A 57,671-nucleotide genomic window follows, 5' to 3' on the forward strand; every position below is an offset into this window, starting at 1 on the left:
AGGATGAGATGTGGGTAGAGGTGAAATTCCAATCGAACGCGGAGATAGCTGGTTCTCCCCGAAATAGCTTTAGGGCTAGCCTCAAGTAGTAAGTATAGGCGGTAGAGCACTGATCGGGCTAGGGGCCATAAAGGTTACCGAACCCTGTCAAACTCCGAATGGTTATACTGTAGAGCTTGGGAGTCAGACTACGAGTGATAAGATCCGTGGTCAAAAGGGAAACAGCCCAGACCACCAGCTAAGGTCCCCAATGTCGTACTAAGTGGAAAAGGATGTGGGGTCTCTAAAACAACCAGGATGTTGGCTTAGAAGCAGCCACCATTTAAAGAGTGCGTAATAGCTCACTGGTCGAGAGACCCTGCGCCGAAGATTACCGGGGCTAAAGTACGAAACCGAAGCTGTGGCTACGACATATGTCGTGGGGTAGGGGAGCGTTCTGTGAGGGCTGAAGTCGTTCTGTAAGGAACGGTGGACTTCACAGAAGTGAGAATGTTGGTATGAGTAGCGAAAAGAATGGTGAGAATCCATTCCACCGAAAGCATAAGGATTCCTGGGCAACGATCGTCGTCCCAGGGTAAGTCGGGACCTAATCCGAGGCATGGAGCGTAGGAGATGGACAACTGGCAGATATTCCAGTACCGGTAATGATTGTTTGAGCGATGGAGTGACACAGGAGGGCAGGCAGGCAGGAGATTGGTTGTTCCTGTACAAGCGTGTAGGATGGGACGCAGGCAAATCCGCGTCCTGTGAGTCTGAGGCGTGATGTGGAGGTTCCGGAAACGGAACTGAAGCTGCTGACCCCACACTGTCGAGAAAAGCTTCTAGTTAGAGAATTACCGCCCGTACCGTAAACCGACACAGGTATGCGGGGAGAGAATCCTAAGGTGCGCGGGAGAACCCTCGTTAAGGAACTCGGCAAAATGTACCCGTAACTTCGGGATAAGGGTAGCCGCTGTTGTGAAGTCTGAACAGACGGAGCATGAGGCGGTCGCAGAGAAGAGGCCCAAGCGACTGTTTACCACAAACACAGGTGCCTGCTAAAGAGAAATCTGACGTATAGGTGCTGACACCTGCCCAGTGCCGGAAGGTTAAGGAAGGATGTCCGGAGCAATCCAAAGCATTCGACCGAAGCCCCGGTGAACGGCGGCCGTAACTATAACGGTCCTAAGGTAGCGAAATTCCTTGTCGGGTAAGTTCCGACCCGCACGAAAGGTGTAACGATTTGGGCACTGTCTCAACGAGGGACCCGGTGAAATTGAAGTACCTGTGAAGATGCAGGTTACCCGCGACTGGACAGAAAGACCCCATGGAGCTTTACTGTAACCTGACATTGGGTTCTGATACATCACGTACAGGATAGGTGGGAGGCATGGAAGCGAGGACGCTAGTCTTCGTGGAGCCGCCGTTGGGATACCACCCTTGATGTATCGGAATTCTAACCGTAGGAGTAACGAAACTCGGGACAGTGTCAGGCGGGCAGTTTGACTGGGGCGGTCGCCTCCCAAAGAGTAACGGAGGCGCCCAAAGGTTCCCTCAGCGCGGCCGGAAATCGCGCGAAGAGTGTAAAGGCAGAAGGGAGCTTGACTGAGAGCCAAACACGGCAATCAGGTACGAAAGTAGGGCTTAGTGATCCGGTGGCATCCAAGTGGAAGGGCCATCGCTCAACGGATAAAAGCTACCCTGGGGATAACAGGCTAATCTCTCCCAAGAGTCCATATCGACGGGGAGGTTTGGCACCTCGATGTCGGCTCATCACATCCTGGGGCTGAAGTCGGTCCCAAGGGTTGGGCTGTTCGCCCATTAAAGTGGTACGTGAGCTGGGTTCAGAACGTCGTGAGACAGTTCGGTCCCTATCCATCGCGGGCGCAAGAGATTTGAAGGGGGCTGCTCCTAGTACGAGAGGACCGGAGTGGACGAACCAATGGTGTACCAATTATCTCGCCAGAGGTATAGTTGGGTAGCTACGTTCGGAAAGGATAAACGCTGAAAGCATCTAAGCGTGAAACCAGCCTTAAGATGAGATCTCTCATAGAGCAATCTAGTAAGACACCTTGGAGAAGACGAGGTTGATAGGTCGGGAGTGTAAGTACAGTAATGTATTCAGCGGACCGATACTAATATGTCGAGGGCTTGACTTGAAGCAAAGACCCGATTTGTCGCAAGCAAAGCGAAGCGAGAAATCGAAAAGGTCGTGCAAACATCGAAAACAGCGACTGAATAAGGAGCGGTTTTCGATGAAGAAGTCAGCTTAAACAAAACGTTAAAAAGAACTTAACGGTTCATTCTTCTGTTGAAGTTTTGAGGGTACAAACCTCAAAATTAAATAATCCGGTGGTGATGGCTAAGGGGATCCACCTGTTCCCATCCCGAACACAGTAGTTAAGCCCTTATACGTCGAAAGTACTTGGCTGGAAGCGGCCTGGGAGGATAGATAGCTGCCGGTTAGAAAAAAGACATGTCATGTGACATGTCTTTTTTCTTTTACCGTCAGCCATCTTATGACCAACGGCGGGGCTGGCTGCCCAACCGCCACGTCTAAAGGAGCTATGCGACGCATAGACGTGTAATCAGCTCGTCGATTGAGGATAGAATCTACGATTATGCAGTAAAGTCGGCAGCGGGAGCTTCTTAATGAAGTATTGCTGCAAGGAGTATTTTTGGAGGGATAGATAGCCATGCTTGAAGGAGCAAAGTGATGCACAAGCATGGATTAAGCTTTCTACCTTATTTTCTCTATTCGCGAGAGTATATCGTTTCAGTCAACAGCAATTTATTAACTCAAATTTCGTGTGGAATCAAGACGAAGTGTCGCAAAACTCGCGCTATGCAAAGAGATTTTACTATAGTAGATAGCTTAGCGCTCAGACAGTGCGACACTTAGCGGTTCGTGTCAAACCAATCAGCTTCGCTCTTCGAGCTTGCTTCTTGGGACACTATCGCATGGCGCGCATGAGCCAATCAGCATCGCCCTGCGGACTCGCTTCTTGGATGCGCCCGCAGATGATTCCGGACACTCATTTGCTAAAATTGCTATTCCTTGCACGATATACCCATCGCTCAATTTACTTGCCTTCTTATCAATTAGCGTTGTTCTGCAGACTCGCGTCTTGGATGCGCGAATAAAGAATATATGCGCCTGCTCTGTAAGCCTCGAAATTTGTCAACTGTGAATAGACATTAAAGCAGTATAAATCAGTGTTAAAGTGCGCTGTTTTGCACTTATTTACAAAACAATGTATAATTTTTAACAATTTGTCAGCGATTTTTAATAATATACTTGCTTTTAGTTACGTAATCATGATATAATTTTTTCGGACTTTTTAGAAAAAAATTATGGAGTGATTAATTAGATGAGAAAAATCAATTATTTGTTTTTGGCGGTAACGCTCGTTATCATGGTTGGCCTATTTTATATAAGCGGACAGCATCCTAACACTGTTGATCCTGAAACCTATAAGCCTGCCGTATATTCGACAATCGGCGCTTTGCTGCCTCCGGTTATCGCAATTGCTTTGGCCTTGATTACTAAGGAAGTATATTCTTCTTTATTCGTAGGTATTGCAATCGGTGCACTGTTATATTCCAACGGTAATCTTGAGCTTGGTTTAAATACTATGCTTTACAATGAAAACGGCGGCATGATTACCAAGCTGTCAGATAGCGGTAACGTTGGTATTATGGTATTCCTGGTTATTTTAGGTATCATGGTAGCTCTTATGAATAAGGTTGGCGGTAGTGCTGCTTTCGGTCAGTGGGCTTCTAAAAATATCAAGACCCGCGTTGGTGCGCAGCTCGCTACCATTGCACTGGGTGTACTTATTTTTGTCGATGACTATTTCAACTGTTTGACTGTTGGTTCCGTAATGCGTCCTGTTACCGACAGACATCAGGTTAGCCGCGCAAAGCTGGCATATCTTATTGACGCAACTGCTGCGCCGATTTGTATTATTGCGCCGGTTTCCAGCTGGGCTGCAGCTGTAACCTCATCAGTACCTAAAGGCTCTGATATTAACGGCTTTAACATGTTCCTGCAGACTATTCCTTATAACTTCTACGCAATTACTACCTTATCTATGATGCTTCTTTTGACCATCATGAAATTTGATTTCGGCAGCATGAAGGTTCATGAGGATAACGCAAATAAGGGTGACCTGTTTACTACTGCTGCTCGTCCGTATGGTGATGATGATGACAATACCGATAAGCCTAACGGTGCGGTTATTGACCTTGTACTGCCTGTAATTGTACTTATTATCTGCTGCATTATCGGTATGATTTATAGCGGTGGCTTCTTCACAGGCGAAAGCTTTGTTGATGCTTTTGCAGGTGCTGACGCTCCTAAAGGCCTGGTACTCGGCAGCATGGCAACCTTCTTCTTTACCTTCTGCTTCTACATGGTGCGCAACGTAATGACCTTTAAGGAATTTACGGAGTGTATTCCTGCAGGCTTCAGAGCAATGGTTGCGCCGATTATGATTTTGACCATGGCTTGGACTCTGTCCGGTATGACCGGTCTTTTGGGTGCAAAGTTCTATGTACATGATCTTGTTGCAAACTCCGCAGGTATCCTGAAAATGTTCCTGCCGACAATTATCTTTGTTGTTGCTATGTTCCTTGCGTTCTCTACCGGTACAAGCTGGGGTACCTTCTCTATTCTGATTCCTGTTGTTTGCAACGTTTTCGGTTCCGGCGATACCTATGAAATGCTGATTATCTCTATTGCTGCCTGCCTGAGCGGCGCGGTATGCGGTGACCACTGCTCGCCTATCAGCGATACAACGATTATGGCATCCGCAGGCGCGCATTCCGACCACGTTAACCACGTTTCCACACAGCTGCCCTATGCTTTGACTGCAGCTTCCGTGTCTGTTGCCGGCTATCTGATTGCCGGCGGTATTGCGTACTTTACGGAAAACTCCTTAGCGCTGATTGCTTTGCCTATTACGCTGTGCTTATTATTTGTAACATTGCTGGTTATGCGTACTTATATGCGTAAACAGGCTGCTTAAATGAAATATTTTATGAACGAAAAGCTGATACAGAAATGTATCGGCTTTTTTTATGTTAAGCATTGCTTATCATAAGCGTAATATTATGCCTTATAAATATAACCGGGCAGAGAAAATATCAATTTGCTATTGTCTGATTTTAGTATTATAATATCTATCACTAGTTAAAAGAAAGAGAAGGTATTGAAAATATGCGAACAAGCATGGACATGCTTAATGGTTCCTTATGGGATAAAATACTAAAATTTTCTATGCCGGTAGCTGCAACCGCTATCCTGGAGCAGTTTTTTACCGCTACAGACGTGGTAATTGCCGGCAACTTTGCTAACAGCGACAGAACAGCGGCAATGGCTGCCGTAGGAACAGATTTGCCGATTATCGGTATGATTATTTTTCTGTTCTTGGGCCTGGCCTTAGGCTCCAATGTTGTTATTGCGCAGTCTATCGGCAGACGTGATACGGACGGCGTAAAGAAGGCGGTGCATACTGCTGTACTGCTTTCGCTGATTATCGGTATTGCGGTAGCTGTTTTTGCACAGTTTGCTGTTGTGCCGATTTTAGGTTTGCTGGAAATTCCGGCAGAAGTTTTACCTTCAGCTGTGATGTACCTCAGAATATATTTTTTAGGTATGCCGATTATTTTGCTGTACAATTTTGAAGCGGCTATTTTCCGCAGTATCGGTGAAACGCAAAAACCGTTGATGGCGCTTATTGCAGCCAGCCTGGTTAATATTGTGCTGGATTTATTCTTTGTCTGCGTATGCAAGCTGGATGTTACTGGTGTAGCTATTGCTACAGTGTTGGCTAACGCGGTTTCTGCTTTGATTCTGCTCCGCTTATTGCTGAAAACAGATTCTATAATTAAGTTGGAATGGAATAAGCTGCACCTTGATATGCCTACGCTGAAAGAAATTGTAAGCATCGGCTTGCCTGCAGGCATCCAAGGCGCAGTTTTCAGCCTGGCTAATGTTGTTATTCAGGGTGCTATCAACAGCTTGGGCACAGAGGTCATTGCAGCCTCCAGTGCTTCGCTGATTCTGGAGATGGTAGCGTTCAGTATCTTCAGCTCCTTTACACAGGCGTGTACGACCTTTGTCGGGCAGAATTATGGCGCCAGACAGATGGCCCGGTGCCGTGTGATTTTACGCTTATGCCTGCTGGAGGATGTTATCTGTACGGGCTTTTGTATGCTTATCGTATTTCTCTTCGGTGACAGGCTTATTGCGCTCATCAACGACGACAGCGAGGTTATCAGGCTTGGTTATATCAGGGCTTCTATTGTATTCTGTGCCTACATTTTCAGCCTTTCGTATGATGTGATGTCCGGTTATCTGCGTGGCTTCGGCATATCGTTTTTACCGTCGCTGCTTACAATTTTAGGTGTCTGTGGTGTACGCTTTTTATGGGTTGCCTTTGTTTTCCCGGTGTATCATGATTTCCGTACCTTAATGTATGTTTATCCTGTAAGCATGGGTGTTACCGCTGTGCTGATTTTTGCTGCGCTGATGTGGTGCAGACCGTCTAAAAGATTTGCGTAAATAATTTTCGAAGTGTTTTTTGGAGCAAAATACTGTTGTAAGTGAATATATTACTGATATAAAAAGCAATACTGCTCATTATAATATGCCGGTACGCAAATGTGCCGGCTTTTTTGTACGCTAAAGCATAAGATATAAAGTCTTGCGGGGGGGACAAATGTGCTACAATACTAACGATGATTATTAAAAGGATGGGATTATGTGTTTAGTAGCGCTTTGAAAAAAGAAATAAGGACGATAGTTATTACTTCTGTTATTGTGTATTGTATTTTAATGTTATTTGCTTGCGGCATATCTGGTGATTATACATTAAGACACTCTAACGGGATTATTTTAAGTGCGGTTGGTATTGCCTTAGCCAGTAGAGTTTATATAGAACGTAAAGTATATTTTTGTCAAATTTCCTTACTATTTTTATTGGCAAACAGTATATTTTTAATAAAGTTGGTATTAGGTAATTTTATAGGTCTAAGCAGTGTAAAAAATTATGCAAATTTTTCAATAGCGTTGCTTAATTTAGCGTTATTGTTGCCAATGCTTTTTGAGAAACATGTAATACGCAGTGTACTTAGGTTTATCTTTTTAGCCGTTATTTTATTACCGGTATTTGTTATTTTGGGATACTATTCGGTTACCAGTACTGTATTTGCTCCGGATACTCTTTTGGCAATTGCTCAGACTAATATTCAGGAAGCTATAGAGTATGCAAAAGACAATTTTTCCTGTAAAACAATTTTCTTAATTATACTGACAAATGCTTTTGTATTTTTCGTTGCAATAAAAAATACGCAAAAAATATTGTGGAATAAGTATAATCTATTTCTAGTGTTATTCTGTATTACTGCTTGTTTAGTAGGTGTGTATAAGTATAGGGATAATATTATTACAGATATACCTAAACAGGCATCTAAGACATTAGCTCAATACAAGAATTTTTCAAAGGAAAGAACTGATCGCAAGGATAATATGTCTAAACTGCTTTTGTCACATAAACCGGAAGCGGGCGTCTACGTATTGGTTATAGGTGAATCGCAAAACAGAGCGCATATGCAAGCTTATAATTATCATCGGGCAACTACACCGTGGTTGGACAGTATGAAAAATGATAAAAACATGTTGCTGTTCACCAAGGCATATTCGTGTCATACGCATACTGTGCCTACTTTGTTATACGCATTGACTGCGAAAAATCAATACAATAATATTGCTGTAAAAAATGCGGTAAGCGTATTAGAAGTTGCGGAAGCGGCAGGCTTTGAAACTGTCTGGCTGAGTAATCAGGTTAAATATAGTGCTTGGGATACTCCAGTTACAAGCATTGCTAGTGAAGCTAATCAACAAAAATGGATAAACAGTACTCTTGGTGAAAGTACAAATACAGATTATTTTGATGGTAAGCTTATCGAAGAGCTTGAAAAAATAAAAATAACTGACAAAATGTTGATAGTTATGCATCTTATGGGCAATCATGGTTCTTATGAACAAAGATATCCGAAAGCATTTGAAAAATATGATGGAAAAAATACCATTGATAAATATGACAACAGTATTATTTATAACGATTATGTGATGAGTCAGGTTTATAAAAGAGCCAGAAAGATTCCAAATTTCAAAGGATTAGTTTATTGTTCTGACCATGCTGATGCTATAGATAAAAATTTATCGCATGATGCTGCTCAATTTGATTTTGATATGACTCACATACCTCTCTATATATACTTATCAGATTCATATATCCAAAATAATTCAGCTAAATATAAGAGTTTGGAAAAACAAAAAACAAGCTGTTTACTAATGATTTGTTATTTAATCTTATGCTGGGCGTTTTAGGCATAAATTTGAATAATATTTATGAACCTAATAATGATCCGACAGCAGACACGTTTGATAATAATAAAGAACGCTTTAAGACGTTATATGGGAAAAAGTATATTTGTGAGGAAAAATTGTGATACAAAAAACCGGTACGCAAATGTGATATGTACCCAGTTTTCTGGACACCGCTAAAAATTTGAATAATTATATTTACATCATGGATGCTTCTCTGAATTTAGAGGGAGGCATCCATTTTGTTTTAGCTTGAATTCTTTTGTTGTTATAATAATCGATGTACTCAGCTATAGCGTTTGAAAAAGATTCAAACGAAGGGTAATCTTTTTCAAATCCGTAGAACATCTCGTTTTTTAATCTGCCAAAGAAAGTTTCCATAATACAGTTGTCATAGCAGTTACCTTTCCTAGACATTGATTGAATGATTCCGTGCTTTTGCAATTCATTCCTATAAAATGCATGCTGATATTGCCATCCTTGATCTGAGTGCATAATAAGACCTTTTACAGAAGGAAAACCTTTAAATGCCTTTTTCAGCATGTCCTTTATTTGCGCCATATCTGGATGTAGAGAAAGATTGTAAGAGATTATTTCATTGCTGTTCATATCCAAAATCGGAGAAAGATAACATTTGCCCCAAGGCAGATTGAACTGCGATACATCGGTTGTCCACTTTTGCAAAGGTTTTTCGGTATTGAAATCTCGATTGATGATATTATCAGCAACTTTGCCAACATCGCCTTTATAGGAGTGGTATTTTTCCTTGGGACATTTTCCAAACAAGGTAAGCTGATTCATGATTCGTTGGACACGCTTGTGATTTACTCGAAAACCTCGATTCAGAAGCTCCTTATGTACGCGCCTTACACCATATCGCTTTTTGTTCTCGTTGAAGATAACAATAATTTCGGATGATAAGTCGGCATTTCGTTCGCTAACTTTATCTGTCTTGCTAAGCTCGTAATAGTACGTTGAACGCGACAGTCCAATCGCATCCAGCAAATAATTCAGTTTGTAACCTTCTTCACGCAGTTTTTGGACGAGCGCAGCTTTTTCGCCTTGAGTTGCGCTGCGCATCTCTCTTCTCTCAAGGCAATCTCTTTTTTTACAATAGCAATCTCCGCTCTCAAGCGCTCATTTTCTGCTCTGAGCAGAATCATTTCTTCTCGTTCTGATGGAGTAAGTTCTGCCGGCTCTATTTTTTTCTTCATTTCAGGCTCCTTGGGTGGTCGTCCTTTTCGTTGTGCGACCAATCCCTGATACCCTTTAATTTTATAGCATCTAACCCACTGATACAAGAGTCCAGCGTTAATTCCTGCAGAAATAGCTGTTTCCTTATTTGACGCACCAGCTAATACTTTGGCTACAAGTTCATATTTCTCTTCTGCTGACCAAGTTTTTCTCTGATTTTTATGTCTTAATGCTTCTGGACCACATTTATCTTCTATCCGAACCCAAACTCGGATTGTATTGTGGAAATTTTTTTCTGTTATATCTTTAGGCGTTTCAGGCCATTTACCTTGTCGATATAATTCTACACACTGTCTTTTGAACTTATAGCTGTATTTCATTAAAATACCCCCAATACTGGGTGTCCAGTATTGGGGGTACATATCAATGTGCCGGCTTTTTTGTGCGCTAATGCTAACTTTATTGTTTATCCGGTTGGAATTTCAGTATATTTTTGTTATAATGAGTAAAGAGGATTCAAAGGAGGAAGGGCCATGAAAATAGAATTTACAAAAATGCATGGTGCTGGTAATGATTATGTCTATGTAGACTGCACCAAGGAGATGCTGCCGAACCCGGGCGCTATTTCCGAATATGTAAGTCATAGACGCTTTGGTATTGGCAGTGACGGTCTTATCTGCGTTTGCAAATCTGACGTTGCTGACTTCAAAATGCGTATGTTCAACGCTGACCGCAGCGAAGGCAAGATGTGCGGTAACGGCGTACGCTGCGTAGCTAAATTTGTGCATGACAAAGGTCTGACCGATAAAACTACTATTACGCTGGAAACACTTTCCGGTGTAAAGGAAATTGAAATGGTTGTCGAAAACGGCGAGGTTGTAGGTGCAAAGGTAGATATGGGCAAACCTGTTTTCCGTGCTACCGAAATTCCGATGAACTGCGACCATTATATTTTCGTTGACCAGGCAATTGTTCTGAATGATAATCATGATGATGTAACCAAAGAAAAAGTTTTCTATAACGGTACGGCAATTTCTATGGGCAATCCGCACTTTGTTACCTTTGTGGATGATGTGGACAGCCTGAACTTGGAAGAACTGGGACCGCAATTTGAACATCATAAGCTGTTCCCGGAAGGTGTGAACACTGAGTTTGTACAGGTTCTGGACAAGAACACTGTCAAGTTCCGCGTTTGGGAGCGTGGCAGCGGCGAAACCTGGGCCTGCGGCACCGGTGCAAGCGCTGTTACTGTAGCCTGCATTATGCTGAACAAAGCAGGCAAGAAGGGCGAACCGCTCAATGTACATTGCAAGGGCGGCCTGCTAAAGGTTACGCATGAGCTGAATGACCATGTTACCCTGGAGGGCAACGCAGTCGCAGTATTTGACGGCGTAATTGATATTCCTGAGAGCATTATCAACGAGTAAACAAATTGCTTGAACTACTGGCTGCAGGTATCGCAATGCTTGCAGCTAGTAATTTTTCAGGCGTTTGCTATAAATTTAAAATGATTTTAATAATGGGGGTTTTTCAATGGCATTTGTAAACGAAAACTATTGTAACTTAAAAGAAAGCTTTCTTTTTGCTGATATCGCGCACAAGGTAAGCGCGTATGCTGAGGCACATCCAGACAAAAAGATTATCCGCCTGGGCATTGGTGACGTTACCCTGCCGCTGGCAAAATGTGTTGTTGATGCAATGGCTAAGGCTGTAGCAGAAATGGGCGTACAGTCTACATTCCGTGGCTATGGTCCTGAACAGGGCTATGATTTTCTGCATGCAGCACTGGTAAAATATTATGCTTCCTTCGGCGTTACCTTGGAAAGCGATGAAATTTTCATCAGCGACGGTGCAAAGAGCGATTGCGCTAATATCACCGATATTTTCAGCAATGCAAACACTATCCTGATTCCTGATCCGGTATACCCTGTATATCTGGATACCAACATTATGTGCGGCCGTCACATTATTTATATGGAAGGCAAGCCGGAAAATGATTTCCTGCCGATGCCGGACGAAAATGGTAAGGCTGACGTAATTTATCTGTGCTCTCCGAACAACCCGACCGGCTCTGCTTATACCAAAGAGCAGTTGGAAGAATGGGTTGCTTATGCACTGAAAAATGATGCTGTTATTCTGTACGATGCTGCTTATGAAGCATATGTAACCGATCCGGCAATTCCGCGCAGCATTTTCGTTATCGAAGATGCTAAAAAATGCGCTATTGAGCTGTGCTCTCTGTCCAAGACTGCCGGCTTTACCGGTACCCGTTGCGGTTATACCGTTGTTCCTCATGCACTGGTTCGTAAAACCGAAAGCGGCAAGGAAATGGAACTGAACAAAATGTGGCTGCGTCGCCAGACCACTAAGTTCAATGGTGTTCCTTACATTATCCAACGCGGTGCAGAGGCTGTATTCAGCGAAGAAGGCATTAAACAATGCCGCGAAAGCATTGCTTACTATCAGGAAAATGCACGTATTATCATGGAAGGCTTTGACAAGGTTGGCATTAAATATTATGGCGGCGTACATTCTCCGTACATCTGGCTGCAATGCCCGAACGGCATGAGCTCCTGGGAATTCTTTGACTTCCTGCTGGAAAAACTGCAGGTTGTAGGTACTCCTGGCGCAGGCTTCGGCAAAATGGGCGAAGGCTTCTTCCGCCTGACTGCTTTCGGCAGCCGTGAAAATACCATCGAAGCTATGGAACGTATTATTAACGGACTGAAAAAATAAGCTTAAGTATTTCAAGCCGTACTTTTTCTTGCGGGAGATAGTACGGCTTTTATGCAGTTATACTCATGTATACATTATATCTGTGCCTGAACGCTTGCTTTTTTGACAGTAATATAGTAAAGTATTACGTAACTTAGTAGATAATTTCACAATGAAAGGTGTGTTTTTGATGAACTTGAAGAAATTTTTGAAAGCTGCTCTGTGCGGCGCTATGGTTGTTGCAATGGCTGTTACTGCAGGCTGTGGCGGTGGCGATAAAAAAGCTGACAGCGGCAAAAAGGTATTGAAGGTTGGTATGGAATGCGCATACGCTCCGTACAACTGGTCCCAACCGTCTGCTGACGGCGGCGCTGTAAAAATCGCCGGCTCTAACGAATATGCTTACGGTTATGACGTTATGATTGCTAAAAAATTAGCTGATTCCATGGGCGCTGACCTGGAAATCCATAAAATCGAATGGGATGGCCTGGCTCCTGCAGTAGTAAGCGGCAAGATTGATGCTGCAATCGCCGGCATGTCCATTACCTCCAAACGTAAAGAGTCCGTTGACTTCACCAAACCTTACTACTATGCAACTGTAGTAGCACTGGTTAAAAAGGATTCTCCGCAAGCTCAGGCTAAGAGCGTTGCCGACCTCAAAGGCTCTATTGCTACCTCTCAACTGAATACCATCTGGTATGACCAGATTGACCAGGTTCCGGACGTTAAAAAGCTGCCTGCTATCGACAACGTTCCCGGCATGATTGTTGCGCTGAAATCCGGCAAATGCAACTTGATTGTAACCGATATCCCGACTGCTAAGGCTGCTGCTTTTGCTAACCCTGATCTGACTATGGTAACCTTCCCTGAAGACAAAGGCTTCAAAACTTCTAAAGAAGATGTTGAAATCGGTATTGCTATTAAAAAAGGCAACAAGGAACTGGCAGACGCTATGAACAAGGTTCTGAGCGGTATGACCGAGGCTGACTTCAATAAGATTATGGATGAAGCTATTAAGAAACAGCCTTTGGCAAAATAAGCTGTATAAGAATGGAATAGCTGCGTTGCAATAACGAGTTACGCCATTTGCAAGGGGCGGCGGTTGTCGCCCCTTTTTGTATTAAATTAAGGTGGTGTATGTAATGCCGGAAACATTTTTGGGCTGGGTAGTTTACCTGCTGCAGCAATATGGCTCTGTCCTGCTGAAGGGCGCGGTCGTTACTCTGCTGCTGGCAGTAGTAGGCACATTTATCGGCTGTATTATCGGCCTTATTGTTGGTGTTATCCAAACAATTCCTTTGGAGGATAATGACAGCAAGGTTAAGAGAACTTTGGTGCGCTGTTTGCAGCGCTTGTTAGACGCTTACGTAGAGGTGTTCCGCGGTACACCTATGATTGTACAGGCTATGGTTGTTTATTATGGTGCAATGAGCCTGTTTGATATCGATATGTCACCGCTGTTTGCCGGCTTTTTGGTTGTTTCTATCAATACCGGTGCTTACATGGCAGAAACTGTGCGTGGCGGTATTGAATCTGTTGACCCGGGACAAAAGGAAGCAGCAATTGCTATCGGTATGGACCATATCCAGACCATGCGCTGCGTTATTCTGCCGCAGGCTCTGCGCAACGTTATGCCGCAGCTGGGCAACAACCTGATTATCAATATCAAGGATACCTCTGTATTGAACGTTATCTCCGTAACAGAGCTGTACTTTGCTTCCAAATCTGCTGCAGGTGTATATTACAAATACTTTGAAATTTTCTTCATTACCTGCGTAATTTACTTTATTATGACCTTTACCGCTTCCCGCCTGCTGCGCTGGTTGGAAAGCAAGATGGATGGCCCGAAGGATTATCAGCTGGTTACCTATGACCCGATGATGGACCCCTGCGGTGATATTCCTCTGCCTACTAAGAAGCCGAAAGGACGGTACTAAGCTATGGAAAAGGAACTTTTGTTATCAGTCCATGATTTAAAGAAAAGCTTTGGCGAGCGTGAAATTTTAAAGGGCATCAGCTTTGATGTCCGTCGCGGCGATGTTGTCTGCATCATCGGTCCTTCCGGCAGCGGCAAGTCTACGCTTATCCGCTGCGTGAACTATTTGGAGCATCCGACTGCCGGCACTATTGATTACCGTGGTACGGATGTAAATGAAGCTTTCAAAAAGCTCACTATGTATCGTACTAAGGTAGGCATGGTGTTCCAATCCTTTAACCTGTTCAACAATATGACCGTTCTGGAAAACTGCATGGTCGGTCAGGTTAAGGTCCTTGGCAAAAGCAAGGAGGAAGCTCGCACAACTGCGCTGAAATATCTGAAGCATGTTGGTATGGATACTTATGTAAATGCGAAACCGCATCAGCTTAGCGGTGGTCAAAAGCAGCGTGTGGCAATCGCACGTGCGCTGGCGCTGGAGCCGGAGGTTCTTTTAATGGACGAGCCGACAAGCGCACTGGACCCGGAAATGGTTGGCGAGGTTCTGCGCGTTATCCGTGACCTGGCTAAGGAAGGCCTGACGATGGTTATCGTAACGCATGAGATGGCTTTTGCCCGTGACGTTTCTAACCGTGTTATCTTTATCGACCAGGGTGTAATTGCTGAGGAAGGCGAGCCGCAGGAGCTGTTTACGCATCCGAAGAATAAACGTACCCAGGATTTCTTAAGCAGATTTGCTAACGCTTAAGCTAATTTTATAACGTAGCTTTGCTCTCTGTTTCAAGGTATACCTTGAAGCAGGGAGCTTTTGTTTTGCGATGAGCTTTTATCATAACCGAGAGATGCAAGAAGAAATTATAAGTCAACGCAGGAATTTTATTTATTGCTGTAGAATTTCTATTAAGGCGAGGAATATCTCTGCTTAGAAAGAGTTAAAGGTAGTGATAAAAATGATGAAGGTTTTGCGAAGTGTTTTGCTTTGCGCTTTACTGTTGACTACTCATACAGCATTTGCCGCTAAGGGCACTCTGTTATATATACCCATGGACAACAGACCGGTGTGCCTTGATTACACAGTGCAGACGATGCAGGCTGCAGGCTGGGATGTGCAGCTGCCGCCGGCTGAATATATTGCCGGTGCTCAGTCAGCAGGGCAGCCGGATAAGCTTTTTAACTGGCTGGAGGCTAAGGCCGGTGAATCGGTAGCCATTGTTGCTTCTTCCGATGCTTTGCTTTATGGCGGGCTGGTAGCATCGCGCACACATGAAATTTCGCCTGAGCTTCTGCAGCAGCGTGCCGAACGCTTGGTAGAGCTGAAAAAGCAGCACGGCGGACAGAAGGTTTATGTTTTTACCACTATTATGCGTTCTCCTAAGGCCAGCAGTGCACCGACAGAGCCTGCATATTATAAGGAATGGGGCCCTAAGATTTTCCGTTTGGGAGAGCTGGAGGACAAGCTGGAGCTTAAGCAGATTAAGCGTAAAGAGGTAAAGGAGCTGGCGGAGCTGCGCAGCAGCATTCCCCGGGAAATACTTGCTGATATGTTTGTGCGCCGCAGCAACAATATCCATGCTACGGAGCTTTTGCTGCATGGTGTGGAAAGCGGCGATTTTGATTATATGCTTATCGGGCGTGACGATACCGCTGCCTATTCTCAGGCACATAGGGAAGCACGCGAGATGGATATTCTGGTGAATGAGCTGCCGAAGGAGAAAATCCGTTTCTTCGCCGGCGCAGATCAGCTTGGCCTGCTGCTTTTGAGCCGAGCTGCCAACCGTCTGCAGTATGAGCTGCCTTTGGTAAATGTAACCTATGCTGTCGGCAAGGGCGGTAAAACAGTGCCAACCTACGAGGATGATACTGTGGCCGTTAGTGCCAAGCAGCATATCTATGCGGCAGGTGCTTTCCCGGTATATTCGCGCAAAAATGCGGATTTGGTTTTGGCTGTCAACACTCCTGCCGATGGTGTGACGCATGAGGCGTCTGATGCAAGCAATAGCTATAAGGCATTGCCTGCTACCGTAAATTTCGTCAATAAGGTTGAAAGCATTCTTAAGCATAATCATCCTGTGATTGTGGCAGATATCCGCTTTGGCAACGGTGCGGACAATGCTTTGATCAAGACCTTGTTTGACAAACAGTTGGCATATCGTCTGGCATCCTACGGCGGTTGGAATACCGCGGGCAACAGCCTGGGCTTTGCCCTGGCGCAGGGCCTGCTGCATAAGCAGTTAACACCGGAAGCAAGAGAAAATCTGCTTAATGTGCGTTATCTTGATGATTGGGCTTATCAGGCGAATGTGCGCATGCAAACCTATCAGCAGCTTATCTGGCCTAACTATTGGCCCAACAGCGGACTGAATGAGGAGCAGCGTACTGCGGCTGAAGCATATATTACCCGGGAAATCAACAAGGTAAGCAAGCCGTATATGGGCAACACTGCCGAAGAATATAAATTTACGCTGCCGTGGAGCAGAATGTTTGAAGTAAAGGTGGATCGATAAAATGTCGATGAAGTATACGCTTCGCCTTGCGAAGCCTGAAGATGCCGAAAAGCTGCTGGAAATTTACGCGCCATTTGTCATCAGCAGCGACAGGACGCTCAGTGATGTATCATTTGAATACGAGGTGCCTTCAGTAGAAGAATTTACTGAGAGAATCAAAAATATTTCTGCGGACTATCCTTATATAGTTTGTGAGCACGAAGGCAGACTGCTTGGTTATGTTTATGCTCATCCTTATATTCAGCGTGCTGCCTATCAGTGGGGCGCTGAGGCAACTATTTATTTGGCGCCTGAGGGGCAGGGATGTGGCTTAGGTAAAGTTATGTATGCAGCGCTGGAAGCTTTACTGCGCCTGCAGGGGGTAGTTGTTACCTACGCCTGCATTACTGCCAGCAATGAGCACAGCGTCAAAATGCATGAGGCTTGCGGCTATAAAATTATCGGTACTTTCAATAATACAGGCTTCAAGCATGGTCATTGGCTGGATATGGTGTGGATGGAGAAGGTTATTGCCGAATATCCCAAGCAGCCTGCGCTGATCAAGAAGATAGGCGAGATGCCGCTGGAACCCGTGACAGCAGTTTTAAAAGAGGCTTCAGCAAGGCTGCAGTAATAGCTTAGCAGAAAGCAGTTTTTGTGTATCGGCGTAACAGTATTTTAAAAAGCTGTTGTAAGATTTTAGCAGAAAAAGAAAAAGCACTGTCAGCTCTATCTGATATAAGAATATCAGTGAGCAGACAGTGCTTTTGTGTTTTTAGATGTTTTTCCAGGGGATAGCCTTTCTCTCCAACCATTGCAGGAACAGGTTAAAGAGCAGGCCGAGCAACGACAATACAATAACTCCGGCCATCAGGCGGTCGGTAATCATCAAATCGCCGTAATGCAGGATGAGAGCACCGATGCCGACCTGGGCAGCAATCATTTCTGCTGCTACCAGCAGCAGCAGAGAGGTGCCGGCAGCAAGGCGCAGACCTGCGAAAATCATAGGTAAGGCGTTAGGCAGAACAACACTTTTCATCGTTTTCCACCAGCTGGCGTTAAAGCTGACGGCAACCTTGATAAGCAGTGTATCAACATTTTTGACACCGCTGTAGGTGTTCATTGCTACCGGAAAAAAAACGCCGAGAGCAATAATCGTTACCTTCGAAAGCTCGCCGATTCCCAGCCAAAGGATGAATAACGGCAGCAAAGCGATTTTAGGGATAGGATAAAGAGCGTTGACAACAGGATTGCCGATTTTATCTGCCAGTGCCGAGGTACCGGTAACAAGGCCCACTGCAAGGCCGATAAGGCTGCCGACAGCAAAACCGATTAAGATACGGTACATGCTGGCTGCCAGGCTTACGCCGATTTCGCCGTCAGCAAGCATGGTAAGCAGGGCGCTGATAATCTGGCTCGGTGCCGGCAAAAACAAAGAAGAAACCAGGCCGCAGCGGCAGATAGCCTCCCAAAAGAGCAGCAGGATGATGATGGAAGCAACGCTTACCCAATGCGGATAGGTCTTTTGCCAATGCGTCATACGATTACACACGATATATTCGTTAGCTGCGCTCGCAGAAGTTTTCTTTTCAGGCATTGTCTTCCACCTCCATTAAGGCAGCACGCGCATCCTTGCTGATATGCTCCCAAATGATACGGACAAATTCCGAAATTTCGTCTGTGTGCTCAGGCTTAGCACGCTCGGCACGCGGAAGGGCAATCTGCAGTATTTTGCTGACCTTGCCGGGGCGACGCGAAAGCAGTACAACTCTGTCAGCAAGCATTACTGCCTCCTGAATATTATGTGTAACATATAGCGTGGTCAGACGCGTCTTTTCCCACAGCGTTACCAGCTCCTCCTGCATGATGGTGCGTGTTTGCGCATCCAGGGCAGAAAACGGCTCATCCATCAGCAGCAGGTCAGGCTCGATAGCTAAAGCACGGGCAATGCCAACGCGCTGACGCATACCGCCGCTTAATTGGTGCGGGAAGGATTTTTCAAAGCCCTTTAAGCCTACAAGCTCAATGTAATGCTTAATGCGTGCCTCCTTTTCGTCTGCTTTCATGCCTGCTGTTTCCAAACCGAAGGCAATATTATCATGCACATTACGCCAGGGGAAGAGGCCTGTTTCCTGAAAGACGATGCTCATGCGAGGCTCATAGCCTGCAGCGACATCAGTAAATTTTACGTTACCGCTTGTGGGTTCCAAAAGTCCGGCGGTTATATTGAGCAAGGTTGATTTACCACAGCCTGACGGTCCTACCAATGCTACAAATTCTTCCTTAGTAATGCTGAGGTTAATATCCTGCAAAACAGGAAGAAGCTTACCGCTGGTGGTGGTGAAATTCTTGCAGATATTTGCGATTTCTAATTTCATTTTCTACCATCCTCCAAAAAGACTGGCGCTAACATATCAGTCGCAGCGTTTTGGTGCTAAAGCATCGTCAACGCATTTTGCAGCTGTTACATTTACGCCAGTCTTGCTTTAATACAAGTTTTATTTCTTCAGTGCTTCATCCAAAAAGCTGGTGTTGGCAACATCCTTCGCATCCAGTGTGCCGGAAATCATCTTGTTGTCAGTGTACCATTTAATCTGGGTCGCGATATCGCTGACGAGCAGCTTGCCGTCCTTATCAATATAGGGCAGGCCGGCTTTAATGTCTTCAGCCGGAGCCTTAACGTATTTGGCTACAATATTAACAACCTCTTCCAGCTTCTTGGCATCCTTCTTTTCTACTGCAGCTTCGTAGTAATAGTTGCAGGCTTTGTTGTAAGCACGCATGAAGCGTACTGCCGCATCCTTATTCTTCATAAAGTCAGGTGAGTAGAAGATAGCAGAGGTCTGGTAAGGAATAACGTCGCCAACCTGTACTACAAGTTTGCCGTAGCCTGCTTTTTGCACCTTGGTGATGTTAGGCTCGTTTAAGATACAGCCGTCAATCTGCTTGCTTTCCAGAGCAGCCATAACAGCACTGAGCTTGCTCAGGGGAACAATTTCCACATCATTGAGGCTCATGCCCTGGGTTTCCAGCATTCTGCCAAGCATATAATGGAAGGTAGAGCCCTTTTGCGTAATACCAATACGCTTGCCCTTCAAATCCTTCAGGCTTTTTACGCCGGCGTTATAATTGTCGGTGGTCACAAGCAGTGCAGAAGAGGAATAGCCTTTTTGTTCACGTCCTTTATCCGCAACAATACCCAGCTTTTGTCCGTTGGCTGCCATGTTATAAAGGCTGGCCGTAATGCCGGTAGCACCGACATCAACCTTAGAGGAAGCGGTGGATACGGCAATCGGATGAGCGGCATCAAACCATTGCGGTTCAATTTCTATACCTTCTTCAGCAAAGAAGCCCTTATCCATAGCGATAAATAAAGGGGCGCTGCTTGTCAGGCGCAGCATGCCAAGGCTTACCTTAGTCTTTTCTTTGGGTGTGTCTTTTTTTGAATCGTTACCGCCACAGCCTGCAGCTAATACTAATAGGCAAAGGCTGAGCAGAATAGCAACAATTTTCTTCATTAATAAATCCTTCCCTTCTCCCAAAAATTCATAAAATACCGCTTTTATTCTACACTATTTAACAATAAAAAGCAGTAATATTAATGAAAAAATCGTTTTGGAAGCTAAGAAAAAGTTTTTTTGTACGAAATGAAACAGAATTTGCTGATGCTTTAGACACCTTTATGTGAAAAATCTGTGTTAATACGGTTCTTAATAACAAAAAAATGCTATAATATAATAGTATGTTTGAAGAAAGGACGTGGAGATGTGAAGATAAAATGGTTGGTGCAAGGCCTGGCCTGCAGCAGCGTACTTTTCTGCAGCAATATGGCCGCTGCCGCTGACACGCTGTTGGCGCAGGTGCCGCTGCAGCTGACAGCAGAGCAGACTGTTACTGCCGAGCTTTGGGGTGACAGGCTGTCTAACGGCTACGCCAATGATCTGCTTGTTATGATTAAGGATAAGGACAAGAAGCTTTTGACGGCTCATGCACCTTCTATTAAGGGAGGATATAATTGCCAGCTGCAGCCTATTAAGCTGTGGGCAGGCAAAAGCGGCAGACAGCAGCTGCTGGTGAGTGCTGCTCAGGGAGATTGGCATGCGCCCAGTGAATATCGTGTGCTTTCCTTTGCCAACAAGAAAAATGTGCGTGAGGTCTTTGGTGCTGCCGAAAGCATGGGACTGGTTACGCAAGCCTATGCCAAGGACGGTAAAATGCATGTAGCTTTAATCGACGGCAATAAATCTGATTTAACGCCGGCAACAGGCAGTGAGGTTGAAGACGGCAAGCTGGAGTATGGCGGCTTGCATTCGCTGGTGGCACATGATGTAGATAATGACGGTACAGATGAATTATTGGGCTGTCAGCAGCTGGTGCAGAAAAAGCAGCCTCTGGCAGATGTGGGCGCTATCTGGAAGCAGGACAAGAAAACTAAGGAATGGAAACAGTTTTCCCTGACCATTATGACGCTTGCGCCTACGCCTAAGGATAATACCGTAAATGATGGCAAGGATTTTGCTGCCGGTACTATATTGGTGCGTAAGATGGTAGTTCCCGGCGGTGAGGCGACCTTCCCGGTTTTTGCCGGCAAGGATGTAGAGCTACAAAATAAAATGAATAAGCTGCTGCAGGATGAATGCAAAGATTATCTGGAGCATTTTTACAAGGGTGAGGCAGATATGGCTTTTAAGGTGATGCGTGCCGATGAACAGATTCTGAGCCTGCAGCTGATCAGCGGTAAAAACAGCTTTATCCATCATCAGCTGAACGTAAATCCAAAGACTGCCGAAAAAATCAGCCTGGATGAAGTGCTTAATGTCAAGGATAAGGATTTGCTGCCGCTGATTAATCTGCTGAATACCAATAAGAAGGTTGTATATAAGGACAGACTGCCGGATGAATGGTATATTGAAGGAGATAACCTGTTCTTGATGCAGCGTATTGATGGCGTGGACCAGGTATCGGGTTTTGCCATGGGCAATCTGCATAAATTTTTGCTGAAAAAAGAACTGTTGAACAGCAAAAGCTGACTGGTCAGTCAGTAAAATTTGTGAGAAGAAGATAATGTGAGAAAATACAAGAAAAAGCGGCGAAAACTGCTTAAATGACGTTTGCTTTTCTGAAAAATGTCCATTATAATAGTAGTATTCTGAAACTGGAGCAGGAATATTTTCAGGTAAAGGTGCTATCGACAATATAGCAGTATCATTTGTCATTATATATATTGAGTAGTTTCAGAGTGAAGGTGAAGGAGGTTTTTTTATGTTAAGTTTTATTCGCTCCGGCCGTGCGAGAAAAGCAATGGCTGCGGTGCTGGCGGCAACCTTTGTATTGAGCGTTGCAGGCTGCGGTCAAAAACAGCAGCAGGGCGGCAATCAGGCGACATTGGTTAAAACCATGAAGGTTATTAAGCGTGACACCCCTCTGGTATATGATTATACAGGCTTTGTACAGGCTCAGCAGGAAATGGAGCTGAAAGCTCAGGTAAGCGGTCAGATTACAGCCAAGTATTTCAAGGGCGGTGACAATGTAAGTGCAGGCCAGACCTTGTATGCTATTGACCAGCGTACTTATCAGGCTAACGTGCTTAACGCGCAGGCAGGCCTGGCTAATGCCCGTGCGGCTTTGGCTAACGCAGCTCTGAATGCAGAGCGTTACAGCACTCTGTATGCACAGAATGCAATTTCCAAGCAGGTTCTGGATAACGCTATTATGCAGCGTGACCAGGCACAGGCTTCTGTAAATGCGCAGGAAGCAATTCTGGAAAATGCGCAGATTAACATGACCGATACCAGCGTTTCCGCTCCGTTCAGCGGACGTATTGATACTACAGCACTGGAGGTTGGCAACTATGTAACCGCAGGTCAGACTACTCTGGCCAAAATCAGCAACACTGACCCCGTATTCGTACAGTTCAGCATCGCTGAGCCGGAATATCTGAAGCTTTCCGGTTCCCATGATAACAGCGGCGCTGCTTCTCTTGACAACCTGACTGTTGTTCTGAGCGATGGCAGTACCTATGATTTAAAGGGCACCGTAGCAGAGGTTAACCGCGGTATCAACGACAACACCGGTACCATGACTGTAAAGGCTTTATTCAGAAATCCTGCACATCGTCTGTTGCCAGGCATGTTTGCTCACGTACAGGCAACTGCAGGCACCAAAAAGGATGCTCTCTTGATTCCTATGCGTGCAGTTGTTGAATTGATGTATAAGAAATTTGTTTATATTGTCGGCAGCGACAACAAGGTTACCATGAAGGAAGTAACTCTTGGTCCTTCCGTCGGCCGTTTCTACATGGTTGAAGGCGGTCTGACCGGCGACGAGACAATCGTAGTTGAAGGTACCGGCAAGATCAGACAGGGTGCTCAGGTTAACCCGCAGCCGATGACTGAGGCTGATCTGGATACTACTGTTGACAACAGTGCTACCGCCGGCAAGAAGCAATAAGGAGGTTGGCTAGATGGCTCGTTTCTTTATTGATCGCCCTGTATTTGCGATAGTACTGGCGATTATTATTACCTTATTGGGCACGATTGCCGGCTTCAGCCTGCCTATCGCCCAATATCCTAACATTACCAAACCGCGTATCAGCGTAAACACCAACTATGTAGGTGCGAGTGCCGATATCGTTGAAAAGGCTGTAGCACAAACCATTGAGCAGAAGGTCAGCGGTGTAGAAAATATGCTGAACATGTCCTCCGTAAGTACCTCCAGTGGTGAGTACGAGCTCAATGTTGAGTTCAACCTGGAGAAAAACGCAGATATCGCTTCTGTAGAGGTTCAGAACCGTGTATCCCAGGCAACCAGCTCTCTGCCGAGCGAGGTTTCCGGTTATGGTGTTACTACTGCCAAAGAATCTGCCGAGACCATTATGTATTTTGGTCTTTATTCTCCTAAAAATACCTATGATGCTATGTTCTTAAGAACATATGCGGATGCGAACTTCCTGGATGCCGTAAAGCGTGTTAAGGGCGTATCTACCGTTGGCGAATATGGTCCGGAATATGCAGTCCGTATCTGGCTTAATCCTGAAAAAATGGCGCAACTGGGTGTAACTGTAACCGATGTTTCCAACGCTATCAAAACGCAAAACATTCAGGCAGCGGTTGGTTCTATCGGTAACCGTCCTACCGTTGACAAGCAGGAGCGTACCTATTCCGCAAGCGCTCAAGGTCGTCTGAATACGCCTGAGGAATTCGGTAACGTTATTATCCGTTCCAATAACGGCGATAACTTGAAGCTTAAGGATATCGCAACTATCAAAGAAGGTCCTCGTAATGACCTTATCGTCAGCAAGCTAAACGGCGGTGATTCCGTTGTATTCCCGGTATCCTTGACCTCCGATGCGAATGCTATCGAAACTGTTAAGAATATCCGCGAGGTATTAAAGGATGCTGAAAGCCGTTTCCCGGATGATATGAAGCTGATTGTTATTCAGGATAATACCCAGTTTATTACCGAATCCCTGGAGAAGGTTGCACATACCTTCGTTGAAGCCTTGATTCTGGTTATTCTGGTAGTATTCATGTTCCTGGGCAGCTGGCGTGCAACCTTGATTCCTATTCTGGCTGTACCTGTATCCTTGGTTGGTACCTTCGCTTCCTTCGTAATTTTGGGCTTTACTATCAACACTCTGACTGCTTTTGCAATGATTCTGGCTATCGGCCTTGTTGTCGATGATGCTATCGTTGTAGTAGAAGCAGTAGAGCATCATATCCAGGAAAACGGTATGTCTCCTAAGGAGGCAACCTACCGCGCTATGAACGAGGTTTCCGGTCCTGTTGTGGCTATTGCCTTCGTACTGTCTGCGGTATTTATTCCTGTAGCTTTCACCGGCGGTACTGTCGGTGAATTGTACAAGCAGTTTGCGATTACGATTTCTGTATCTATGATGCTTTCTGCTATTGTAGCTTTGTCCCTGACTCCTGCGCTTTGCTCCCTGATTCTGGTCAAGAAGGAAGAGGCGCCGAAGGGCTTTATCGGCAAGGCTGTAAAAGCATTTGACGATTGGTTTGCAAGAACGCTGGCCAAATACGTGAAAAACGTTGAAGGCTGCATCCGTAAATCTAAGCTTATCCTGACCTGCCTTGTTGTTGTGGTTATCTGCATCGGTTTCCTGGCGAAGGCAACGCCGACAGGCTTTGTGCCGAACGAGGACCAGGGCATGACTGCTGTATCCATAGCTTTGCCTGAGGGTGCTTCCAGTAACCGTACGCAGCAGATTATGGCAGGCCTTGCACAAAATATGAGAAAGCTCCCCGGCGTTAAAAACGTTATGGAGGTTAGCGGTATTGATATCCTGTCCATGGGCCAGAAGGCTAACGCTGGCCTGGCAGTAGTTACTATGGAGGACTACAGCAAGCGCAGCAACAGTGTACAGGATGTTATTCCGATGATTTTCGGCATGGGCGCACAGATTCCTGATGCAACCGTTATGGCCTTCCAGCCGCCTTCTCTGCCCGGTGCTTCAAGTACCGGTACTCTGAGCCTTTATCTCATGAACCTTGGCGGTGAGGATGTTAACACCATGGGTGAGCGTGCTAATGAATTTTTGGCTGCTTGTCGCAAGCGTCCGGAAATCGGTATGCTGTACACTACCTTGAACACCAATACTCCTATGTATCAGTTTGAGGTTGACCGTGATAAGGCACAATCCCTGAACGTTCCTGTATCTACTGTTTATTCCGCATTGCAGGCGTTCTTAGGCGGTAACGAAATCAACGATATCAATAACTTCGGCCGTACTTGGAAGGTTGTTATGCAGGCTGATGAAAAATATCGTACCGGTGTAGAGGATATGCGTTACTTCTTTGTACGCAGCAATGACGGCAAGTCTATTCCGCTGAATACACTTGTAAAGCCTACTCCTAAGAACAGCTCTGTTGTTATGACACGCTTTAACGGTGCCAGTGCGATTATGATTTCCGGTGACCCTGCCAGCGGTTATTCCTCCGGTCAGGCTATGGCTGCTATTGAAGAGGTTGCTAAGCAGGTTCTGCCTAATACCTATACCTACGAATGGACCGGTCAGAGCCTTGATGAGATTGAAGCCGGCAGCCGTTCCACTCAGATTTTCATTATCTCTCTGATTTTCGTATTCCTTTGTCTGGCAGCTCTGTATGAAAGCTGGACAATTCCTCTGGCAGTACTGCTGTCTGTACCTTCCGCAGTTTTCGGCTGCTTCCTGGTACAGTATGCACGTGGTCTGCAGAATGACGTTTATATGCAGATCGGTCTGATTACCTTGATTGGTTTGGCAGCAAAGAACGCTATTCTGATTGTCGAATATGCGAAGATGAATATGGAGCAGGGCATGGATGTTGTACATGCGGCTGTTGAGGCTGCTCATGTCCGTCTGCGTCCTATCCTGATGACCTCCTTCGCCTTCATCTTAGGCTGTCTGCCTTTGGCTATTGCTACCGGCCCGGGCGCTGGTGCGCGTGTATCCATGGGTAACGCCGTAGTTGGTGGTATGACCATCGCTACTCTCTTTGGTATCTTCCTGATTCCTGTACTCTTTGTAGTTGTTGAACGCTTCTTCAGCCACAAAAAGAAGGGGACTCCCGAAGATAATGTAACCGAGCAGCTGTAATGCTGCTAAAAAACGCCGCTCAAACGAGCGGCGTTTTTAATTTTCAATAGCTGGTTTTAGGCAGTAAAATGCATATTTTTAATTTTATACATAAATAATAGCATAGAAGTTAATGGCTATTCTGATTTGAAAAGCAAGCTCAAAAAGCCTGCTTTTTTAAGTTACATAAGTAAACCAATCCTTTTCAATAACAAAAGTGCTTTTTAAATTTTAATAACAATAACAAATTTAAAACGAATACAATCTGTAAGTAAACTAAGACCGTCCGTTTATTATGTGTGACATAAGCAACGGAATAACAGCAGAATTATTTTTATACTTAATTCAGCAAGGCAAAAAGGGGTGTTTGAAGTCAAATATCCGGAAGCATATTGCGGTAAATATTATATTTAAATTTATTTGGAAGGGGTGATTTATATGGGTTCCGTAACAACTAATCCGTGGCTGATTTCTATTATCAACATGACAATCGTTTTTGGTGTGCTCATTGCTTTAGGTGTACTCATGAGTATGATTCAGTTGGTTGACCCTACTAGAAATAAGCATTGAAGCAAATGATGCACTTTTTCCTTGTCTGATCTATTAACAAATGCACTTATTTTCCCGATATGGGCCAAGAGGAGGATTATTCTATGTTTGAGGCATTTATCGTCGCTTTGGCTTCTGTTTGGGCAGACTCAGGTTTTTCTGCTCTGACAAGTGGCAACGTAATTATGATTGGCGTTGGTCTGGTTCTGCTTTATATGGCTATAGGCAAAGGTTTCGAGCCTTTGCTGTTGTCACCAATTGCCTTTGGCTGTATCCTGGCTAACATTCCTAAAAACGGTTTCGAACAGCCGGGTGTTATGTCCGTTATTATGTATGGTATTCACCATGAAGTATTCCCGCCGTTGATTTTTCTGGGCGTTGGCGCAATGACCGACTTCGGTCCGCTGATTGCTAATCCTAAAACCTTGCTTTTAGGTGCTGCTGCTCAGATTGGCGTATTTGTATCTTTGATGGGCGCTATGGCGTTGGGATTTACTGTACAGGAAGCATCCGCTATCGGTATTATCGGCGGTGCTGACGGCCCGACAGCTATTTATCTGGCAGCTAAAATGGCTCCGCATCTTTTGGGTGCTATTGCCGTTGCAGCTTATTCCTACATGTCCCTGGTACCGCTGATTCAGCCGCCAGTAATGAAGCTGTTTACTACCGAAAGAGAACGTAAGATTGTTATGGAGCAGCTGCGTCCGGTAAGTAAATTTGAAAAGGTCGTTTTCCCGATTATGTGCACCATCGTTATTTCTCTGCTGCTGCCGCCGGTAACAGCTTTGATCGGTATGCTGATGCTTGGTAATCTGTTCAAAGAAGCAGGCTGCCTGGATCGTCTGTCCGATACTGCACAAAATGCATTGATGAACACCGTAACCATTATGCTGGCTACCGGTACCGGTCTTACCATGAGTGCTGAGGCCTTCCTGAACTATCAGACTATCCTGATTATCTGCTTAGGTCTGGTTGCTTTTGCTGCAGGCACCTGGGGCGGTGTAGTATTCGGTAAGATTATGTGCATGGTAGACGGTGGCAAGACTAACCCGTTGATTGGTTCCGCCGGTGTATCCGCAGTTCCTATGGCTGCCCGTGTATCTCAGATTGTCGGTCAAAAGGCTAACCCGGCAAACTTCCTGCTGATGCATGCTATGGGTCCTAACGTAGCAGGCGTTATCGGTACTGCAGTTGCTGCAGGTACCATGTTGGCTATGATCGGCCCTGTTGCTAAATAAACAGTTGTTGTAACATCTCTCCCCTAAAAGTGAAGCCCATCCGGTAAAACGGATGGGTTTTGCTTTTATTTAACTTTAAATAGACTTGCAGTCATCAGGCCGCGGCTGTTTGAAAGCAAAAAAATAACCAGTTCGCAGCTGGTTATTTTTTATTGCCAAAACTAAATTCGCAGTCGTTTCAGCATTCTCCCAATCTCTCTTTAGACAAATTGAAAACTGAGAGGATATTAAATTGTTGCTTTGCAGTATTTATTTTAGCAAACTGAATATGACAATCTGTTGCACAGGCAACAAAAACGATTAATGAACTTTTGAAATAGTATAGAAGGTAAAGTTAAGCAATAATGTAAATAAAGTAACTGTTTGACGGAAAACAGTGTGACCTGTGCAACAGAAGATAAAAAAATATAACTTTATACTTATTAAAGTAAGATAAGCATCTTGCTTATAGAACTTAGTTCCCCTTTAATTATCTTAGGAAGAGGTGATAAACAGTGGGTTCTGTAACAACAAATCCGTGGCTGATTGCCATTATCAATATGACCATTGTCTTTGGAGTTCTAATCGGATTAGGCATGTTGATGAGTTTAATCCAGGTAGTTGATCCTACCAAGGCTAAATAAGATTTAGCTGAAACAAGGTTTCAAAGCAGTGCTGCTGCTTTAAGCAGCTTCATAAGAAGAAATGACATTTTCTGATGTTCTGCTTGCGTTGCAAAGCAGACCACAGGTAGACTAGGGGAGACTGTGGTGATACAGTTAAAATGAAAGTGTTGTAGCATTATTGTGGAGCTTATTTGCACTTATAACATCCCAATTAAGGGAAACAAGGAGGAAAAATTCACATGTTTGAGGCATTTTTTGTTGCTTTGTCTTCTGTATGGGCAGACTCCGGCTTCTCTGCACTGACAGGCGGTCATGTAATCATGATCTGCGTTGGTCTGCTTCTGCTTTATATGGCTATTGCTAAAGGTTTCGAGCCTTTACTGCTGTCCCCGATCGCATTCGGTTGTATTCTGGCTAACATTCCTAAAAACGGTTTCGAAGAACCTGGTGTTATGTCCGTTATCATGTACGGTATTCACCACGAAGTATTCCCGCCGCTGATCTTCTTGGGCGTAGGCGCTATGACCGACTTTGGTCCTCTGCTGGCTAACCCGAAAACCCTGCTCCTGGGCGCTGCTGCACAGGCTGGCGTCTTCGTAGCTCTGCTGGGCGCTATGCTGCTTGGCTTCTCCGTACAAGAAGCTGCTGCTATCGGCATCATCGGTGGTGCTGACGGCCCGACTTCCATTTACCTGGCTGCTAAAATGGCTCCTCAGCTGTTAGGTGCAATCGCAGTTGCTGCTTACTCCTACATGTCTTTGGTTCCGCTGATTCAGCCTCCTATCATGAAACTGTTCACCACTGAAGCTGACCGTAAAATCGTTATGCAACAGCTCCGTCCGGTTTCCCACTTCGAAAAAGTTGCATTCCCGATCATGTGCACCATCGTTATCTCCCTGCTGTTACCTTCCGTAACCGCTCTGATTGGTATGCTGATGCTTGGTAACCTGTTCAAAGAAGCTGGCTGCCTGGATCGTCTGTCCGACACCGCACAAAACGCTCTGATGAACACCGTAACCATTATGCTGGCTACCGGTACTGGTCTGACCATGAGTGCTGATGCATTCCTGAACTATCAGACCATCCTGATCATCATCCTTGGTCTGGTTGCTTTCATCGGTGGTACTGCTGCCGGCGTTATCTTCGGTAAGCTGATGTGCATTGTAGACGGTGGCAAGACTAACCCGTTGATTGGTTCCGCCGGTGTATCTGCAGTTCCTATGGCTGCTCGTGTATCTCAAGTTGTTGGCCAAAAAGCAAATCCGTCCAACTTCCTGCTGATGCATGCTATGGGTCCTAACGTAGCAGGCGTTATCGGTACTGCAGTTGCTGCAGGTACCATGTTGGCTATGATCGGTCCTGTTGGTAAATAATTTATACTGAAACTCCCCTGAGGACGCGCTGCAAGGCGCGTCCTCTTAATTTTTGCCTAAAAAGCGGTCCGGAATACTAAACTGTCACATTTTAAACAAAAAAGATGGCATTTTTGTGTCCTCAATCAGTGGACATGTACTGTTGGATTACATTCAACATAAAAAATGAAATTAGCACCAGCTGTTAAAAATAACTTATAGAAGGTACTAAAAAAATTATATGAATCGCAAACCCTTGATATAATGGGCTTTGGAGCAGAAGGCTGCAATTTATCAAAGCAGATTTTATAAAGAGAATTAAGATAATTTTCAGACAAAAGGCTTATGCACGTTTCAAAAATCATTTACTCATAGTTTAACTTAATTCCGGAAAAGCATATAAAAGCATAAAAATAAAACACCATGACAGTAATGTACATAAAATACAATATAGAAGTATGCAACAAGAAAACACCATTTACGTTAATAATGTAAATTTTTCAATAAAATAACTTTTTATTTTACGCTTATAGTGTTATAATAGGTACATGGAAATGCAAGAAAATACATAAGCGATTTCCGTAAGTTCTTTGAAAACTACATATTAATAGCTGATATAGAATGCCTCCCTCGGCATTGTATATAAATTAATTTTAAAAGGAGGAACATAAAATGTCCCCAGCAATCAAATGTCTTATTTTGTTGGCAGTAGTTGCATTATTATTTGTAACCGAACTTATCCCTCTCGCAGTTACTGCTACCGGCGCAGCTATCGCATGCGGCCTCTTAGGCTTGATTCCTGCAAAACAAGTATTCAGCGGTCTGTCTAACTCCACCGTTGTTCTGTTCGCAGGTATGTTCGTAGTTGGCGCTTCCATGTTCTACACCGGCCTTGCACAAGAAATCGGTAATACCGTAGTTAAAATGTGCGGCACAGGCGAAAACAGCCTGATGTTCGGCCTGATGATCGTTGGTACCGTACTGTCCGCAGTATTGTCCAACACCGGTACCGCAGCTTGCTTACTTCCTGTAGCACTCGGTATCTGCTCCGCAGCTAAGATTCCTGCTTCCCGTCAGTTAATGCCGTTGGCATTCGCTTGCGGTTGGGGCGGTATCATCACCATGGTAGGTACTCCTCCTAACATCATCGCTACCGGTGCTATGACCGCTGCTGGTCTTGAGCCTTTCGGTTTCTTCGAATTCGCTTGGATTGGTATCCCGGTTTCCGTAGCTGGTATGATTTACATGATGTTTGTAGGCAAATATTTACTCCCGAACAAACAACTCGATGCTGACCAAGAAATCGAGCAAGAAATCGAAGCAAATGAAACCTCCAAATCTAAACAAATGGTATCTGGCGTTATCCTGTTGGCAGTTGTTCTGGTAATGGCTCTTGGCATTAAAGGTATTACTTTGGAAATGGCAGCAATCATCGGTGCTCTGGTTTGCGTACTGACCGGTTGCTTAACTGAAAAACAAGCTTATGCTTCTATCGACTGGGTAACCATCTTCCTGTTCGCTGGCATGATGCCTGTATCTAAAGCAATGGATGTAACTGGCGCTGGCAAACTCATCGCTGAATGGACTGTTGGCCTGATGGGCGGCTCTCCTTCTCCGTTGGTTGTAACCGCAGTTCTGTTCATCCTGTCCTGCGGCCTGACTCAGTTCATGTCCAACACCGCATCCGCAGCTCTGCTGTGCCCGATCGGTATTGCAATTTCTAAAAACCTGGGCGCTGACCCGAAAGCAGTTCTGATGGCTATCGCTGTTGCAGCATCCTGCGCATTCGCAACTCCGGTAGGTACTCCTCCGAACACCCTGGTACGTGGCCCTGGCGGATACAAATTCATGGACTATGTTAAAGCTGGTACCGGCCTGGTTCTGGTAGCTTTCGTAGTATCCCTGGTTGTTATCCCGATGGTATGGCCGTTCTTCCCTGGCAAATAATTTGTTAGGTTAGTAAACTAAAATACAAATCAATCCCCGTCACGAAAGTGACGGGGATTTTTGTTGTTCAAAATATGCCTGAAAGCACCGGAGATATGTGATTTTAAGGGTGAGCACACAGACATATTTTTAATAAAAAAGGTTTGTGAATCGATAAAATCATAAACAAACAATACTATGTATAAATATACAATAAGCTTAGTGGAAGAACATGTAAAGCACAGGAATAAAATAAATGAAAAAGGCTTGCAAATTTGTCAGAAGTGTGTTAAACTTAACACTGTCGACAATTAAGTAATTAAAGTAAGTGAAAAAGCCGATTAAGTAAGTAATGTAAGTGAGGGAAACTAAAAGCCTTCAACTACTTAAAACTTGGCTAAAATGTAAGCTCTATAACTTGTTAATGATAGAACTTACTGATAACTTGTAGAATTATTTTATTGATGACCTTCAGTGTGTATAGTGACACACAGACAACAAAACATTTTTATTATTTTAAGGAGGAAAACAATGTCCCCAGCTATCAAATGTCTTATTCTGTTGGCAGTAGTTGCATTATTCTTCGTAACTGAACTTATTCCTCTCGCAGTTACTGCTATTGGTGCCTCTGTGGCATGCGGCCTGTTAGGCCTGATCCCTGCTAAGCAAGTATTCAGCGGTCTGTCCAACTCTACTGTAGTACTTTTTGCAGGTATGTTCGTTGTAGGCGCTTCCATGTTCTACACCGGCCTGGCTCAAGAAATTGGTAACACCGTAGTTAAAATGTGCGGCACCAGCGAAAACAGCCTGATGTTCGGTCTGATGCTCGTTGGTACTGTAATGTCCGCAGTTCTGTCCAACACCGGTACCGCAGCTTGCATGCTGCCGGTTGCACTGGGCATCTGCTCTGCAGCTAAAATTCCTGCTTCCCGTCAGTTAATGCCGTTGGCATTCGCTTGCGGTTGGGGCGGTATCATCACCATGGTAGGTACCCCGCCGAACATCATTGCAGTAGGTGCAATGAATGCTGCCGGTATCGAGCCGTTCGGTTTCTTCGAATTCGCTTGGATCGGTCTGCCTATCTCTGTAGCTGGTATGCTCTACATGATGTTCCTGGGCAAATATCTGCTCCCGAACAAACAACTCGATGCTGACCAAGAAATCGAGCAAGAGGTAGAGGCTAACGAAGTTTCCAAATCTAAACAAATGGTATCCGGTGCTATTCTGCTGGGCGTTATCCTGGTAATGGCTGTTGGTATCAAAGGTGTATCTTTGGAAATGGCAGCAATCATCGGCGCTCTGCTGTGCGTACTGACCGGCTGCCTGACTGAAAAACAAGCTTATGCTTCCATCGACTGGGTAACCATTTTCCTGTTCGCTGGCATGATGCCTGTATCCTCCGCTATGGATAAAACCGGCGCTGGTAAACTCATCGCTGAATGGACTGTTGGCCTGATGGGCGGCGCTCCTTCTCCGCTGGTTGTAACCGGTGTACTGTTCATCCTGTCCTGCGGTCTGACTCAGTTCATGTCCAACACTGCATCCGCAGCTCTGCTGTGCCCGATCGGTATTGCAATTTCCCAAAACCTGGGCGCTGACCCGAAAGCAGTTCTGATGGCTATTGCTGTTGCAGCGTCTTGCGCATTCGCAACTCCGGTAGGTACTCCTCCGAACACTCTGGTACTCGGCCCTGGCGGATACAGATTCATGGACTACCTGAAAGCTGGTTGCGGTCTCGTAATCGTATGCTTCATCGTATCCCTGATCGTTATTCCGATGGTATGGCCGTTCTTCCCTGGCAAATAATTCCAGTCTGTCGATAAAGCACCATATGCTTCATCGCAAATGCCTTGACGTACCAGAAGTACGCCGGCGACATCTGCTCCTCGCCTCAGGCACTTTCTCGTCAGCCTGGTGATTCAAAATGATAAGGCAACAAATGCTTTGACAGTCAAAATGCAAATCAACCCCTGTCACGAAAGTGACGGGGGTTTTTGTTATATGTGTTGAATTTTGTTAATGGTGCCATAAAAAAAACACATCTTTTTGCTATACTTGCTTTGACCTCAAAAAGAGTAGAGGTTATAATAGTAAAGGAATATATTTAAGAATGAGGGATGCAAAATGATGAGTTTCGTGAAAAAGAATAAATATATCCTCGTAGCGGCTGCGATTTTGCTCGCAGGCAGCTATGGTGGCTATAAATATTATCAAAGCACGCAGGTTACAACTACTGCTGTTAAGATGGGCGAAGTAAAAAAAGGTAACATTATGCAAACTGTTTCGGCAACCGGCGCATTAAGCGCACAGGATAATGTTGATATCAGCTCCAAGATTACCGGACGAATTGTTGAGGTACTGGTTAAAGAAAACCAGCATGTCAACGCCGGTGACGTACTGGTGCGCCTTGATGCAACATCTTTGAACGCAACGCTGGCTCAGATGCAGGCCAAGCTGCATAATGCCCAGGCTAACTATGAGCGTAATCTGAACCTGCTGAACCGCGGTGCTATCAGCCAATCAACATTTGACAGCGTGGAAGCAGATTATCTTGTAGCCAAGAGCAACTATGAAAAGGCTGCTTCTGATGTTAATGATACTGTTATTACCACACCGATTTCCGGTTACATTATCGGTAAGCCTACACCGGTTGGCCAGACTATCAGCTCCGGTATCAGCACACCGCAGGTTATTATGTCTGTGGCAACACTGGATAATATGGAGATTGAAGCACTTGTCGATGAATCCGATATCGGTCAGGTTAAGGACGGGCAAAAGGTAAAGTTTACTGTTGATGCTTATCCCAACGAAACATTTACCGGTAAGGTACGCTTGATTTCCCGTAGTGCAACTACGGAAAACAACGTTATCTATTATAAGGTTTATGTTACTGTTGATGATGCTAAGGGCAAGCTGCTGCCGACTATGACAGCAAGAACCGAGATTATTATCGATGAAGCAAACGATGTAACCATTGTGCCTTTAAACTGCATATACAGTGAGGGCAGCCGCCACTACGTAAAGGTATATAACGAAAAGACTAAGGAAACACGTGATGTAGATGTAAAACTCGGTCTGACAAGTGACAGCGAGGTAGCTGTTACAGCAACCGGTCTCAGCGTTGGTGACAAGCTGCTGGTGAAGAAGGCTGTCAGCAAGCAGACCAGTAACAGAATGGGCCCCCCGCCGATGCACTAAGGAGGCGTTAGCTTTATGTCTGTTATCGAATTAAAAGATATTATGAAAACCTATCAGATGGGTGACAGCGTGGTACACGCGCTTTATCACGTAAATCTCAAGATAGAACCCGGTGAATTTACTTCTATTATGGGGCCTTCCGGCAGCGGTAAATCCACGATGATGAATATTCTCGGCTGTCTGGACAGACCGACATCCGGCGAGTATTTTCTTGATGGCAAGGAGATTGCTGGCTATGATGACGATGAGCTGGCGCATACACGTAATGCAAAGATAGGCTTTGTCTTCCAAAACTTTAATCTGCTAGCTAAGCTGACAGCACAGGAGAATGTAGCCTTACCGCTCGTATATGCCGGTGTAGATGAAGAAGAACGCATGGAGCGCGCAAAGAAGGCGTTGGAGGCCGTTGGTCTGGGCGAGAGACTTGAGCATAAGCCTATGGAGATGAGCGGTGGTCAGCGTCAGCGTGTAGCCATTGCCAGAGCCTTAATCAATAACCCGGCTATTATAATGGCCGATGAGCCTACAGGCAATCTTGATACCAAATCCAGTTACGAGATTATGGATATTTTCAAAAAAATGAATGAGAGCGGCAAGACTGTGGTTATGGTTACCCATGAACCGGATATTGCCGAGCAGACGAAGCGTATCCTGGTAATGCGTGACGGACAGCTGGTAAGTGATGAACGCAGCGGCGGTAAGACTGATTATGTTGCTATAGAGCTGCAGCATATGCGCTACGGTACGCAAAGCTGATAAAGGAAGGTAGATATTTATGTTGAATGAAAGCATTAAAATGGCTTTGCAGGGCATGGTTTCCAATAAACTGCGCACCTTCCTGACGCTTCTTGGTATTATCATCGGTGTTGGTGCCGTTATTGCGATGGTCAGCCTGGGCTTTGGCCTGAAGGAGAATGTTAAGAGCAATATCTCCAAGCTGGGCAGTAATCTGTTGATTATCACTTCCGGCGGCCGTACCTCTACCGGTGCACGACTGGCAGCAGGTGAAGGCGTTAAGCTGACGTATGATGATATGCAGGCTATCGGAAAGCAGGTTGACGGCATTGCCAACATTACGGCTAGTGTCAACAGAAGCTATCAAATGGTTGCAGGCAATCAGAACTGGACCAGCCGTGTTGAAGGTACAACGCCCAGCAACTTTACCATTTCCAGCCTGGAGGTTGATGACGGACGTATTTTGAATGATCGTGACCTCATAAGCCGCGGCAGAGTGGCAGTTATCGGTAAGACTGTTGCTGACAGTTTGTTCCCCGAGGGCAATCCTGTTGGTAAGATTATGCGTATTAACAAGGCACCGTTTCAGGTTGTCGGTGTTTTGAAAAGCAAGGGTCAGGGCAGCATGGGCATGGATCAGGACGACGTGGTTTATGTTCCCCTGACTACGGCACAGAACCGTATGATGGGTATTACGAATGTACAGCGCATCACAGTGCAGGCTGAAAATGAAAATATTATCAATGATGTGCAGGCCGATGTAGAACAGGTGCTGCGCACCCGCCACAAAATTAAAGAGGGCGCTAACGATGATTTTACTGTAGGCAACATGGCGCAGATTATGGAAACTATGATGGAAACAGCCAATAATATTACGATACTTCTCGGCTGTATTGCTGCTATCAGCCTTTTGGTCGGCGGTATCGGTATTATGAATATTATGCTGGTGTCTGTAACGGAGCGTACGCGTGAGATTGGTATCCGCAAGGCTTTGGGTGCAACATATAATAATATCCTGCTGCAGTTCTTGGTTGAATCCATGGTAATAGGTATTATCGGCGGCACATTAGGTGTAATGCTTGGTATCGGTGCTTCCTGTATTATCAGCAGTATGGCAGGATGGAATACGGTTATTTCCGTCTGGGCGATTGTTATTGCGGTAATCTTTTCGGTCGGCATCGGACTGTTCTTCGGCATTTATCCGGCACGTAAGGCAGCGCTGCTTGATCCGATTGATGCTTTGAGATACGAGTAAAATAATATGATAAAGTGAAGAGAGGTTATCTTCACTTTATCTCTAAAATTGGAGAAAAAATGACAAAACGAGAACCTAAACCCCCTACATTTAAAGATTATTTGCAGGCCTTTTCAGATTATCTGAGAAGGCCTAAAACTGTTTTTGATGTTAAAGACCGCACAAAGGGAATTTTATTGCTTATTGCGATAATAATTCTGCTGCAGAAGGTTGTACAAATGCTGAGTGATTGATATAATAAAATAATAGAAAAGTGTTGAGCAAGGAGGATGACTGTGACGGGAAAGGGACTTGGTGTTTTAGGCGGGACCTTTGATCCTATTCATATAGGGCATCTGCGTATTGCTGAAGCTATTTACGAACGTATTGCACTGGAACAAATTATTTTTATCCCGGCTTTTGTACCACCGCATAAGGTAGGACAGGATTATGCGCCGGCAGAGCATCGTTATGCGATGACCGAACTGGCGGTAAAGCCGTATACGCATTTTACCGTGTCGGATATGGAGTTGCGGCGTAGCGGCGTATCCTATACGATAGATACCCTGCGAGAGCTGCGGCAGATATATCCGGATAAGGAGCTTTATTTTATTATCGGAGCTGATTCGGTGGCTCAGCTGCATACATGGAATTCTATCAACGAAATGCTGCAGCTGGCAACCTTTGTAGCTGCCGGCAGACCGGGTTACGAAGGTGTGATGGAAGAAGTAGTGCATCATTTGGGCGCTGCTGCCGCAGAAAGAATTATGTTGCTGCATACACCCGAATATGATATTTCATCTACCGAAATAAGGACAAGGCTGCATGAAGGAGCGAGCCTGGCGGGTTTGGTGCCGCAGGCTGTGGAGCAATATATCAATGCTCACAATTTATATCAAAGGCAGGGATGAAGCAGAAATGATGACAATAGACGAAATGAAACAGCTTTTGCAGGCTTCCTTGCCGCCGAAGCGTTATAAACATTCTGTACACGTTTACGAAACCGCTTTGGAACTGGCAAAGTCACATAAGCTGCCGGAAGAAAAAATAGCGATTTGCGCGCTGCTGCATGATTGCGGCCGTGAGGTTGCCAGCAAGGAAAGTGCGGCGGAGGCAGATGCACTGGGAATTGCTATTGATGATGTAGAACGTAATCAGCCGATTTTGCTGCATGCCAAATTAGGTGTATACTATGCGCAGACCAAATATGGTGTAACAGATAAGGAAATTTTGGCAGGGATTTCGCAGCATACAACCGGTGCCGCCCACATGACGGATTTGGCAAAGGTTGTATTTTTGGCAGATATGATTGAACCGGGAAGAGATTTCCCGGGGATAGAGGATTTGCGCAAGCTGGCACATAAAAGCCTTGATAAAGCAATGCTTAAGGCTTACAGCAATACTATTGAATATCTGCTTGCCGGCGGACAATTAATTCATCCGCATTGCATTGACGGTTATAATGAGCTGATGCTGGCGCAGAAATCAGTTAACAAATAGGCAGGGCAAGTATGGAAGAGAATAATAATCAACAGCAGCCGGCAAAACGTCGCATCAGGCGGAAGTTTCGCTGGGGAAGATTGCTTTGCTTGCTGCTTTTTGCAGGACTTTTAGGAACAGCACTTTTTTTCGGAACCTGCTGGATTTATAACAATTTTATCAATCCGCCGCATGTAAGCGTAACTGCGGCAGATGATAAAATACGTGATGACCAGAAGCTCAATGAACGCATCAACGTTCTGCTGCTGGGAATTGATGATGGTGACAGCGAAGCGGCGGAAAGCGAGCCTAAGCGTACAGATGCGATTATTTTGCTGAGCTTTGATCCGCAGAATAATAAGGTTGCGGTTTTATCTATTCCGCGTGATACGAAGGTAATACTTCCGGGACACAAGGATCCGGAGAAGATTAATGCGGCTTATGCCTATGGCGGAGCTGTGATGGCGAAGCAGACTGTTGCTAATCTGCTGCGTGTACCTATCCATTATTATGCGTTGGCAAACTGGCGTGGTTTTATTGATGTCGTAAATTTAATCGGCGGCGTAGATATTTACGTAGACAAGGATATGTATTACGAGGATCCATATGCTGATTTGGTTATTGATATCAAGCATGGCTATCAGCATATGGATGGTGAAACTGCCGGTAAATATGTGCGTTTCCGCAAGGATGAGCTTGGTGATATCGGACGCGTGCAAAGACAGCAGAAATTCCTGAAGGCAGCGGCTGAGCAGATGTTTTCCGTGCAAAATGTAGCTAAAATAAGCAATCTGCTGGCAACGTTGGACAAATATGTAGAAACAGATCTTAATACGTTGACGATGCTTAAGGCTGCCAACAGTTTTAAGCTGTTTGGCGATGATAAGCTGCGCAGCTGCATGCTTTATGGCAAATTTGACGATAGCTCCGGTGTAAGCTATTGGAATGCCGAGCAGGCTGACGTAAACAAATCCTTGGATGAGCTGGGTATACCTTATCTTAAAGATGAGGAAGATACCGCAACAGAAGCAGAAGAAGAGCCGAAGGAGCATCTGCAGCCTAAGGATAGAGATGAATTGGAAAAAGAAGCAAAGTTTGCTGAAAAGGCAAGCAATAATTAAGGAGGATGTTTAATGGAAACTAAAGACATTGCACAAAAAATTGCGGCTGCGGCCAATGACAAAAAAGCAAAGGATATACTTTTATTAAATATGGAGGGCTTATCTCCCGTTACAGATTTTTATGTAATCTGCAGCGCCGGCAACAGTACTCTGGTTAAGGCAATTGCTGATAATATCGAGGATAAGCTGGCAGAAGCAGGCGTGCATCCTACCCATAAGGAAGGCTATGCCGACGCACGTTGGGTACTGTTGGATTACGGTGATGTTGTTGCTCACGTTTTCCTGGAGGAAGAACGCGATTTTTATAATTTAGAGCAGCTGTGGGCAGATGCTCCGTCTGAAAGCTTTGTGGAGAATACGGATGATTGATAATAAAAAATTCAGCAGAGCTAAAAAGGCTCCTGTTGTTACGAACAATACTAAATACCGCCCCGGTGATGTAGTCAGCTTAAAGGTTGTACGTATGAATGAAAATGCAGCCTTCCTTGACGCAGGCACCGGTAATACCTCTGACGATATCATGCTGCATAAGCTGCAGCAGACCTCTGAGGTTAATATTGGCGATGAGGTAAAGGTATATCTTTACCTTGATCCCAGCAAGCGTCTGACGGCCAGCATGAAGCTGCCGAAGATGCGTGAAGGCCAATTAGGCTATGTACGTGTGCTGAGCGTTACCCGTGACGGCGGCTTCGTTGATATCGGCGCAGAGCGTGGTGTGTTCCTGCCCTATAGCCAGATGCGCGGCCATGTAAACCCCGGTCAGCTCGTGTGGGTAAGACTGTATCGCGATAAGAGCGGCCGTCAGGCTGTGACGATGCGCGTAGAAGAAGATATGGTGAAGGCTTCCAAGCCTGCAGAAGGCTTGAAAATCGGTGACAAGGTTACCGGTACGATTTACAACATTCTGCCGGAAGGCTTCTTCCTTTTTACCAACCAACGCTTTATTGCTTTCCTGCATCGCAGTGAAGTGCCCGGTGGCAGACTTGATTTCGGCCAGGAGGTTACCTGCCGTGTAACCTATCTGCGTGAGGACGGACGTATTAACGTTTCTATGCGTCTGCAAAAGGAGAATGCACTTGTTGCGGATGCTCAGGATATATATGATTTCCTGGTGAAGCGTAACGGCAGCATGCCTTACTGCGATTCTACGCCGCTGGAGATTATCAAGCAGAAGTTTGGTATCAGCAAGGCTGCCTTCAAGCGTGCTCTGGGCCATCTGATGAAAGAGGGCAAGGTGCGTCAGGAGAACGGCTGGACCTATCTGACGGAAGGACAGCAAGAAAAGTAATTTTAATATTTGAAGCACAAAAAAACCTGTTAGCTGAGTTTTTCAGCTAACAGGTTTTAATTATCTCAGTCTGAAGGTGAAGGGTAAGCGCAAATAGCAGCGAACCTTTTGGCCGTTAGTACCGACAGCGCTGGTGAAGCGCCATTTATAAGCGGCATTGATACCTGCCTGGTCGAGGTTAGCGTTACCGCTGGAGCTTACGAGGGTAACCTCATCAACAGTACCGTTGGTGTTTACCAGAAGGCGTACAACGCCTGAACCGGTGATGCCTGCATTGCGTTCTGCAGCAGGATATACAGGGTCAATCTTGCGCACGATACGCGGCATAATTGCAACAGAAGCGTTGCCGCTGCCACCGCCGCTGCCACTGCCTGTACCGCTGCCGTTGCCTGTGCCGTGGCCGCTGCCGTTACCGCCGCCACTGCCGGAGCCGGTGCCGGGGCCGACACCGCTGCCATGGCCGCTGCCTTGACCTGTGCCGCTGCCCTTACGGGCAACCTTTTTCACAGCAGATTTTTTATGTACAGGTTGAGGCTTATTCTCATCGTTTTTCCAGATAGCCTCCGGATCCGGTGTAGGCTCTTCCTGCACATCTTCTTCAGTAGAGTTTTCTTCGTCGTTTGCATTACTGTCTTCAATGTCGGCATCATTGCCGCCACCACCGCCGCCGCCGCCAAACAGTGATACCTCTACGATATCGTTAGCAGGCGGATGCGATAAATTAAACAGTCCGACGAAGCTTACGAAAAGTAAGATAAAAATATGTGTTACGATAGAACCGATAAAGCCGATTCTACTGCGTTGACCAGAATTCATTATTTACCAGCTCCATCCGTTGCCAAACCAAAGCGGGTAATACCTGCGCCTTTAAGTTTATCAATAAGTTCAATAACACGACCGTAATCAACATCCTTGTCTGCTCTGATAACAATAGCAAAACGAGGATTATTTTTTTGTTCGATTGAGGATTGGGTTATTAAAGACTGGATATCTGTCGGCGCATCGCCAAGATAAAGAGAGCCGTCATTTTTCAAGGATACAGCGAAAGTTGTCGTTGTATCCGTAGCAGCATGTGCTGCCTGCGGCAGTTTAACGGGAATGGTTTTCAGGTCGATCATGTACATGGTGCTGAGCATGAAGAATACCAGCAGAAAGAACATGATATCGATCATAGGGATAATAATAAGCTCCGGAGTTTTTCTGTCACGTACATTGCGCAGCTGCATTATTTACCACTCCTTGTTTCTGCTTCGAGAAGAGCACTGAAGCATTGCTCCATGTCGGTAATCATATTATCCATACGATGGGCAAAATAAGAGTGTGCGCACAAGGAAAGAATAGCTACGCAAAGACCGGTAGCAGTAGCGATAAGTGCTTCGCCGATACCGCCGGTGATAGCGATAGGAGCGCCGGATTCCAGGTTGAAGATACTGAAGGCACCGATCATACCAACGATGGTACCGAGCAGGCCCAGCAGCGGGGACATAGTAACAATAATAGCAAGGTAGTCCAGTTTATTTTTCAGTTTAGCAATGAAAATACCTGCCTGGCTTTCCAAAAATGCTTTTTGTTGTTCTCTGCCATCGGTAATTTTAGCTGCATCAGCAACGATTTTAGCGCATTCGCCGTTGGTTGCTTCTGCTAATTGAAAAGCTTCTTCTCTTTCGTCAGCTCGCAAAAGTTCGCAATACTTAGCGGCAAATGGCTGACCGCTGTCTTCTGCCTTGTAAAACAGAAAACGCTCAATTGCAATTGCAATTACTGCGATTGAACAGAAAAGCAACGGCCACATAACGAGACCGCCTTTGTGAAAATACATGATTGTTTGTTGAATTGCTTCCATGAATTGCCTCCTAAAAATACTCATCAAAAAATTTTTGGCAGCAGCAACTGCCTCAGCTTGTTTTGAAAAGTGTTACAAGCTGAATAAGGTTAATTTATAGTATATATTATCAATATGCAAAAAGCAAGAGGTAAGAAAAGATAATTAGCTAAAAGTGTTTAGAATGTAACAGTGAGTGACTTAAGGTAGCAGGAAAATAAAAGCAAGGAATTTCTTTATGTAGAAATAAATGGGAAAGACATAAAATGATTTGGGAATTCAAAGCATATTTTTAGTTTTTCCGGAGTTTTTCTCATTCATCTGCCTATCTCTTGCAGATTTCCTTACAATGGTATATAATTTATCTAATCCAGATTATACAAATCACGATTAGATAAATGAGGTGAGTAAGATGTTCATCGGTCGCGAGGAAGAATTAAAATTTTTAGAGGACAGATATAATAGTGCGGACGGTCAGCTTATAGTGCTTTACGGCAGAAGGCGTGTAGGCAAAACAGAGCTGCTGCGTCAATTTTGTCAAGATAAAGAGCATATTTTTTATACTTGTACAGAAATTATTGATGAAAAACAGCTTGAAGCGTTTAGTCAGCGATTATTGGAAAAAAATCACCAGGCGGCAAAATATATTACACGCTTCAGTGATTGGGAGCAGGCCTTGCTCAGTATATCGGAGCTGGCAAAAGAGAAAAAAATAGTAGTTGTTATTGACGAATTCCCCTATATGGTAAAAGGGAATAATGCTATTCCTTCTATTTTGCAAAAGCTGTGGGATGAGGTTTTAAAGCAGTCTAATGTAATGCTGATTTTGTGTGGCAGCGCAATGTCATTTATAGAAAAAGAGGTTTTAGCAGAGAAAAATCCGCTTTATGGACGTGCTACAGGAATTTTAAAAATGCAGGCAATGGATTTTTATTCTGCACAACAGTTTTTTCCTAATTACAGCACGGAAGACAAAATTACTGCTTATGCAATTTTGGGCGGCATTCCGCATTACTTAAAGCAGTTTTCCGATAAGTACTCTTTGGGTGAAAATATTGTACGCAGTATTTTAAGCAGAGGCAGTGTGCTTTACAGCGAAGTGGAGTTTCTTATGCGTCAGGAGCTGCGTGAGACAAGCGTTTATAATGCAGTGATTGAAGCTGTGGCTTTAGGCAATACACAATTAAATGATATTCATCAAAAAACGCAGATTGATAAAAGCAAGCTGAGCGTATATTTGAAAAATCTTTTGGAATTGGGAATTATGTGTAGGGAGTTTTCTGTGGATGCCAATATTAAAGAGCAGGCTAATACACAGAGAGGCTTATATAAGGTTACCGACAATTTCTTCGGTTTTTGGTATGCCTTTGTGTTCCCGAATTTATCTGAGCTGGAATCAGGCGATGCAGGAGGGATTTATCAATATGTTGTCAAGCCTGAGCTAGAGCGTTTTACATCGTATGTATTTGAAGATGTTTGCCAGCAATATTTGCGTAAGCAGAATAGAAGACATGACTTGCCATTTTATTTTACGAAGATTGGCCGTTGGTGGAACAAGACTGATGAAATAGATATTATGGCAGTTGATTACAGGCAAACGCAAATACTTTTGGGTGAGTGTAAATATAAGCACAGACCGGTGGATGTAAAGGATCTTAAGCATTTCTTAGCAAAAAAAGTAGCGCAGGATAAGAGTTTATATTATTATTTCTTTTCCAAAGCCGGTTATACAGAGCAGGCGGTTGCTTATGCGGCAGAACAGGGAATAAAGTTAGTTGGCTTGGATGAGCTGGTGTAGGTGTAAGAGAAGTCATAAAATATTTCTAGTGCTTTGTAGATCTTTAGAGGAATAGCTTTGCGACAAAGTTTTGCATATAGAGCAGGGGCAATTAAAGTAGTTAATCTAATCCAGATTATACAAATCACGATTAGATAAATATTTGGAAGCATGGAACGCCGGAAGCTTCAAAGTTTTTACTTTGGACTTTCCGGTGTTTTTGATTTCCAGTAATTGTCTGTTTTATTGACAGAAAATCAGAGATGTGCTATAATTCTGACAAATAAAATGTAATAAATATAACATTAAAAACAAAAATGCTAGAACTATCAGGTGTCGAAAGACTTAATAAGTAAGCAGGTGCGAAGCCTGCGCTGTCACGCAGCTGTAAAGTGGAGCAAGCCTTAATTATGTCACTGGGAAACCGGGAAGGCAAGACTTGCGAGGAAACTGAGCCAGAAGAATTGCCTGAAGAAGTTAACGGGAGTGTACTGCGAGCGACAGGAGACTGCTAGAGGAATAAGTGCGTCTTTCTGTAATTTTGCAGGAAGGCGTTTTTTCTTGCCGGGAAAAACGTGTAAGATAAATTTCCTATGTTATGTTTGAGCAATGTTAATTTCTTGCCTGCTGAAAATAAGTAAGTCATATATTGGAGTTGATGAGTATGAACCAATATTATCAGGATAACATGCTTTTTGGCATGAACCCTTCAAGTTATCTGCATCGTTATGCTGTCAATGGCAAGGTGTCGGGAAATCTTGCCTGCATCAGCGAAATCAAAAATGCCGCCGTTGTCTTATACAGTCCGCGCGGCTGCGGCTTTCATTATCGTTGTCATGTGCGTAGCGGCCAAAGCCCGGTTTATGAGCTGGAATGTGCGGATTTGCGCAACAATGATGTAATTTTCGGCGGTGAGAAAAAGCTTACGGCTTTACTGCAAAAGGTGGAGCGTGAGCAAAAGCCGGAGATTATTTTTCTGTTGCCTTCCGTAGTATCGGATATTATTAATGATGATTTGGCAGGCCTGGCCTGCAGCCTGCAGCCGCAGTTTAAAGCGAAGCTCGTGCCGATTACGTCGCAGGTTTTTTCGCATATGGACAAGAGCAATGGCCGCAAGGTTTTGCGTGAAAAGGCTTGCCAAAAGCAGAAGCAAAAGTTTTCTTCTAGTGCTGTCTATCCGGGCTGCGGTTATGTAGAGGTGATGGACGCTTTAGTTGAGCAGGTGATGGAGCCTCAAAGAGTACAGCCGCGGAGCGTAAATATCGAAACCTTTGCCTGGGGCTATAACGGTGAGGATAAGTTGCAAGGCATGAGTGAGATGCTGCAGAAAATGGGGATTACCGTCAATGCTTATCTGCCTGCCGCTGATTTGCAGACAATCAAAAAGGCTCCGCGGGCAGCGCTGAATATAGTACGTCGCAAAAAATGGGCGCTGGCAATGGAGCAGCGCTTTGGTACGCCGTTTCTGCATGTTGCCGATATGCAGGAGTGGCATGGTATTGAAGGAATCAGTGATTTGTACAGACAGATTGGCAAAATGCTTGGTTGCGAGAATGCTGTTGAACGCGTGCTGCAGGAAGAATATGAACGGGTTGCCACCCGTTATCAGGAGCTGGGTGCAGACTTTGCCAAGTATAAGTTTTGCCTGATTGCGCATGGTATTGCCTATTTGCCGGATGCGCTGCGCGTTTATCAGCAGGATTATGGTCTGCCGATTACGAAAATATGTATTATCATGAATCCTTCCTACCAGGCAGAAACAGGTCTGGATGATGCAATGATGCAGAGATTTAAGGACAGGATAGAGCTTGCTAAGGCTGAGTATGGCTGTGATGTGGAAATTTTACTAGAGCCTTCGGAGGATGCCTTGCGTGAGGCTGCGCAGAGCTGTGATTTTGTTATCTGCAACGGTCATCCGCGCTATGCTGCTTTGGATGTTCCCGTGCTTTATAATTTGTTTGACCGCTCGGTGTGGTCTTATCAGGGCTTTGTGGATATTATGGAAGAGGTTTGGCAGATGCTGCAACAACCGCAGCGAACAGGCAGCAATCTTTTGCTGAGCAAACTGGCCTATGACCCGGTATTTTATCCGATGCGCGAAGCTGATAAAGACAGTAAAGCATCACGCGAACTGTATAGCAGAGTATGGAGGCAGAGAAAATAATGAAACCATTAAGTAGCTGTGCTTTATTTGGTGCTGTGCGTGCTCTTGCCGGTATTAAGGATGCCTTAATCCTGCAGCATTCCGTTGTCGGCTGTCAGTGGGGCAGCCTGACTTTCCGATATGCCGGCAAGCCTTATGATGTACGTCAGGCCTCTGATGTTATTTATGATGAGGATGTTGTTAATGGCGGTGAGAAGGTTTTGCGTAAAACCTTGCAGGAGACAGAGCGTATTTTTGCGCATTGCGGTGCGGTATTTGTAGTCAGCGGCTGCGTGCCGAATATGATTGGCGATGATGTGGACGGTATTTTGGCTACTACCGAAGGTTCGCAGAAATTATTGCATGTAAAAGCGCCGGGATATGCAGGGAATATTGACAGCGGTGTCGAAACAGCTTATTTAGCGTTGTTGCCCTTGCTCCAACATGCGGAGAAAAAAGAAGCTGCCACGATAAATATTTTTGGCATAATGAACGATGATCCTTATGCGGATAATGATTTAGCCGAGCTGAAGAAATTTTTGGGTTCCAAGGTTAGAGTTAACTGCGCACTGCAGGATTGCAGCTTGCGCGATATTGCAGCAATGCCGCAGGCAGAGCTGAATATCTGCTTTGGCTATGGTGAGCTGTTGGCACAAAAGATGCAGGAAAAACTTGGCGTGCCGTATATCAAATGCGCTTATCCCTATGGTGTGGCAGGCATGCAGAAGTTTTTGCGTCAATTAGGCGCAGCGTTGAAGGTTGATTTTGCTGAAGAATTGTCTGAGCTGGAGGCTGCGGCTGAAAAGCTCGTTTATCGCAGTGCCGATTATCTGGTGAATTTGTATCAGATGCCGGTGGCTTTGGCTACGGACAAGGCACATTTAGCGGGCTTACAGAGCTTTTTTGCCGAAGAACTGGGCATGCACGTTGTTATTGCAGAGGACACTGCGGAATTTAGCTTGGATAAAATGGCAGAGGCTGCAGCAAAGCACAAGCCTGTATTGTTTTGCGGTTCTTCATTTTTAAAGAATTTGGCTGAAAAATATCAGGTGCCGTTAGTGCGCTGTGCTTATCCTGCCTTTGACCGGCTGTGCTTTACCGATAATACGCTGGTCGGAGCGCGTGGTGCTGCCTTGCTCATTGAGCAGATTGTTAACAGTGCCTTGCAGCAGCAATATAAAACAGATGGCCGATATGCCGGCTTGCGTGAAAGTATTGGTGAGGTAAATCATGAGTGAGCTTGAAACACATCCCTGTTTTACAGCTAAATGTAGCGATTACGCCCGTATTCATCTGCCTGTGGCACCTAAATGCAATATGCAGTGTAATTATTGTCTGCGCAAATACAGTTGTGTAAATGAAAGCCGTCCCGGCGTCGTGGCAAGGGTTATGGTACCGGAGGATGCAGTCGATTGGTATCTGCAGATGAAGGACAAGGTGCCGAAGCTGACGGTAGCAGGCATTGCCGGCCCCGGCGATGCGCTGGCCAATTGGGCAACGGTCAGCAGAACGCTGAGCATGATTCGTGAGGTTGATAAGGATGTTTTCTTCTGCCTTTCGACTAATGGCCTTTATCTGCCGAAGTATGCCAAGGAGATAGCAGCTTTAGGTGTTGATTATGTTACGGTGACGGTGAATGCGATTACCAGCAACACCGGCGCGCATATTTACAGCTTTATCAATGATGACGGCAAAAAATATGTCGGCGAAGAGGCTGCTGCGCTGCTGCTAGAAAGACAGATAGAAGGATTGCAGCTGCTTGGCGAATATGGCGTGAAGGTGAAGATAAATACGGTAGCAATCTCCGGCGTGAATATCCAGGAAATTCCGGCGATTGCCAGACGTATGGCTTTGCTGGGAGCGAAGCTGCAGAATATTTTACCGATGCTGCCAGTGGAGGGAACTGGCTTTGCACATCTTGCGGAGCCTGCAGCTGAAGAAATTATGCAGCTGCGTAATGTTTGCAGGCAGTGGATGCCGCAGATGCAGCATTGCAACCGCTGTCGTGCGGATGCTGTAGGCGCGTTGACTAATCCCTGTGTTTTAGAAGAAAGCTGAAATTGAAAATCCGTGTAAACAGAAGCTTGACGTTGGTTTGCACGGATTTTTTGCTTAATATGATATTTAATTTGACGGCGTTTCCTGTACTTGTTACAATTAAATTTATAATATCTAATCTGTATGGGAGAAGCTAATGGATTATACTGCGATTATTTTGACAATAGGTATTATTTTTGCAGCGTCGTTTTTTTCTACTGTTTCCGGCTTTGGCTTTGCTTTGGTGGCCATGCCTGTGCTTACTTTGGTGATGTCGGTTAAAGCGGCGGTTATTTTTGTGTTGCTGTTGAATTTGGTTCTGCGGGCAATTACTATGTACAGGGTGCGTGAAGGCTATGATAAAGCAACGGTTATCCTGACGACCTTGGGAAGTGTTGTTGGTATGCTTCCCGGAAGCTGGGTGCTGAAGGTGCTGCCTGCGGCACAGTTGGAGGTGTTTTTGGGAGCGGTGCTTGTGGTCGCCACGGTTTTGCTTAGCCTGCAGTTTACGCTGCCGATTAAAAATAAACCCTGCGGACGTTTTGCTGCAGGAATTTTGAGCGGTTTTTTCGGCGCATCTACCAGTGTCAGCGGACCGCCGCTGGTTTTGTATTTTATTAACGAAAAGTTGCCGAAGGATGTTATGCGGGCTAACATGATCTGGTTCTTTGGATTAAGCGGCTTTTTGACGGTGTTGGTGAATTATTTTTACGGTAATGTCAGCGGTACCATTGATTGGAGTTGGTTGCTGTACACTATACCGGTGATGCTTTTGGCTATCTGGTTGGGAGAAAAATTTTTCTATCGCCTGAATCAGCATCTGTTCCGTAAGCTGGCATTGGCGGTGGTGCTTGTAGGAGCGCTGATGCTGCTGTGGAGCGGGTGGCAGAATTTATAAGTAAACTTTAAAATATTGCTGTCTTATAAATCAGCAGTAAAATTTTGTGTTAATGCTTTAAAAATAGCACTATTACTGTAACCTAGTTTACAATAATAGTGCGATAAGATAAAAAATAAATAAAATTTAGCTTTTTCCTTGACGTTTGCGGAGCAGGAGGAGTAAAATAATCTCAATCGCTGATTATGGCGATAAATTTTGAAGCATAAGGAAATGCTGAAGTTGTTGCAGGTGAAAATGATGGAATCTAAAATGATGAACACTGCAATTGAATATGGTTTTTATTACGCACCGGTATTTAACTATTATTTTAGCACCGGTTATTTTGCATGGGAAAAATCATATAGCAGTAATCATCGTATTGGAGACTATAAATAGTATTTGCGAGCGCAGTGCTTGCAATTAAGATTTGACTTTTACAGCAGGCTCTTTTACGGGAGCCTGCTTTTTTTGTAGCATGGTAGCTTATAGCAGTATGGTAAATTAAATGACAAGGGCGTCAGAACAAAGGGGAGACAATTTATGGTAATAGTATTCAAGCCGGGAGCGCCGGAGGAAAATAAAGCGAAAATGCGCAGCAATTTGGAAAGCAAGGGCTTCCAAATTAACGAAATTAATGGTGTCAACATGACCATTTTCGGTATCATCGGCGATACGAGCACACTTGATATCAATATGCTGCGTATTGATGATGCGGTAGACAAGGTAATGCGTGTGCAGGAGCCGTTCAAGCGAGCTAACCGCATGTTCCATCCGCAGGATTCCGTGATTAATGTCGGCGGTGTTGAAATCGGTGGACGCAAGATTCAGGTTATCGCAGGTCCGTGCTCCGTAGAAACGCAGGAGCAGGTTACGGACATTGCCAAGTCCATTAAGCTTGGCGGCGCCTCAATGCTTCGCGGTGGCGCCTTCAAGCCCCGCACATCGCCGTATTCCTTCCAAGGCTTGAAGGAGGTTGGCCTGGAATATTTAAAAGGTGCAAAAAAAGAAACAGGCCTGCCGATTGTAACAGAAATCATGTCACCGTATATGATTGAGCGTTTTGTAGAAGATGTAGATTTGATTCAGGTCGGCGCCCGCAACATGCAGAACTTTGAACTGCTGAAGGAATTGGGCAAAACCAATAAACCGATTCTTTTGAAACGTGGTTTGGCAGCAACAATTGAGGAATGGCTGATGGCAGCGGAATATATCATGAGCGAGGGCAACGAGAACGTTATCCTTTGCGAACGCGGTATCCGCACTTTTGAAACATATACGCGCAATACATTGGATGTAAGCGCAATCCCCGCTGTGAAAAAGCTCAGCCATCTGCCGGTAGTAGTTGACCCGAGTCATGCGGCAGGCCTGTGGTGGATGGTAGAGCCTTTGGCAAAGGCTGCGGTTGCAGTAGGTGCCGACGGACTGTTGATTGAAGTACACAACAATCCGGAAGCAGCGCTTTGCGACGGCGCACAGTCCTTAAGACCTGAACGCTTCGCCAGATTGATGGGCGAGCTGAAGGGTATTGCCAGAATTGTTGGCAGAGATATGTAAGTCAAGGCATTATCCCTTAGCAATATAAAAAAGCGTAAGGGTTTGTAATAACTCCTGATCTGGGAGTAGTATTGTAGCATTGTAGATTAGATTAAAGGAGAGATTTTATCATGATTATCGTATTCAAACAAAATGCAACTGTTGAGGAAAAAACTAAGCTGAAAAACCAATTAGAAAGCAAGGGCTTTCAGATTCATGCCAGTGATGGCGTAAATGCTTCACTGTTTGGTGTTGTTGGTGATACCAGCGCTTTGGATATCAACCTTTTACGTGTTGTTGAGGGTGTAGAAAAGGTAATGCGTGTGCAGGAGCCTTTCAAACGTGCGAACCGCATGTTCCATCCCGAGGACAGCATTATTGATGTTGCAGGCAGAAAATTCGGCGGCAAAAAGCTGCAGGTTATCGCAGGCCCCTGTTCCGTAGAAACCCAGGAGCAGGTTACGGAAATTGCCAAGGATGTTAAGGCTGCAGGCGCTACGCTGATGCGTGGCGGTGCCTTCAAGCCTCGTACTTCTCCGTACTCCTTCCAGGGCTTAAAGGAAAAAGGTCTGGATTTCCTGAAAAATGCTAGGGCTGCAACCGGCCTGCCGATTGTTACGGAAATCATGTCACCTTACATGGTGGAACGCTTTGTTGAAGACGTTGACCTGATTCAGGTCGGCGCCCGCAATATGCAGAACTTCGATCTGCTTAAGGAATTGGGCAAAACCAATAAGCCTATTCTGTTGAAGCGTGGTCTGGCGGCAACGATTGAGGAATGGCTGATGGCAGCGGAATACATTATGAGCGAAGGCAACGAAAATGTTATCCTTTGCGAACGCGGTATCCGTACCTTTGAAACCTATACTCGCAACACGCTTGATGTAAGTGCTATTCCTGCAGTAAAAAGACTCAGCCATCTGCCGGTAGTAGTTGACCCAAGTCATGCAGCAGGCATGTGGTGGATGGTAGAGCCTTTGGCTAAGGCAGCAGTTGCAGTCGGCGCAGACGGCCTTTTGATTGAAGTACATAATGATCCGGAAGCAGCATGGTGTGATGGTGCCCAATCCTTGAAACCGGACCGTTTTGCTAAGCTGATGGGTGACCTCAGAGGCATTGCGAACATTGTCGGCAGAGAGTTATAATAGTAATATGGCAGATTAGGAGTGATTTTTTTGGAAGCTGATTTTGGTGGCGAAAATAGAAGTACAAGGTGGCAGGAGCTCAGCTTTGCTATCGTTGGCTTGGGGCTAATTGGCGGCTCCTATGCCAAAGCATTGCGTAAACTGGGCGTTAAGCAGATTATCGGTATAGAGCGAGATGCAGCAACATTGCAGGAAGCAAAGCAGCAGGGGTTGGTTGATATTGGCATGACTGAGCCTGATAACCGACTTAAGGAAGCCAACGTAATCATCTGCGCTATTTATCCTGAAGCAATCGTGGGCTTTATAGCTGAAAACGTTGATTTCTTTAACGAAAGTGTTTTGCTGACTGATGTTGCAGGCATTAAAAACGATATGATCAGCAGAGGCCAGGAACTTTTAAAGGGTGGCATGGAATTTATTTCCGGCCATCCGATGGCCGGACGCCAGGGCAGCGGCTTGGGTATGAGCGATGCGCATATTTTTCAGAATGCGAACTACATCATCGTGCCGGAAAAGCATAACACACAGGCTGCTATCAGCTGGCTGGAGCAATTTGCTTTGGCTCTTGGTTGCAAGCATACGGTGCAGGTAACACCGGCGCAGCATGATGCAACGATTGCCTATACCAGCAATTTGCCGCATGTTACTGCGGTAGCGCTTATGGACAGCGCGTCCTTTGATGATAAGACCAAGTACTTCGTTGCCGGCAGCTTCCGAGATGGCACTCGTGTAGCAGATATCAATCCTGAATTATGGTGCAATTTATTCCTGGCCAACAGGGAAAAGGTTGCGGATGAAATAGACAAATATATGGAGCAGCTGGTGCTGTGGCGCGACGCTCTGCGCAGTGATGACGGCGAAAAGCTGAAGGAGCTGATGCGCAAGGCGGGAGCACGGAGAAGGGAGCTTTTTTAATGAAGAAAATTCATGTTGCATTAGGCGTTCATGCCTATGATATTGAAATAGCCGCCGGCCTGCTGCCGCAGGCCGGCTCTAAGGTTGCAGCGTTGCTGCCGAAGGCGCGCAAGGCTGCAATTATCAGCGATACAAATGTTGCACCGTTATATGCAGCAAAATTACAGGCTAGCCTCGAAGAGGCTGGCCTTGTTGTGCATAAGGTGGTAATTGAAGCCGGTGAGCAAAGCAAGAACATGCAGGTGCTCAGCGATGTATTGGAACAGCTTGCTGCAGCAGGGCTTACGCGCACTGACGTTGTGCTGACGCTTGGCGGCGGTGTTGTCGGTGATTTGGGCGGCTTTGCCGCTGCCAGCTTTATGCGTGGCATTGCCTTTGTGCAGATACCGACATCACTGCTGGCACAGATTGACAGCAGCGTTGGTGGTAAGGTAGCTGTAGATTTAAAGGCCGGAAAAAACCTTGCCGGTGCCTTTTATCAGCCGAAGGCTGTGTTTATTGATACAGACTTACTGGCAACGCTTTCTACCCGCTTTTTGCACGATGGCTTGGCAGAAGCGATTAAATACGGCTGCATTAAGGATGCAGCGCTTTTTGCAAAAATTGCCGGCTATGCTGATGATGCTGCGCTTTTGGCAGATATTGACAGTGTTGTTGCCACCTGCTGTGCAATAAAAGCACGCATTGTAGAGCAGGATGAATTTGATACAGGCCTGCGGATGCTGCTGAATTTCGGTCATACCTTGGGACATGCTGTAGAGCAGCACTTCGGCTACAGCTGCTTTACGCACGGCGAGGGCGTGGCTATTGGCATGTATCAGCTGACTAAGCGCACCGAAGAGCTGGGAATGACAGCCAAAGGCAGCGCCGAGCGTATTAAGAGCGTACTTGAAAAGTATAATTTGCCGTTGACTGCGGGCGTAGAAAAAGCGCAGCTGCTTGATACAATGGCAAGAGATAAGAAAAAGAACGGCAACAGCATTACCCTCATTATTTTGCAGCAGATAGGCGAGGGCGTACTGCAGAAAGTTGATTGGCAGGAAGTGCCAAAGTATTTGGGGTGAGGCTAAATGGAAAAGGTAAAAATTTATCCTGCAAAATTGGCAGGAACGGTGCAGGTGCCGTCATCTAAAAGTATGGGACACAGAGAAATCATTTGTGCAGGTCTTGCAGGCGGCACCAGCATTGTCGATAATATCAGCATGTCTCAGGATATTGAAGCAACGATGCGCGTTCTGCGTGCTATGAATGTGAGCGTGGACGAAATCCCCAGCATGATAGAGGGACGTAAGGCTTTGCAGATTACAGGCACAGGTCATCCGATTGCAGCGGCAGATAATGTTGACTGCGGTGAATCCGGTTCCACCTTACGCTTTTTTATTCCTTTGGGAGCAAATCTTGGCTGTCCGCTGACCTTTATCGGTCACGGCAAGCTGGTATCACGTCCTTTGCAGGCGTATTACGATATTCTTGATAAGCAGTTTGTGCAGTATTTTAATGATAATGGCAATCTGCCGTTGACAGTCAACGGTCATCTGATGCCGGGTAAATTTGAACTGCCGGGAGATGTAAGCAGTCAGTTTGTCAGCGGTCTGCTTTTTGCTTTGCCGTTATTAAAGGGTGATTCCGAAATTATCATTACTTCGCCGTTGGAATCCGCTTCTTATGTAGATATGACGCTGAACTGCCTGGCGAAGTACGGTGTTAAAATAGAAAATGTAGATGGCGCACACCGTCATTATCTCGTACCTGGCAAGCAGCGTTTTAAAGCGCAGGACAGCAAGGTTGAGGGCGACTGGTCGCAGGCAGCCTTTTGGACTGTCGGCGGTGCTTTGGGCGCAGGCATTACGGCAAGCGGTGTTGACTTTGCTTCGCTGCAGGGTGATAAGGCTGTGGTAGAAATTATGCAGCGCATGGGTGCTGATATTGCCCAAAATGCCGACAGCGTAACCGTAAACAGCAGTACCACGAAGGCAACGGTAATAGACGCTTCTAACTGTCCCGATATTATTCCTGTGCTTACCGTGCTGGCAGCAGTCAGCGAGGGAACAACGAAGATTATCAACGCAGGACGCCTGCGTATCAAGGAATGCGACAGATTGGCGGCTATGACGAGTGAATTAAATAAAATGGGCGCAGCTATTAAGGAAGAACCGGAAGGTCTGACAATTACCGGCAAGCCTGAGGGTCTGCGCGGTGGTGTAGAGGCAGATGCCTGGAACGATCATCGTATTGCTATGAGCCTGGCAATTGCTGCGCAGTGCTGCGCCGAACCGATTACCTTAACCGGTGCAGGCAGTGTAAGCAAGTCTTACCCTGACTTCTGGCAGGATTACCAAAGCGTAGGCGGAAAAATTGAGGTGCTGGCATGAGCGGAATTTTTGGCATGAATATAAAAATGGCGATATACGGCGAATCGCACGGCAAATCCATCGGCGTAGTGCTGGATGGACTGCCGCCGGGACTGGCCCTGGATGAAGCAGCGATTGCTGCCGAAATGGCGCGTCGTGCTCCCGGACAAAATGCCTTGAGCACGGCACGCAAGGAAAGCGATACGGTAGAAATCCAAAGCGGCTTCTTCAATGGCTTTACGACAGGTACGCCGCTGTGCGCGCGTATCGTCAACAGCGACCAGCATTCCAAGGATTACAGCATTCTGGCAGATAAAATGCGCCCCGGTCATGCAGATTACGCAGGGCATGTGCGTTACCAGGGCTTTAACGATTATCGCGGCGGTGGGCACTTTTCCGGTCGTCTGACGGCACCGCTTGTTTTTGCCGGTGCTGTGGCCAAGCAGGCGTTGGCGCAATATGGTATTATTGTCGGGTCGCATATTCTGCAGATTAACGATATCAAAGAAGAGCGCTTCAATCCAATGGGCGTAAGTGATGCAGAATTAGCTGAGCTGCATACGAAAAAGTTTGCTGTTATGGATGACGCTGTCGGCGAAAAAATGCAGGAGCGCATTTTGCAGGCTAAGAGCGAGCTTAACAGCGTAGGCGGTGTAATTGAAGCTATTGCACTGCATTTGCCCGCAGGTATCGGCGCACCGTATTTTGATTCCGTGGAAAGCATGCTGAGCCATGCGCTGTTTTCCGTGCCTGCTGTTAAAGGTGTAGAATTTGGCGATGGATTTGGCTTTGCCAGGCTGACGGGTGCTGAAGCAAATGATGCTTTGCATTACGTTGACGGCAAGGTGAAGGCCCTGACGAACCACAACGGCGGCGTTACCGGCGGTATTACCAACGGTATGCCTTTTGTAGTGCGCGTGGCCATTAAGCCGACACCGTCGATTGCGCGCGAGCAGCAGACAGTGAGCATTAAGGAGCAGGCTGATACAACGCTGGCTATTGTCGGCAGGCATGATCCCTGTATTGTACAGCGTGCTGTGCCTGTTATCGAAGCGGTGGTTGCGTGGACGCTGTGGGATTTACTTTTAGAAGCGAAGAAATGGGAGAAATAAAATGCAGGAGCTTGATTTAGAAAAAATCCGCCAAGAAATAGATAAGGTTGACCAGCAGCTGGCAGACGTATTGGAAAGCCGTTTGCACCTGGTAATGCAGGTGGCTGCCTATAAAAAATCCAAAGGACTGCCTGTTAAGGACAAAAACCGTGAGGCTAAGGTTATTGAAAAGGTTGCAGGCTTTTTGGAGAACAAGGAATATTCCGTGGCTGTGAAAAATATTATGCGCGGTATTATCGATCAGGCCTGTCTGCTGGAAGAAACTGCGCTGTCCGAAGCAAACGACAAAACCTATGAGGTTGCTTGCTTCGGTCCTGCAGGCTCCTTTACGCATCAGGCTTTGGAGGAATATTTTCATGGACGCCGCTACAATCGTCATCACTTCCAGACCTTTGAAGAGGTAATTTCCAGTATCAGCGACGGTACGATGGATTACGCTGTGCTGCCGATTGAAAATTCTTCGACCGGCGGTATTACCGAGGTATATGATTTACTGCGCCAGTATGATTGCAGTATCGTAGGCGAGCAGTGCGTAAAGATTGAACAAAACCTGTTAGGCTGTGAGGGCGCTTCGTTGAGTACGATTAAAACAGTGTATTCGCATCCGCAGGGCTTGAAGCAGTGCGCTGATTTCTTTCATGACTATCCGGATATAGAGCAGGTTCCTTATTTCAGTACATCCAAGAGTGCGGAGGAGGTTGCTGAAAAGCAGGATGTAAGCTTGGGTGCTATTGCCGGTAAGCAGGCAGCAGAGCTGTATAATTTGAAGGTTATTGCGCCGGCCATCAATAGCAACAGCAACAATTATACCCGCTTTGTTATTATCGCCAAAAAACCGGAAATCGTAGCGAACGCAAATAAGATTACGCTGATTGTTGCCGTGAAGCACGAAACTGGCTCGCTGTATAAGATGCTCGCCAGCTTCTACCATATGGGCCTGAATATGCTGAATCTG

At 45.4% G+C, this 57,671-nt stretch carries 46 protein-coding genes, 2 rRNA genes, 2 pseudogenes and 1 riboswitch (2 of these 51 only partly in view); of the genes and pseudogenes, 42 read left to right on the top strand and 8 right to left on the bottom strand.

The annotated features are described in order from the left end of the window. The 5 genes from M5E81_RS02030 to M5E81_RS02050 form a co-directional block, all read left to right on the top strand. Positions 1-2,138 (top strand): 23S ribosomal RNA (locus tag M5E81_RS02030); it begins 768 nt to the left of the window's first position. Between the two features lie 189 nt (positions 2,139-2,327). Beyond that, a 5S ribosomal RNA gene (gene rrf, locus M5E81_RS02035) occupies positions 2,328-2,444 on the top strand. 906 nt (positions 2,445-3,350) lie between these two features. Next, on the top strand, positions 3,351-5,009 hold the full coding sequence (locus M5E81_RS02040; RefSeq protein ID WP_009145934.1) for a Na+/H+ antiporter NhaC family protein: 1,659 nt from the start codon (positions 3,351-3,353) through the stop codon (positions 5,007-5,009). 191 nt (positions 5,010-5,200) lie between these two features. Next, on the top strand, positions 5,201-6,547 hold the full coding sequence (locus M5E81_RS02045; protein ID WP_249747750.1) for an MATE family efflux transporter: 1,347 nt from the start codon (positions 5,201-5,203) through the stop codon (positions 6,545-6,547). Positions 6,548-6,748: 201 nt separating this feature from the next. Further along, positions 6,749-8,377, top strand: coding sequence for a phosphoethanolamine transferase (locus M5E81_RS02050; protein ID WP_249747751.1), 1,629 nt, complete (start codon positions 6,749-6,751; stop codon positions 8,375-8,377). Positions 8,378-8,572: 195 nt separating this feature from the next. Here M5E81_RS02050 and M5E81_RS02055 read toward each other — a convergent pair whose 3' ends face one another. Both M5E81_RS02055 and M5E81_RS02060 read right to left on the bottom strand, forming a co-directional pair. After that, positions 8,573-9,454 carry an IS3 family transposase gene (locus M5E81_RS02055; RefSeq protein ID WP_249747005.1) on the bottom strand — a complete coding sequence of 294 codons (882 nt, stop codon included), beginning with the start codon at positions 9,452-9,454 and terminating at the stop codon, positions 8,573-8,575. Then, on the bottom strand, positions 9,385-9,948 hold the full coding sequence (locus tag M5E81_RS02060) for a transposase (RefSeq protein ID WP_249747006.1): 564 nt from the start codon (positions 9,946-9,948) through the stop codon (positions 9,385-9,387). The genes M5E81_RS02055 and M5E81_RS02060 overlap by 70 nt, the downstream gene beginning before the upstream one ends. A gap of 159 nt (positions 9,949-10,107) precedes the next feature. Here M5E81_RS02060 and dapF point away from each other — a divergent pair, with 159 nt between their 5' ends. From dapF to M5E81_RS02095, 7 genes are all read left to right on the top strand, one after another. Further along, the gene (gene dapF, locus M5E81_RS02065; RefSeq protein ID WP_040565172.1) at positions 10,108-10,995 is read left to right on the top strand and encodes a diaminopimelate epimerase; all 888 of its coding nucleotides are present in this window, start codon (positions 10,108-10,110) and stop codon (positions 10,993-10,995) included. A gap of 106 nt (positions 10,996-11,101) precedes the next feature. Next, positions 11,102-12,304, top strand: a complete 1,203-nt coding sequence (locus tag M5E81_RS02070; protein WP_249747752.1) for an LL-diaminopimelate aminotransferase — start codon at positions 11,102-11,104, stop codon at positions 12,302-12,304. A 169-nt stretch (positions 12,305-12,473) separates the two neighbouring features. Continuing rightward, on the top strand, positions 12,474-13,322 hold the full coding sequence (locus M5E81_RS02075; RefSeq protein WP_040565165.1) for a transporter substrate-binding domain-containing protein: 849 nt from the start codon (positions 12,474-12,476) through the stop codon (positions 13,320-13,322). 103 nt (positions 13,323-13,425) lie between these two features. Continuing rightward, positions 13,426-14,220, top strand: a complete 795-nt coding sequence (locus M5E81_RS02080; protein WP_249747753.1) for an amino acid ABC transporter permease — start codon at positions 13,426-13,428, stop codon at positions 14,218-14,220. Positions 14,221-14,223: 3 nt separating this feature from the next. Beyond that, entirely contained in the window at positions 14,224-14,967 is a 744-nt protein-coding gene (locus M5E81_RS02085; protein ID WP_009145731.1) for an amino acid ABC transporter ATP-binding protein, read from the top strand. A gap of 202 nt (positions 14,968-15,169) precedes the next feature. Beyond that, the gene (locus M5E81_RS02090) at positions 15,170-16,723 is read left to right on the top strand and encodes a DUF4127 family protein (RefSeq protein ID WP_249747754.1); all 1,554 of its coding nucleotides are present in this window, start codon (positions 15,170-15,172) and stop codon (positions 16,721-16,723) included. A gap of 1 nt (position 16,724) precedes the next feature. Further along, positions 16,725-17,336, top strand: coding sequence for a GNAT family N-acetyltransferase (locus tag M5E81_RS02095; RefSeq protein WP_249747755.1), 612 nt, complete (start codon positions 16,725-16,727; stop codon positions 17,334-17,336). A gap of 141 nt (positions 17,337-17,477) precedes the next feature. Here the strand turns inward: M5E81_RS02095 and M5E81_RS02100 are convergent, their stop codons facing one another. The 3 genes from M5E81_RS02100 to M5E81_RS02110 form a co-directional block, all read right to left on the bottom strand. Further along, positions 17,478-18,299 (bottom strand): ABC transporter permease, encoded by an 822-nt coding sequence (locus tag M5E81_RS02100; protein ID WP_009145735.1) that lies wholly within the window; start codon positions 18,297-18,299, stop codon positions 17,478-17,480. Further along, entirely contained in the window at positions 18,292-19,080 is a 789-nt protein-coding gene (locus M5E81_RS02105) for an ABC transporter ATP-binding protein (protein WP_249747756.1), read from the bottom strand. Before M5E81_RS02105 ends, M5E81_RS02100 begins: the two co-directional genes overlap by 8 nt. Positions 19,081-19,200: 120 nt before the next feature. Beyond that, a complete protein-coding gene (locus M5E81_RS02110) occupies positions 19,201-20,220 on the bottom strand; it encodes an ABC transporter substrate-binding protein (RefSeq protein ID WP_009145737.1) in 1,020 nt (339 codons plus the stop codon). Between the two features lie 249 nt (positions 20,221-20,469). On the opposite strand from M5E81_RS02110, the gene M5E81_RS02115 reads away from it, so the two are divergent. From M5E81_RS02115 to M5E81_RS02190, 18 genes and pseudogenes are all read left to right on the top strand, one after another. Continuing rightward, positions 20,470-21,732 carry a hypothetical protein gene (locus M5E81_RS02115; protein ID WP_249747757.1) on the top strand — a complete coding sequence of 421 codons (1,263 nt, stop codon included), beginning with the start codon at positions 20,470-20,472 and terminating at the stop codon, positions 21,730-21,732. 232 nt (positions 21,733-21,964) lie between these two features. Next, complete coding sequence (locus tag M5E81_RS02120; RefSeq protein ID WP_249747758.1) at positions 21,965-23,152, top strand: efflux RND transporter periplasmic adaptor subunit; 1,188 nt, start codon at positions 21,965-21,967, stop codon at positions 23,150-23,152. A gap of 13 nt (positions 23,153-23,165) precedes the next feature. Next, the gene (locus tag M5E81_RS02125) at positions 23,166-26,297 is read left to right on the top strand and encodes an efflux RND transporter permease subunit (protein WP_249747759.1); all 3,132 of its coding nucleotides are present in this window, start codon (positions 23,166-23,168) and stop codon (positions 26,295-26,297) included. Between the two features lie 417 nt (positions 26,298-26,714). After that, positions 26,715-26,840: pseudogene (locus M5E81_RS11370) on the top strand (sodium pump decarboxylase); the annotation flags it as partial. An 89-nt stretch (positions 26,841-26,929) separates the two neighbouring features. Further along, the gene (locus tag M5E81_RS02130; protein WP_021719525.1) at positions 26,930-28,063 is read left to right on the top strand and encodes a sodium ion-translocating decarboxylase subunit beta; all 1,134 of its coding nucleotides are present in this window, start codon (positions 26,930-26,932) and stop codon (positions 28,061-28,063) included. Positions 28,064-28,557: 494 nt separating this feature from the next. After that, positions 28,558-28,683: pseudogene (locus M5E81_RS11375) on the top strand (OadG family protein); the annotation flags it as partial. Positions 28,684-28,907: 224 nt separating this feature from the next. Beyond that, complete coding sequence (locus M5E81_RS02135) at positions 28,908-30,041, top strand: sodium ion-translocating decarboxylase subunit beta (RefSeq protein ID WP_249747760.1); 1,134 nt, start codon at positions 28,908-28,910, stop codon at positions 30,039-30,041. A 651-nt stretch (positions 30,042-30,692) separates the two neighbouring features. Beyond that, on the top strand, positions 30,693-31,967 hold the full coding sequence (locus tag M5E81_RS02140; protein WP_249747761.1) for an SLC13 family permease: 1,275 nt from the start codon (positions 30,693-30,695) through the stop codon (positions 31,965-31,967). A 510-nt stretch (positions 31,968-32,477) separates the two neighbouring features. Beyond that, positions 32,478-33,752, top strand: a complete 1,275-nt coding sequence (locus M5E81_RS02145) for an SLC13 family permease (protein ID WP_249747762.1) — start codon at positions 32,478-32,480, stop codon at positions 33,750-33,752. A gap of 318 nt (positions 33,753-34,070) precedes the next feature. Further along, on the top strand, positions 34,071-35,144 hold the full coding sequence (locus tag M5E81_RS02150; RefSeq protein WP_009144641.1) for an efflux RND transporter periplasmic adaptor subunit: 1,074 nt from the start codon (positions 34,071-34,073) through the stop codon (positions 35,142-35,144). A gap of 15 nt (positions 35,145-35,159) precedes the next feature. Further along, positions 35,160-35,900 (top strand): ABC transporter ATP-binding protein, encoded by a 741-nt coding sequence (locus M5E81_RS02155; RefSeq protein WP_249747763.1) that lies wholly within the window; start codon positions 35,160-35,162, stop codon positions 35,898-35,900. Positions 35,901-35,919: 19 nt separating this feature from the next. Then, entirely contained in the window at positions 35,920-37,134 is a 1,215-nt protein-coding gene (locus M5E81_RS02160) for an ABC transporter permease (RefSeq protein WP_009144643.1), read from the top strand. 59 nt (positions 37,135-37,193) lie between these two features. Beyond that, positions 37,194-37,367, top strand: a complete 174-nt coding sequence (locus tag M5E81_RS02165) for a hypothetical protein (protein WP_154645642.1) — start codon at positions 37,194-37,196, stop codon at positions 37,365-37,367. A gap of 42 nt (positions 37,368-37,409) precedes the next feature. Further along, entirely contained in the window at positions 37,410-38,024 is a 615-nt protein-coding gene (nadD, locus tag M5E81_RS02170; protein ID WP_249747764.1) for a nicotinate-nucleotide adenylyltransferase, read from the top strand. Continuing rightward, positions 37,993-38,613, top strand: coding sequence for a bis(5'-nucleosyl)-tetraphosphatase (symmetrical) YqeK (gene yqeK / locus M5E81_RS02175; RefSeq protein ID WP_009144646.1), 621 nt, complete (start codon positions 37,993-37,995; stop codon positions 38,611-38,613). The genes nadD and yqeK overlap by 32 nt, the downstream gene beginning before the upstream one ends. Positions 38,614-38,624: 11 nt before the next feature. Continuing rightward, complete coding sequence (locus M5E81_RS02180; RefSeq protein WP_009144647.1) at positions 38,625-39,713, top strand: LCP family protein; 1,089 nt, start codon at positions 38,625-38,627, stop codon at positions 39,711-39,713. Positions 39,714-39,725: 12 nt separating this feature from the next. Then, on the top strand, positions 39,726-40,082 hold the full coding sequence (gene rsfS / locus M5E81_RS02185; protein WP_009144648.1) for a ribosome silencing factor: 357 nt from the start codon (positions 39,726-39,728) through the stop codon (positions 40,080-40,082). Continuing rightward, positions 40,075-41,001 (top strand): CvfB family protein, encoded by a 927-nt coding sequence (locus tag M5E81_RS02190; protein WP_009144649.1) that lies wholly within the window; start codon positions 40,075-40,077, stop codon positions 40,999-41,001. Before rsfS ends, M5E81_RS02190 begins: the two co-directional genes overlap by 8 nt. Positions 41,002-41,061: 60 nt before the next feature. On the opposite strand, the gene M5E81_RS02195 is transcribed toward M5E81_RS02190, so the two are convergent. From M5E81_RS02195 to M5E81_RS02205, 3 genes are read right to left on the bottom strand one after another with little or no spacing between them, the layout of a single operon-like run. Beyond that, positions 41,062-41,817 carry an energy transducer TonB gene (locus M5E81_RS02195; protein WP_249747765.1) on the bottom strand — a complete coding sequence of 252 codons (756 nt, stop codon included), beginning with the start codon at positions 41,815-41,817 and terminating at the stop codon, positions 41,062-41,064. Continuing rightward, entirely contained in the window at positions 41,817-42,227 is a 411-nt protein-coding gene (locus M5E81_RS02200; protein ID WP_009144651.1) for an ExbD/TolR family protein, read from the bottom strand. Before M5E81_RS02200 ends, M5E81_RS02195 begins: the two co-directional genes overlap by 1 nt. Next, positions 42,227-42,844 carry a MotA/TolQ/ExbB proton channel family protein gene (locus M5E81_RS02205; RefSeq protein ID WP_249747766.1) on the bottom strand — a complete coding sequence of 206 codons (618 nt, stop codon included), beginning with the start codon at positions 42,842-42,844 and terminating at the stop codon, positions 42,227-42,229. The genes M5E81_RS02200 and M5E81_RS02205 overlap by 1 nt, the downstream gene beginning before the upstream one ends. 391 nt (positions 42,845-43,235) lie before the next feature. Between M5E81_RS02205 and M5E81_RS02210 the strand changes: the two genes are divergently transcribed. The 12 genes from M5E81_RS02210 to pheA form a co-directional block, all read left to right on the top strand. Further along, the gene (locus M5E81_RS02210; RefSeq protein ID WP_249747767.1) at positions 43,236-44,621 is read left to right on the top strand and encodes an ATP-binding protein; all 1,386 of its coding nucleotides are present in this window, start codon (positions 43,236-43,238) and stop codon (positions 44,619-44,621) included. A gap of 295 nt (positions 44,622-44,916) precedes the next feature. Continuing rightward, a riboswitch (cobalamin riboswitch) is annotated at positions 44,917-45,086 on the top strand. A 178-nt stretch (positions 45,087-45,264) separates the two neighbouring features. Further along, positions 45,265-46,764 (top strand): nitrogenase component 1, encoded by a 1,500-nt coding sequence (locus M5E81_RS02215; protein WP_249747768.1) that lies wholly within the window; start codon positions 45,265-45,267, stop codon positions 46,762-46,764. After that, positions 46,764-47,981, top strand: coding sequence for a nitrogenase component 1 (locus M5E81_RS02220; RefSeq protein WP_249747769.1), 1,218 nt, complete (start codon positions 46,764-46,766; stop codon positions 47,979-47,981). The genes M5E81_RS02215 and M5E81_RS02220 overlap by 1 nt, the downstream gene beginning before the upstream one ends. Then, positions 47,974-48,801 (top strand): radical SAM protein, encoded by an 828-nt coding sequence (locus tag M5E81_RS02225; RefSeq protein ID WP_050787086.1) that lies wholly within the window; start codon positions 47,974-47,976, stop codon positions 48,799-48,801. The genes M5E81_RS02220 and M5E81_RS02225 overlap by 8 nt, the downstream gene beginning before the upstream one ends. Before the next feature lie 136 nt (positions 48,802-48,937). Beyond that, positions 48,938-49,678, top strand: coding sequence for a sulfite exporter TauE/SafE family protein (locus M5E81_RS02230; protein ID WP_009144663.1), 741 nt, complete (start codon positions 48,938-48,940; stop codon positions 49,676-49,678). Positions 49,679-50,200: 522 nt separating this feature from the next. Beyond that, positions 50,201-51,214: a 3-deoxy-7-phosphoheptulonate synthase gene (gene aroF, locus M5E81_RS02235; protein WP_210683909.1), complete on the top strand. Its 1,014-nt coding sequence runs from the start codon at positions 50,201-50,203 to the stop codon at positions 51,212-51,214. 110 nt (positions 51,215-51,324) lie between these two features. Beyond that, on the top strand, positions 51,325-52,338 hold the full coding sequence (gene aroF / locus M5E81_RS02240; RefSeq protein ID WP_009144666.1) for a 3-deoxy-7-phosphoheptulonate synthase: 1,014 nt from the start codon (positions 51,325-51,327) through the stop codon (positions 52,336-52,338). A 30-nt stretch (positions 52,339-52,368) separates the two neighbouring features. Then, a complete protein-coding gene (locus tag M5E81_RS02245; protein WP_040564607.1) occupies positions 52,369-53,253 on the top strand; it encodes a prephenate dehydrogenase in 885 nt (294 codons plus the stop codon). After that, positions 53,253-54,317 (top strand): 3-dehydroquinate synthase, encoded by a 1,065-nt coding sequence (gene aroB / locus M5E81_RS02250; RefSeq protein ID WP_009144668.1) that lies wholly within the window; start codon positions 53,253-53,255, stop codon positions 54,315-54,317. Before M5E81_RS02245 ends, aroB begins: the two co-directional genes overlap by 1 nt. A 6-nt stretch (positions 54,318-54,323) precedes the next feature. Beyond that, a complete protein-coding gene (gene aroA, locus M5E81_RS02255) occupies positions 54,324-55,625 on the top strand; it encodes a 3-phosphoshikimate 1-carboxyvinyltransferase (RefSeq protein ID WP_249747770.1) in 1,302 nt (433 codons plus the stop codon). Beyond that, positions 55,622-56,716 carry a chorismate synthase gene (gene aroC / locus M5E81_RS02260; protein ID WP_249747771.1) on the top strand — a complete coding sequence of 365 codons (1,095 nt, stop codon included), beginning with the start codon at positions 55,622-55,624 and terminating at the stop codon, positions 56,714-56,716. The genes aroA and aroC overlap by 4 nt, the downstream gene beginning before the upstream one ends. 1 nt (position 56,717) lies before the next feature. After that, positions 56,718-57,671: the 5' portion of a prephenate dehydratase gene (gene pheA / locus M5E81_RS02265; RefSeq protein ID WP_009144671.1), read on the top strand. It continues 165 nt past the right edge of the window; only the first 954 of its 1,119 coding nucleotides appear in the window; its start codon is at positions 56,718-56,720; its stop codon lies beyond the right edge, outside the window.

This window comes from Phascolarctobacterium succinatutens, assembly GCF_023497905.1.
Classification (GTDB): Bacteria; Bacillota; Negativicutes; order Acidaminococcales; family Acidaminococcaceae; genus Phascolarctobacterium_A; species Phascolarctobacterium_A succinatutens.

Coding starts and splice junctions, on each gene's coding strand:
- M5E81_RS02040 (WP_009145934.1), top strand. CDS start 3,351: ATGAGAAAAATCAATTATTTGTTTTTGGCGGTAACGCTCGTTATCATG.
- M5E81_RS02045 (WP_249747750.1), top strand. CDS start 5,201: ATGCGAACAAGCATGGACATGCTTAATGGTTCCTTATGGGATAAAATA.
- M5E81_RS02055 (WP_249747005.1), bottom strand. CDS start 9,454: ATGCGCAGCGCAACTCAAGGCGAAAAAGCTGCGCTCGTCCAAAAACTG.
- M5E81_RS02060 (WP_249747006.1), bottom strand. CDS start 9,948: ATGAAATACAGCTATAAGTTCAAAAGACAGTGTGTAGAATTATATCGA.
- M5E81_RS02070 (WP_249747752.1), top strand. CDS start 11,102: ATGGCATTTGTAAACGAAAACTATTGTAACTTAAAAGAAAGCTTTCTT.
- M5E81_RS02075 (WP_040565165.1), top strand. CDS start 12,474: ATGAACTTGAAGAAATTTTTGAAAGCTGCTCTGTGCGGCGCTATGGTT.
- M5E81_RS02080 (WP_249747753.1), top strand. CDS start 13,426: ATGCCGGAAACATTTTTGGGCTGGGTAGTTTACCTGCTGCAGCAATAT.
- M5E81_RS02085 (WP_009145731.1), top strand. CDS start 14,224: ATGGAAAAGGAACTTTTGTTATCAGTCCATGATTTAAAGAAAAGCTTT.
- M5E81_RS02090 (WP_249747754.1), top strand. CDS start 15,170: ATGATGAAGGTTTTGCGAAGTGTTTTGCTTTGCGCTTTACTGTTGACT.
- M5E81_RS02095 (WP_249747755.1), top strand. CDS start 16,725: ATGTCGATGAAGTATACGCTTCGCCTTGCGAAGCCTGAAGATGCCGAA.
- M5E81_RS02100 (WP_009145735.1), bottom strand. CDS start 18,299: ATGCCTGAAAAGAAAACTTCTGCGAGCGCAGCTAACGAATATATCGTG.
- M5E81_RS02105 (WP_249747756.1), bottom strand. CDS start 19,080: ATGAAATTAGAAATCGCAAATATCTGCAAGAATTTCACCACCACCAGC.
- M5E81_RS02110 (WP_009145737.1), bottom strand. CDS start 20,220: ATGAAGAAAATTGTTGCTATTCTGCTCAGCCTTTGCCTATTAGTATTA.
- M5E81_RS02120 (WP_249747758.1), top strand. CDS start 21,965: ATGTTAAGTTTTATTCGCTCCGGCCGTGCGAGAAAAGCAATGGCTGCG.
- M5E81_RS02125 (WP_249747759.1), top strand. CDS start 23,166: ATGGCTCGTTTCTTTATTGATCGCCCTGTATTTGCGATAGTACTGGCG.
- M5E81_RS02130 (WP_021719525.1), top strand. CDS start 26,930: ATGTTTGAGGCATTTATCGTCGCTTTGGCTTCTGTTTGGGCAGACTCA.
- M5E81_RS02135 (WP_249747760.1), top strand. CDS start 28,908: ATGTTTGAGGCATTTTTTGTTGCTTTGTCTTCTGTATGGGCAGACTCC.
- M5E81_RS02140 (WP_249747761.1), top strand. CDS start 30,693: ATGTCCCCAGCAATCAAATGTCTTATTTTGTTGGCAGTAGTTGCATTA.
- M5E81_RS02145 (WP_249747762.1), top strand. CDS start 32,478: ATGTCCCCAGCTATCAAATGTCTTATTCTGTTGGCAGTAGTTGCATTA.
- M5E81_RS02150 (WP_009144641.1), top strand. CDS start 34,071: ATGATGAGTTTCGTGAAAAAGAATAAATATATCCTCGTAGCGGCTGCG.
- M5E81_RS02155 (WP_249747763.1), top strand. CDS start 35,160: ATGTCTGTTATCGAATTAAAAGATATTATGAAAACCTATCAGATGGGT.
- M5E81_RS02160 (WP_009144643.1), top strand. CDS start 35,920: ATGTTGAATGAAAGCATTAAAATGGCTTTGCAGGGCATGGTTTCCAAT.
- M5E81_RS02165 (WP_154645642.1), top strand. CDS start 37,194: ATGACAAAACGAGAACCTAAACCCCCTACATTTAAAGATTATTTGCAG.
- yqeK (WP_009144646.1), top strand. CDS start 37,993: ATGCTCACAATTTATATCAAAGGCAGGGATGAAGCAGAAATGATGACA.
- M5E81_RS02180 (WP_009144647.1), top strand. CDS start 38,625: ATGGAAGAGAATAATAATCAACAGCAGCCGGCAAAACGTCGCATCAGG.
- rsfS (WP_009144648.1), top strand. CDS start 39,726: ATGGAAACTAAAGACATTGCACAAAAAATTGCGGCTGCGGCCAATGAC.
- M5E81_RS02190 (WP_009144649.1), top strand. CDS start 40,075: ATGATTGATAATAAAAAATTCAGCAGAGCTAAAAAGGCTCCTGTTGTT.
- M5E81_RS02195 (WP_249747765.1), bottom strand. CDS start 41,817: ATGAATTCTGGTCAACGCAGTAGAATCGGCTTTATCGGTTCTATCGTA.
- M5E81_RS02200 (WP_009144651.1), bottom strand. CDS start 42,227: ATGCAGCTGCGCAATGTACGTGACAGAAAAACTCCGGAGCTTATTATT.
- M5E81_RS02205 (WP_249747766.1), bottom strand. CDS start 42,844: ATGGAAGCAATTCAACAAACAATCATGTATTTTCACAAAGGCGGTCTC.
- M5E81_RS02210 (WP_249747767.1), top strand. CDS start 43,236: ATGTTCATCGGTCGCGAGGAAGAATTAAAATTTTTAGAGGACAGATAT.
- M5E81_RS02215 (WP_249747768.1), top strand. CDS start 45,265: ATGAACCAATATTATCAGGATAACATGCTTTTTGGCATGAACCCTTCA.
- M5E81_RS02220 (WP_249747769.1), top strand. CDS start 46,764: ATGAAACCATTAAGTAGCTGTGCTTTATTTGGTGCTGTGCGTGCTCTT.
- M5E81_RS02225 (WP_050787086.1), top strand. CDS start 47,974: ATGAGTGAGCTTGAAACACATCCCTGTTTTACAGCTAAATGTAGCGAT.
- M5E81_RS02230 (WP_009144663.1), top strand. CDS start 48,938: ATGGATTATACTGCGATTATTTTGACAATAGGTATTATTTTTGCAGCG.
- aroF (WP_210683909.1), top strand. CDS start 50,201: ATGGTAATAGTATTCAAGCCGGGAGCGCCGGAGGAAAATAAAGCGAAA.
- aroF (WP_009144666.1), top strand. CDS start 51,325: ATGATTATCGTATTCAAACAAAATGCAACTGTTGAGGAAAAAACTAAG.
- aroB (WP_009144668.1), top strand. CDS start 53,253: ATGAAGAAAATTCATGTTGCATTAGGCGTTCATGCCTATGATATTGAA.
- aroA (WP_249747770.1), top strand. CDS start 54,324: ATGGAAAAGGTAAAAATTTATCCTGCAAAATTGGCAGGAACGGTGCAG.
- aroC (WP_249747771.1), top strand. CDS start 55,622: ATGAGCGGAATTTTTGGCATGAATATAAAAATGGCGATATACGGCGAA.